We start from the raw sequence: 55564 nt of genomic DNA on the forward strand, positions 1-55564 counted from the left end.
GTGTGAAGTTGGGGTGCGTATCGAACCGCAAGTTCACACACTCACCGCGCACGGCTCGGTGTGTGAAGTTGGGGTGCATATCGAGCCGCAAGTTCACACACTCACGGCGCGCGTGGGCGGGTGGTGGGTGTGGGGTGACCACCGATCTCAGCCCGGCGGCCGCGTCGCGGGCCGGTGTGGCAGGAGGTCGCGGGGAACGGGCGGGACCTTACTTGTCTCGTACGAACAAAATCAGCGTGCGGTGATCGTCCTGGCGTTGATGATGCCCTGCTCGTCGGGGGTTCCTTCGATGGTGACCTGTTGACCTTCGATGAGGTTGGAGAGCTGGGCGCTGACCCGGACGGTGGTCGTGTCGGTGGTGCGGACGGTGACCGTCTCGCCGGCCGCGCTCTGCAGGTAGAGGATCCTGCCGTCGACCAGCCTGACCGTCCCGGTCGTCGGCGCCGAGGCGCCCGGCGGGGTGCCGGCCGGTGCACCTGCGACGGGAGAACCGCCGGGGGTGCCCGCCGGAGTTCCGGGCAGAGCGGCGGCAGACGAGCCGGGGAGGGCGGGCCCGGCGGCGACGGACTCGGTGGATCCCCAGTGGGACTGGGCCTGCACACCGCCCAGGAAGCCGGCGATCAGCAGGACGACGCCGAGCAGGGCGAGGGTGGTCCGGTTCCACCAGCGGTGCGGGGCGGCCGCGGCGATGGTCTCGGTCAGGCCGGCGGCCGGCGGCGGGTCGGTGCGGGGCCGCGCCTCGGTGTCGGGTGCAGTCACGGGTACCTCATTCGGGTGCGGCCTCACTCGTGGCGGAGGGCGTCGGCGGGGCGGAGGCGGGCGGCTCGGACGGCGGGCGGGCCGCCGAAGACGAGGCCGATCAGGACGGCGGCGCCGAGGGCCGTCGCCGTCGAGCCGGGGGCGAGCACCGGCTGGACGCCGGCGATCGGGAAGCGGCTGCCGATCGCCGCGACGGCCACGCCGAGGGCGGCGCCGATCACGCTGAGCAGCACCGCTTCGGTGAGGAACTGGCCGAGGACCGCCCGGCGGGACGCGCCGAGGGCCTTGCGGATGCCGATCTCGCGGGTCCGTTCGGTGACGGCGACCAGCATGACGGTGGTGATGCCGAGCCCGCCGGCGAGCAAGCCGATGGCGGCGACCACGCCGAGCACGGTGCTGACGGTGGTCCGGGTCCCGGCGGGACGGGCGGCGGCCTCGATGCGGTACGCGCCCGGCTCCACCCACCGGCTCAGGGCGGTGCTGATCTCCGACCGGACCGTGGCCACCTGGCCGGTGTCGCGGGCCCGGACCAGGATCGCGCTGAGCGGACCGTACCCGGAGAGGACCTGGCGGACGGCGCTGATCGGCGCGATCGCGGTGTCGTCGATGTCCCGGCCGGTCGCCTCGAGGACGCCGGTCACGGTGAACAGCGCGCCACCGGCGGTGACCTGGAGCCCGACCGGGTCGGTGCCGGGGAACATCCTCGCGGCGACGTTCCGGCCGAGCACCACGACCCGCCGGGCCTGCGTCTCGTCGGCGGCGGTGAAGGCCGCGCCGGCGGCCACCGGTGCGCCGGCGGCGGTGAACCAGGCGGGGGTGGTGCCGACGAACGAGCCGACCTCGTGCTCGACGTCCTCGTGGGTGAGCGTGGCGGGGACGCTGACCACCGGGCTCACCGAGTCGACGCCCGGCGCGAGCAGCGGGTCGTCCAGCGAGTCGGCGACCCGCATGGTGAGGGCGTCGCCGCCCCGCACGGTCAGCGTCCCGGTCCGGTCCGCGGCCGGCGTCGCCGAGCCGTTCCCGACGGCGACCAGCAGGACCGTCGCGGCCACGCCGATCAGGATGCCCAGCATGGTGAGCGCCGAGCGCAGCCGGTTCGCGGCGATCCCGCGCAGCGCGTAGCGGATGGTCTCCGTGCTGTTCATGTCCGCACCAGTTCCGCGTCACCGGCCACCCGGCCGTCGAAGATCCTGATCAGCCGGCCGGCGCGGGCGCCCACCTCGTGCTCGTGACTGGCCAGCACGATGGTGCGGCCGGCCGCGTGCAGCTCGTCGAGGACGCCCAGCAGCTCCTGGGCGGCCTGGCTGTCCAGGTTGCCGGTCGGCTCGTCGGCGAGCAGCACCGCCGGTTCGGTGACGAGCGCGCGGGCCACCGCGACCCGCTGCTGCCGGCCGGCGGAGAGCTGGTGGGGTTCGTGGCCGGCCCGGTCGGCGAGGCCGACCATCTCCAGGGCGGACATCGCGCGGCGGCGGCGTTCGGCGGCGCGCATCCCGGCGTACGCGAGGGGCAGCTCGACGTTGGCCACCGCGCTGGTCCGCGGGATCAGGTTGCCGGCCCGCAGGACGAGCCCGACGAACCGGTTGCGTACCAGGGCCAGCTGGGTGTCGGTGAGGCGGCTGACGTCGACCCCGTCCAGCAGGTAGGCGCCGCCGGTGGGGGTGTCCAGGCAGCCGAGGACGGTCAGCAGCGTGGACTTGCCGGCGCCGGACGGGCCCACCACCGCCACGTACTCGCCGCGCCCGACCCGGAGTGTGACGTCGTCGAGGGCGCGGACCGTGGTCTCGCCGGTGCCGTGCACCTTGCTCAGCGACCGCACGTCGAGGATCGGCCGGGTGCCGGTCATCGTCAGCGCCCGCCCGGCGGCGCGCCGCCGTCGCCGGTGGAGGCGGTGGGCAGGAGCACCCGCTCGCCCGCGGTCAGCCCGGCGGTGATCTGGTACGCCTCGTCGCCCTCGAGGCCGACCTCGACCTGCCGCACCTCCCGCCGACCGGCGCCGGTCAGCACGGTGACGCTGGGCCCGCCGCCGGTGGTGGTGACCGCCGCCGGGTGGACCGTGACAGCGTTCTCCACGGCGGCGGTGACGACCGAGACGGTGACCGTCTGCCCGGGCCGCGCCCCGCGCGGCGGGTTCGGCAGGCTGATCGTGACGCCGTAGGTGACCGTGTCCCCGTCGGTGGTGGCGGCCGGGTCGACGGCGACGACCTGGCCGGTGGTCTCGGCGTTCTCCAGGGCGTTCCACGCGATCGTGGCGTTCTGGCCCTCCCGCAGGTCGGTGACGTCGGCCTCGGCGAAGGCCGCGGTGATCTGAAGTTTGCGGAGGTCGGCGAGCTCGACGAAGCCTTCGTCGTCGCTCGCGGAGGCGGCGCCGAGGCTGCCGTTGACGGCGACCACGGTCCCGGCCATCGGCGCCGTCAGCCGGGTCCCGTCGACGGCGGCCTCCGCCTCGTCGACGGCCAGTTCCGCCTGCGTCACCTGGTTGATCGCGGCGGTGGTGTCGGTGCCGGCGGCCTCGGCGCGGTCGAGCGCGTCCTCGGCGGCTGCCAGGTCGGCCCGGGCCAGCTTCAGCTGACGCTTGGCGCGGCCGGCGTCGATCCGGGCGAGCAGCGCGCCGGCGGCGACCTGCTGGCCGACCTTCACCCTGATGCTGGTGACGGTGCCGTCGGCGCCGAACGCGGCGGTGGCGGTCGAGGCGCTCGCCACGGTGCCGCCGGCGGTCACGGTCCTCGTGACGGCACCCTGGGACACGGTGACCGTGCGCTGCCCGGAGGCGTTCGCCCCGTCCTCCGCGGCGTTGCCCCGGAGCAGGGCGTGCCCCCAGAGGACGGCACCGACGATCAACAGGGCCAGCAGCGCGTTCACCGCTGTGCTGGGACGACGCAGCGCGTTCACTCCGCCATTCTGTCCGGTCTTGCCCGGTTCGTGATGCGTTATCGCCAGGAACGTACGACCTGTTCTCCAGCGGCCAGTCCGTCGGTTATCTCGGTGTATCGGTCCCCGCGGAGCCCGACGGCCACCGCGCGCCGGACCGACCGGTTCCCGGAGCGCACCATGACCACCCCGGAGTCACCGGAGACGTCGTGCACCGCGGTGGACGGCACGCGTACCGCCGCCGTGACCCGGCCGGTACGCACCCGCACCTGCGCGCTCTGCCCGATCAGCAGGCCGGTCGGGGCGGTGGCGAACGAGAGCACCACGCCGTACCGGACCAGGGCGCCGTCGGCGACACCGACCGGGTCGACCCGGGCGACCGTGGCTTTCAGCGGGGCGTCGTAGCCGGCCGGGGTCACGGTGGCGTCCTGTCCGGCCGCGAGGTCGCCGGCGTCCGCCTCGGGGAACCGGGCGCTGACCTGCATGGTGTACGTGTCGGCCAGGCGGATCACCGGAACACCGGCGCGCACCCGGTCACCGGCGCCGGCGTCGACGGCCACCACCGTGCCGGCCGCGGGCGCCTTGATCACCGTGCCGTCCAGGGCGTCGGTGGCGTCACCGACCGCCTTCTCGGCGCGGTTGACCTCCTGTTCCGCGCTGAGCACCTGGTCCACGCCGGTGTCCGGATAGCACGTCCGGGCGCCGGTGCACGCGGCCGCGCTCCGGGTGACGGACACCGCCACGGTCTCGGCGCCGGCGAGCCGGGCCCGGGCCTCGGCCAGGCCGGCCCGGGCCTCGGCGAGCTTCTCGGCGGTGGCGGCGCTGTCCAGCGTGGCGAGGGTCTGCCCGGCCGTGACCCGGTTGCCGGCCCGGACCGCCACCGTGGCGACCGGGCCGTCGACCGCGAAGGACAGGCCCCGGGTGGAGGCCGGCTCCACGGTGCCGGCGGTGGCCACCTCGACGGTGACCTCGCCACGGTCCGCGGCGGTGACGACGAGCCGGGCGGTCTGGACGCTGTCCTCGGCCAGAGCGAGGGTGACACCGGCCGCGATCGCCCCGGCGATGACGACGGCGGCGACGATTTGTACTCTTCTGCCCACAATCACTGATTGTTGCCGCCGCCGGGACGTTGCGGACGAAAAACCACGGCTAAGCTGCGACGACATGGGCGCATCACTGACGTACGGCAGCCGGCAAGGCCGTTGGGTCCTGCTGGCGACGGTCGGCGGATCGGCGATCGCCTCGATCGACGCCACCGCGGTGAACCTCGCCCTGCCCGCCATCGGCCGGGAGCTCGGCGCCGATCTGGCGGCCCTGCAGTGGGTGGTCACCTCGTACACGCTCGCCCTGGCCGGCCTGCTGCTGGTCGCCGGGGCGCTGGGCGACCGGTACGGCCAGCGGCGGATCTTCAATCTGGGCATCGTCTGGTTCGCGCTCGCCTCGGTGCTGTGCAGCGTCGCCTGGGATCCCGCGTCGCTGATCGGCGCGCGTGCCCTGCAGGGCGTCGGCGCCGCCCTGCTCACCCCCGGCAGCCTCGCCATCCTGGAGGCGGTGTTCGTGCCCGCCGACCGGGGCCGGGCGATCGGTGCCTGGTCCGGTCTGACCGGTGTGGCGAGCGCGGTCGGCCCGTTCCTGGGCGGCTGGCTCATCCAGGCCGCGTCCTGGCGCCTGATCTTCGCGATCAACCTGCCGATCGCGGTCGGGGTGGTCCTCGTCGCCCGCCGGCACATCCCGGACACCCGCGACAGCGGCGCCACCGGCCGGGTGGACATGGTCGGCGGCGTCCTGGTCACGCTGGGCCTGGTCGGGCTCACCTACGGGCTCATCCAGGGCCCGGTGACCGGCTGGGGCAGCGCCGAGGTGATCGGGGCGCTGACCTTCGGCGTCGTGCTGCTGGCCGGTTTCGCCGCCTGGGAGAACCGTGTCGCGCACCCGATCCTGCCGCTGCACCTGTTCCGCTCGCCGCAGTTCACCGCGACCAACGTGGTGACCTTCGTGATCTACGGCGCGCTGGGCGGTGCGCTGTTCCTGCTGCCGCTCCAACTGCAGGAGGTGTCCGGGTACTCGCCCTTGCAGGCGGGCCTCTCCCTGCTGCCGATCACCGCGATCATGCTGGTGCTGTCGGCGCGCTCCGGCGCCCTCGCCGCCCGGATCGGACCACGCCTGCAGATGTCGGCCGGCCCGGTGCTGGTCGGTTTCGGGCTGGGCCTGTTCACCAGGATCGGAACGGCCGGCGATTACGTGACCGAGGTGCTGCCGGCGGTCCTCGTGCTCGGCCTCGGACTGGCCGTGACGGTGGCGCCGCTGACCGCCACCGTGCTGGCAGCGGTGCCGTCCCGGCACGCGGGCGTGGCCTCGGCGGTCAACAACGACGTGGCACGGGCCGCCGCGCTGATCGCGGTCGCCGTCCTGCCGGCCGCGGCGGGCCTGACCAGCGCCGCCTATCAGGACCCGGCGCTCTTCCTGGCCGGCTTCCACACCGCGGCGCTCATCTGTGCGGTGCTGTGCGTGCTGGCCGGGCTGCTCGCCGCGCTGACGGTCCGCGATTGCGTGCGGCAGCCGGCCCCACCGAACTGCCGGCTGGACGCACCGGCTCCGGCTCCGTCGCCGCCGTCCACCACGCCCGAGCGAACCGGTCGAAGCGGCAGGACGGCAGGTCGATGAGGGCGACCAGGAACCCGCCCGGGCTCATCGGGGTCGGCGTCCGGATGTAGCCGACGCGGAAGAGTCGCCGGTGCGCCCACCGTCGGGCGCCACCGGAGTGGAGGGGCTGATCGCGATCACCATCAACGATTTCCGCCGACTCTTCCACGCCTGATCATCGAACCGGCCCGCCGCGTCGCCTGGTCGACCTTCCGACGCCGGCGTCAGGCCACAGCGAGAGCCGGCCACTGCGCCCGCCAGGCTCTCACCGAACCGTAGACGAACTTCTTGCTGGATCACTGGCCGGCATGTTCGCGGCCCGACCAGGGTATCGATCGGACGTGATCAACGTGTTGGACGGCGTCATCGCGTTGCTGCTGTTCGCCTTGCTGGTGCCGCTTCTCGTCCTGCCCTGGATTCATCACCAGTACGCTGTGTTCGGCCGGCTGCGCGGCTGGTCCGCGCTGCTGGCCGGCGTGGAGGTCCTCTACGTCTGCGGGCTGGTCGCGTTCACGCTGTTCCCGTTGCCCGTCCAGACCGCCGCTTCCTGCGCGAGCCGGACGACCGCCGACTTCCTCAACCTCAACCCGCTGAACGACCTGGCCGCGACCAGGGCGGCGGTGCTGCAGATCGCCCTCAACGTAATCCTGTTCGTGCCGCTGGGCTATCTGCTGCGTTACCGCTTCCGGGCCGGGCTGCCGGCGGCCGCCGGGATCGGTCTCGGCGTCTCCCTGTTCATCGAAATCACTCAAGGTACGGCGATCTTCGGCCTGTTCGCGTGTCCGTACCGCGTCGCGGACACCGGGGATCTGATCGCCAACACCACGGGCGCTGTCGCGGGGTGGCTGGCCGCTGCGGCGACGGCCCGTCTGCTGCCGAATCCGATGCCCGTTCCCGGCGCGGACCTTGACCCGCCGGGTTTGCTCCGGCGCGCCTTCGCTGTGCTGGCCGACCTGCTGATCGGTTTCCTCGCCACCACGGCGATCCTGGTGATGCTGCTCCTGTCCGGTGTGGGAGCCGCCCGCGGCGACGCCGTCGCCGCGGCCGTCACCGTCGCGGTCTACACCGTCACCACACTGGTCGTCCCGCTGCGCCGTGCCGACCACGCCACCCTCGGTCAGGTGGTCTTCTTCTTGACGCCGACTGCCGAGCGCCCGGGTTCCGCGGCGTGGCGCCGCTTCCTCGTCTGGTGGCTGCCGGCCGCGCTACTGCAGGCCACGCTGCACACCGGCTGGGTCCTGGTCGCCGTCGCGATGCTGGGCCTGGCGGCTCGTCTGCGCGCTGACCGCCGGACGCCGGTAGACCTGCTCGCGGGTTCAGCCACCGTCACCACGCGTCACTGACGCCGTCGCGGGGTTGCGGGGTGATCGTGCGGGCGCGCAGCAGCACGACCATGCGTTTCATGGCCTCGCGTGCCTGCGCGGTGTCGAGGTTGAGGGCGTACTCGTGGCCGATGGCCGGATCGGTGGTGGCGCGGTCGAAGAACAGCGCGTCGACGTCGACTTTCTGGGCGCGCAGGGCCCGGGCCATCGCCTCCGAGTGAGACAGCAGCGGATCGAATGGTCCCGTGGTGATGAAGGTCGGTGGATAGTTCCCGGTGACGTTCTGCGGCAGTGAGGCGAGCAGGAACCGCGGGTCGTCGGCGAAGTTCTTCTTGCCGGAGTACGCCCACATGACGGTGCGCAGGAACCAGCCGAACTGCTTGTCCTGCAGATGGTCGCGGGCCTGTTCGACATCGGTCGCCGCGGAGGCGAGGATGACCGCGCGTAGCTGTGGTGGGGTGATCGCGGCGGGCAGCCCGGCCTTGGCGGCGTACGCCGGGTCGCTGATGGCCAGGGCCGCCTGCCCGGCGATCTGGCCGCCGGCGGAGTCGCCGGCAAGAACGATCTGCGCCGGGTCGACGTGGAACCGGTCGGCGTTCGCCTGCAGGTGGCGCAGCGCCTTGTTGAGCTGGACGATCGGGCCCGGGTACTTCGCTTCCGGAGCGACGGTGTACTCGATGTTCGCGACGGTGTACCCGTGCGACGCGATGACCGCGAGGTAGTCGGGCAGCGCGGCTTTCGTCCCGGCGATGAACGCCCCGCCGTGCACCCAGACAACGGTCGGCAGCCGCCGGGTGGCGCCCGATGGATAGATCACGTCCATCCGGCCGTCCGGATCGCCGGGGTCGTAGACCTGGTCGAGTTCCTGCGCGACGTCCGCCGGAACGTAAGCCGCCAGGTGTTGCGCCGCGTCCAAGCCGTCCTGGCCGGTGGCCCGCAGCACGAGCACTGCCGGCCAGGGGCTGACCTGGAAGGCGGTCCACACGATCATCGCCAGGACGGTGACGACCGACAGCGAGATCAGTGCAGCGCGGCGCACGCGCCGGCGCGGCGAAGCTGTGACAGGGGTGGCTACGCCGCCTTCCGAAGTGGCCATGATCCACCCTCGCACGGATGCCGGAGGAACGCCCGCCACGCGGCGAACGCCGTCCACGCCGGCCCCGCAATCGTCTGGCTGCTATGAACCCGCCGGCGGAATCCTGAGGCACAGGTTTCAGCGCCGGAAGGATCTCCTGCTGGAGTACCAGGAGCCCGAGGCCGGGCAGCCGGGCATTCAGCCTCCACCGCTCACCGCGTCGAGACGGCGGCGCAGCTGCGCGCGTTCCGGCTCGGTGCCGGCCACGCCGAGCGCCTCCCGGTAGGCGTCGGCCGCCTCCCGGCGCCGGCCGAGCCGGTCCAGCAGGTCCGCGCGGGCCGCGAGGTACGGATGGTGGTCGCGCAGCAGCGGTTCCCCGGCAAGCTCGTCGAGAAGGTCGAGGCCCGCCTGCGGCCCGTCCCGCATCGCCACCGCGGCGGCCCGGTTCAGCGCCACCACCGGGGACGGGATGATCGCGAGCAGCACGTCGTAGAGCGCGACGATCTGCGGCCAGTCCGTGCCCGCGAAGTCGGGCGCCTCGTCGTGCAGGGCGGCGATCGCGGCCTGCACGGCGTACGGCCCGGGCGGTCCCCCGGTCAGCGCGGCCACCACGAGCTGCCGCCCCTCGGTGATCATCGGCCGGTCCCAGAGCCCGCGGTCCTGCTCCTCCAGCAGCACGGTCTCCCGGCGAGCGTCGCGCCGCGCGTGCACGAGCAGCATCAGCGCCAGCAGGCCCGGGACCTCACGTTCGGCCGGCAGCAGCCGGTGCAGGATCCGGGTCAGCCGGACGGCTTCGCCGGCCAGTTCGCAACGCTGTGCCGCGTACCCCTCCGTGAAGATCGAATAGATGGCCTGGAGCACCACCGGCAGGCGGTCCGGCAGCTCGTCGGCGCCCGGCACCCGGAACGGGATCCGCGCCTCGCGGATCTTCTTCTTCGCCCGGGTGATCCGCTTCGCCATCGTCTCGGCCGGCACCAGGAAGGCCCGCGCCACCTCCGGGGTGGTCAGCCCGCCCAGGCAGCGCAGGGTCAACGCGATCCGGTCCTCGGCGGCCAGCGCCGGGTGCGCGCAGGTGAAGAAGAGCTGGAGCCGCTCGTCCGGCAGGTCGGCGTCCGGCTCCACCGGTGGCACCGGCCCGGCGCGGTCCGCCTCGACCCGCAGCACCGCCAGCCGGGTGGCGAGCACCCGGTCGCGGCGCAGCCGGTCCACCGCCTTGCGGCGCGCGGTGGTCATCAGCCACGCGCCCGGCTTCGGCGGCACGCCCTCGACCGGCCAGTGCGTCAGCGCCGCCTCGATCGCCTCCGAGGTGACCTCCTCGGCCAGATCCAGGTCGCCGTAGCGGCGGACGAGGGCCGCCAGCAGCCGGCCGTGCTCCTCACGGAACACCGCTTCGACGGCCCTCTCCACGATCATCAGAAGTCAGCCACCGGGCGGACCGTGATCGAACCGTCGCGGGCGCCCGGGCAGCGGGCCGCCCAGTCGAGGGCCACGTCCAGGTCCGGCACGTCGATGACGTAGAAGCCGCCCAGCACCTCCCGGGTCTCGGCGAACGGCCCGTCGGTCACGGTGCGCCGGCCGGCCGGGTCGACCCGCACGGTCGTGGCGGTCACCAGGTCGGCGAGGGACTCACCGGAGACGAAGATGCCCGCCTCCTTGACCTCCTTGTCGTACGCCATCCAGTCCGCGGGCTCGCAGCCCGGCGGCTTGCCCGCCTCGTCGACGGAGTCGGCGTTCATCAGCAGCAGGTACTTCATGGTCACTCCTCATGGTCGGTGTGCCATCACTACGAACGGGGTGGCCCCGGATGGACACCTCCCGGGAGAAATTCTTCCGCCTCCGGTTAACGACGGCTGCCTACCCTCACCCTATGATTCGCCGACTTCTATGCCTGATGCTCGCCGCGTCCGCGCTGCTCTCCACCGGCGCCACCGCCGCGCACGCCGGCGGCAAGCACGGGCCGCGCCCGCTGGGGCAGGCGCACGCCCACAACGACTACGAGCACGAGCGGCCGCTGTTCGACGCACTGTCGCACGGTTTCACCAGCGTGGAGGCCGACATCTACCTGGTGGACGGCGAGCTGCTGGTCGCCCACGACCCGGAGGACCTGGTTCCCGGCCGCACCCTGCAGAGCCTGTACCTCGACCCGCTGGCCCGGCTGACCCGCTCCGGCAAGGTGCGCTCGCTGCAGCTGCTGGTGGACATCAAGAACACCGGCGCCGCCACGTACACCGAGCTGGACCGGGTGCTGAAGTCCTACCGCAAGATGCTCACCACGTACCGCCACGGCAGGGTCTTCCGCGGCGCGGTCACCGTCGTGGTCAGCGGTGACCGCCCCCGCGCGCTGATGGAGTCGCAGCGGGTGCGGCACGCCTTCTACGACGGCCGCAGCGCCGACCTCGGCTCCGGCGCACCCGCGTCGTTCGTGCCGCTGATCAGCGACAACTGGAACAACCTGTTCACCTGGCAGGGTGCCGGGCCGATCCCGGCCGCCGAGCGCGCCGAGCTGCGCGACTTCGTCCGCACCGCGCACCGGGCCGGGCAGCGGGTGCGGTTCTGGGCCACCCCGGACGCGCCGGGGCCGGCCCGCGAGGCGGTCTGGCGGGAGCTGGTCGCTGCCGGCGTCGACCACATCAACACCGACGACCTGGCCGGCCTGGAGGCCTTCCTCCGCGGCCGGCACGCGGTGCGGTCCGCCGCCTGAGACCAGGCACGCGCCAGGTCGCGGCGCCGCGCTCAGGCCTCCGTGAGGCTGCGGCGCAGCGCCGCGGCCGACGCCCGCGGGTCGTAGTCCGGGCCCACCCCGTCGACGACGATGATGTCGCCCTCCATGTGGCGGGTCCGCAGCGGCAGGATCTCCTGGTAGGCCGGGGACGCGTACCAGGCGTGGATCGTCGCCACGTCCGGGAAGGCGACCACGACGACGGCGCCCGGCCAGGAGCCCTCGACGACCTCGTGCTCGGCCATGTGCACCAGGAAACGGCCGCCGAACGGGTCCATCGTGTCCTGGATGCGGTCGATGTATTCGACGATCTCGTCGTTCATGCCGGTGGGACGCAGGTGGGCGATGGCGTAAGCAGTCATGCCACCGATCGTGGCCGCATCGCGCCGGTCGCGCGATTACCCGGGAGGTAACAGCAGCAGGACGTGCAGCTGGCGGGGGCCGTGCACACCTTCGACGCGGTTCAGCTCGATGTCGCTGGTGGCGGACGGCCCGCTGATCCAGGTCATCGGGCGCCGCGGGTCGAGGCGGGCCACCGCGTCCGGGACGGCGGCCACCACCTGCTCCGGGCGCAGCACGCAGATGTGCACGTCGGGCAGCAGCGTGATGATCCGGCGGCCCTGGTCGGGCGAGGCGTCCAGGACGATGGTGCCGGTCTCGGCCACCGCCACGGCCGCGGCGGTCAGCACGGCGTCGGCGGCGGCTATCCGGTCCGGCGCGAGGCCGTCGTCGGCGAACGCGCCGGCCGGGCGCCAATCGGGCGGCAACCCTGGTGGTACGAGCACAGCACCCTGCTCGCCCACGATGCCGGCCACGGTCGCCGCCACCTCGGCCTCGGTGACCCGGTGCACGTGCGCCTTGTAGTCCACCAGGCGGTCGATCAGCTGCTCGATGTCGGCGGCCCGCCCGCCGGGCCGATAGTCCCGCGGAACCTCGTCCACCACCGGCGCATCCCGCAACGCAGCCCGTACGCGGCCGAGAATCACCTCACGCGACCCCACCACGCCACCCCTCCCGTGTATCCGTCGACTCCAGTGTGTGAAGTTCGGCCCGCCACGCGACCCGAACTTCACACGCAGCATTGACCGCCCGCCTTCCCACTATCGGGCGGCCCACCAGTCGCGGAAGGTCTGGGCGGGGAACTCCGGCAGGTCGCGGCCGGCGGTCCAGCCGGTCAGCGGCGGGGGCAGCCCGCGGCCCCGCCGCCCGACGATCCGGGCGAGTTTGGCGGCGCGCTGCGCCGACGCGTACACCCGGGGTCTGTTCATGATCGAAGCCGCCGCCGTCATCGCCGCGCGTTCCGCCCGCGGGTGTGGCGCCTGGTTGCGCAGGTGCACCAGCATCGACGGGATGTCGATCTTGACCGGGCAGGCGTCGAAGCAGGCTCCGCACAGTGACGACGCGAACGGCAGCGACGCGTTGTCCGCGACCCCGGTCAGCTGCGGCGACAGGACCGCGCCGATCGGCCCGGGATAGACCGAGCCGTACGCGTGCCCGCCGGTCCGCTCGTAGACCGGGCACACGTTGAGGCACGCCGAGCAGCGGATGCAGTGCAGCGCCGCGCGGCCCTTGGGGTCGGCGAGCACCGCGCTGCGCCCGTTGTCGAGCAGCACCAGGTGGAAGTTCTGCGGCCCGTCGCCGGGGGTGACGCCGGTCCACATCGTCGTGTACGGGTTCATCCGCTCCCCGGTCGACGCCCGCGGCAGCAGCTGGAGGAAGACCTCCAGGTCCCGCCACGTGGGCACCACCTTCTCGATGCCCATCACGGTGATCAGGGTGTCCGGCAGCGTGAGGCACATCCGCCCGTTGCCCTCGGACTCCACCACGGCGAGGGTGCCGGTCTCGGCGATCGCGAAGTTCGCGCCGCTGACCGCCACCCTCGTGGACAGGAACGTCTCGCGCAGGTACCGCCGGGCGGCGGCGGCCAGCACCGGCGGGTCGTCGGTCAGCGCCGGGTCCACGCCCGGCATCGCCCGCAGGAAGATCTCACGGATCTCGGAGCGGTTGCGGTGGATGGCCGGGACCAGGATGTGGCTGGGCCGGTCGTCGCCGAGCTGCACGATCAGCTCGGCCAGGTCGGTCTCGACCGGAGTGATGCCGGCGGCTTCGAGGGCCTCGTTGAGCCCGATCTCCTGGGTGGCCATCGACTTGACCTTGATGACCCGCTCCGAGCCGGTCTCCCGGACGAGCCGGGTGACGATCTCGTTGGCCTCGGTGGCGTCGGCCGCCCAGTGCACCACCCCACCGGCAGCGGTGACGCGGGCCTCCAGCTCCTCCAGGAGCGCGGGCAGCCGGGACATCGCGTCGGCCTTGATCGCCGAGCCGGCGTCGCGCAGCTGCTGCCAGTCCGGCAGCTCGGCGATCACCCGGCCGGACTTGCCGCGGATGGTCGTCGTCGCGTGCCGCAGGTTGCGCCGCAGCTGCGCATTGCCCAGCGCGTCGTGTGCCGCGTCCGGGAACGACTGCTCGCCGCGCAGGTGCCCGACGCCGCGCGGCGCGGTCGCCGGCATCCCGAGGAAGGTGCTCATGTGGCCGCCAGGATTTCCGCCAGGTGGACAGTCTTCACGCCGGCGCGCTGCCGGGACAGGCCGCCACCGATGTGCATGAGGCAGGACGCGTCACCGGCCGTGCAGACGTCCGCCCCGGTGGCGACGATGTTCGTCATCTTGTCGGCGAGCATCGCCGTGGACGTCTCGGCGTTCTTCAGCGCGAACGTCCCGCCGAACCCGCAGCACTGCTCCGCCGCCGGCAGTTCCACCAGGTCGATGCCGCGGACGTGCCGCAGCAGCCGCAGCGGTTTGTCCCCGGCCCGGGTCATCCGCAGGCTGTGGCAGGTCGGGTGATAGGTGACGCGATGCGGGTAGTACGCCCCCACGTCCTCCACTTGCAGCACGTCGATCAGCAACTCGGACAGCTCGTAGGTGCGCCGCCCGACGTCGGCGGCCCGGTGGGCGAGGCCGGCCTCGCCGTGCGCGGCGGCCACCATCTCGTGCTGGTGCCGGATCGACCCGACGCACGACCCGGACGGGGCCACGATCACGTCGAACGGGTCGAAGGTGCGCACGTAGCGCTTGACCAGCGGGACCGCCAGGGACTGGTAGCCGGTGTTGATGTGCATCTGCCCGCAGCAGGTCTGCTCCGGCGGGAAGACCACCTCGTGGCCGAGCCGTTCCAGCAGCAGGACGGTGGCCTTGGCCGCCGCCGGGAACAGGGTGTCCGCGAGGCACGTCGCGAAGAGGGCGATCCGCACCGTCACCTCCCTGCCCGTGCAGCCGCGGCCGACCAGGCGGCCGCGTCGCCGCGTGGTTCGTACCGCACGATCCGTTGAGTCTCGCGCACCAGGGCCCGCATCGCATCCAGGCCGCCCTCGATCACGCCCGCGGCGCGCGCCTGGACGAGCAGGTTGCCGAGCGCGGTGGCCTCGACCGGGCCGGCCAGCACCGGCAGCCCGCAGGCGTCGGCGGTGAGCCGGCAGAGCAACGCGTTGAGGGCGCCGCCGCCGACCAGGTGGACCACGCGCGCCTCGCGGCCGGAGAGCTCCTGCGCCTGCGCGACCGCACGACGGTGCGCGAGGGCGAGGCTGTCCAGCACGCACCGCACGATCCGGGGCGGCTCGGCGCCGGCCGGCAGCCCCGCGGCGGTGACGACGCGCCGCACCATGTCGCCCGGCGGCAGGAACACCGGATCGTCGAGGTCCACGACCGCGCCGAACGGCGGTTCCCCGGCGGCCTCCTTCAGCAGGCGCGTGAGGTCGGGTGACCCCCACTCCCGCAGGCACTCCTGCAGCGGCCACAGGCCCATCACGTTGCGCAGGTAACGGATCGTGCCGTCGACGCCGCCCTCGTTGGTGAAATTCGCCTGCCGCGACTCGCGGCTGAGCACCGGGTGGTCCAGCTCCATGCCGACCAGCGACCAGGTGCCGCACGAGATGTACGCGAAGTCGCTCCCGCTCGCCGGCACCCCGACCACCGCCGACGCGGTGTCGTGCGAGCCGACCGCGACGACCGGCGTCCCGTCGTACCGCCCGATCACCTCGCCCGGCTGCCGGATCGGCGGCAGCAGGTCACCCCGCAGCCCGAGCCGCTCGACCAGGGCCGGTGACCAGTCCCGGGTCCGCACGTCGAGCAGTCCCGTGGTCGACGCGTTCGTGTACTCAGCGCCGATCTCCCCGGTCAGCCAGTAGGCGAGCAGGTCCGGGATCAGCAGCAGATGCCGGGCCGCCTCGTAGGCGGGCGTGCCGGCCGCCGACACCAGCTGGTAGACGGTGTTGAACGGCAACGTCTGCAGCCCGTTGACCGGGTGGAGGTCGCCGGCCCGGTCCGCGACCCCGTCGGTGCGCGAGTCCCGGTAATGCACCGGGTTGCCCAGCAGCGCCCCGGTCCCGTCGATCAGGCCGTAGTCCACCGCCCACGAGTCGATGCCGATGCTCGTCACCGGCCCGGCCGCCCGCAGCCCGTCCAGCATGCCGCGGTGCAGCGACAGGATGTCCCAGTACAGCGTCCCGCCGGCCCGCACCGGCTCGTTCGGGAACCGGTGCACGACGTCGAGGTTCAGCTCGCCGCCGCCGAACCGGCCGACCACGACGCGCCCGCTGGACGCGCCGAGGTCGACCGCCGCGAACGCCTGCTTCATCGCAGGAACGCCGCTGCCACGCCCGCGTCGACCGGGACGTGCAGGCCGGTGGTGTGCGACAGGTCGCCGGCGGTGAGCACGAAGACCGCGTTGGCCACGTGCTCCGGCAGCACCTCGCGCTTGAGCAGCGTGCGCTGCGCGTAGAACTCGCCCAGCTGCTCCTCCGGCACGCCGTAGACGGCCGCCCGCTGGGCGCCCCAGCCACCGGCGAAGATGCCCGAGCCGCGGACCACGCCGTCCGGGTTGATGCCGTTGACGCGGACGCCGTACCCGCCGAGCTCGGCGGCGAGCAGCCGGACCTGGTGCGCCTGGTCGGCCTTGGCCGCGCCGTAGGCGACGTTGTTCGGCCCGGCGAACAGCGAGTTCTTGCTGGAGATGTAGACGATGTCGCCGCCCATCCCCTGATCGATCAGGATCCGCGCGGCGGCACGGGCGACCAGGAAGGAGCCCTTGGCCATCACGTCGTGCTGCAGGTCCCAGTCCTGCTCGGTGGTCTCCAGCAGCGGCTTGGAGATGGACAGCCCGGCGTTGTTGACGACCAGGTCGACGCCGCCGAAGGCGAGCACCGCCTCGCGCAGCGCCGCGTCGATCGCGGCGGCGTCGGTGACGTCGGCCGTGACGGCGAGGGCCGCGTCCGGGCCGCCGATCTCGCGGGCCACCGTCTCGGCGGTCGCCGGGTCCCGGTCGGCGACCACGACGCAGGCGCCCTCGGTGGCCAGGCGCAGCGCGATGGCCCGGCCGATGCCGGAGCCGCCGCCGGTCACGAACGCGACCCGGGTGGCGAGCGGCTTCGGCTTCGGCATGCGCTGAAGCTTGGCCTCCTCGAGGGCCCAGTACTCGATCCGGAACTTCTCGGACTCGTCGATCGGCGCGTACCGCGAGACGGACTCCGCGCCGCGCATCACGTTGATCGCGTTGACGTAGAACTCGCCGGCCACCCGGGCGGTCTGCTTGTTGGCGCCGAACGAGAACATGCCCACGCCGGGGACCAGGACGATCGCCGGATCGGCGCCGCGGATCGCCGGGCTGTCCGCGGTGGCGTGCCGTTCGTAGTAGCCGCGGTAGTCCTCGCGGTACGCCTCGTGCAGCTCCTTGAGGCGGGCGATGACCTCCTCCAGGGGCGCGGCCGGGGCGGTGTCGAGCACCAGCGGCTTGACCTTGGTGCGCAGGAAATGGTCGGGGCAGGAGGTGCCGAGCGCGGCGAGCTCCGGCATCCGCTCCCGGCTGACGAAGTCGAGCACCACGTCACTGTCGGTGTAGTGGCCGACCTGGGGTCGGTCGGTGGAGGCGAGACCGCGGACCACCGGGAAGAGAGCGGCGGCGCGCGTACGGCGTACGTCCTCGGGCAGTGGCGGATGAACCACCTCGCCGAACGGCGCGCTGCGGCCGTGCTCGGCCAGATAGGCCGCGGCCGTCCGGATGATCTCGTTGCTGTTGGCCTCGCACTCGTCGCTGGTCGCGCCCCACGCGGTGATCCCGTGCCCGCCCAGGATGACGCCGATGGCCTGCGGGTTCGCCTGCTGCACGGCGGCGATGTCGAGGCCCAGCCGGAAACCGGGCCGGCGCCAGTCCACCCAGAGCACCCGGTCGCCGAAGATCTCCTTGGTCAGCGCCGGGCCGTCGGCGGCGGTCGCGATCGCGATGCCGGCGTCCGGGTGCAGGTGATCGACGTGCGGCACGTCGACCAGGCCGTGCATGGCGGTGTCGATGCTGGGGGCGGCGCCGCCCCGGCCGTGCAGGCAGTAGTCGAACGCGGCGACCATCTCGTCCTCGCGCTCCACACCCGGATAGACGCCGGGCAGCGCGCGCAGCCGGTCGAGGCGCAGCACCGCGAGCCCGGCCTCGGTGAGGGTGCCGAGGTCGCCGCCGGAGCCCTTGACCCACACCAGGTCGACCGGGGCGCCGGTGACCGGGTCGGTGCCGGTGCCCTTGGCGGAGGTGTTGCCGCCGGCGTAGTTGGTGGTGCGGGGGTCGGCGCCGAGACGGTTCGAGCGGGCGATCAGATCGGAGACTACGGGGTTCGTCATGACGATCCTAGTGTGTCCATGAAACGTTTCAGAGTTACGGACAGATTACGCACGCGCCTTCGCTGTGGTCAAGGGCACGTCCGGCCGCCGCTTTCAGCGTACATTTGTACACATGACCGTCAGTGCGAAGAGCATGCGCGAGCGGATGCTCGCCGGTGAGCTGTACATTGCCGACGACCCCGAGATCGGCCGCGACATCGACCGCGCGCAGCGGCTCACCCACGAGATCAACAGCATCGATCCCACCGACCACGGGCGCCGCCGCGAGTTGCTGACCGCACTGCTCGGCGGTTTCGGCGACGGCAGCGAGATCCGGCCGCCGCTGCGCTGTGACTACGGATTCCAGACGACCGTCGGCGCCCGCACGTTCGCCAACTTCGGCCTGGTCGTCCTCGACGTCGCCACCGTGACCATCGGCGACGACGTGCAGATCGGCCCGAACGTCCAGCTGCTGACCGCCACCCACCCGGTCGAGCCCGGGCCGCGCCGGGAGAAATGGGAGTCCGCGCAGCCCATCGTGATCGGCGACAACGTGTGGCTCGGCGGTGGAGTGATCGTCTGCCCGGGCGTCACCATCGGCGCGAACACCGTCGTCGGTGCCGGCTCGGTGGTCGTCCGCGACCTGCCTGCCGACGTGGTCGCCGTCGGCTCACCGGCCCGCGTCGTCCGCAAGCTGTGACCGCCACCGGCCCCGGCCCGGCGACCCGCCCCGGGCGCAGCGTCCCCGGCCAGACCTCCCCCGTGCAGCCCCCGGGGGGCCGGGCCGCCCCGGGCCGCCGCTCCGGCACCCCGGTTGCGCCGGTCGCGCCGGTCGCGCCGGAGCGCCGGGCCCGGCGGCACGACCCGGACCGCAAGGCGCGGATCGTCGACGCGGCGATCCGGGTGATCGCCACCCACGGCGTGGCCGGCGCCACCCACCGGCTGATCGCCGCCGAGGCCGACGTGCCGCTCGGCTCACTCACCTACCACTTCACCGGCCTCGACGACCTGCGCGCCCAGGCCTTCCACCGGCACGCCGAGCTGATGTCCACGATGTACGCCGCGCACTTCGAGGGCGTGCGCACCCGGGACCAGTTCGTGGACGCCGTGACCGCCCTCGTCCGGGGCGACGCCGGCGCCGGCTCCGACGACTGGGCGATCGCCTACGAGCTGTACCTGGCCGCCCTGCGCGATCCCGCCCTGCGCGAGGTGACCGAGACGTGGATGCGCACCAGCCGGGCCGTCCTGGAGCGCTTCGTCGACCCGACCACCGCCCGCGGCGTCGACGCGCTCATCGAAGGCCTGGTCATCCACAAGATCCTGGCCACCACGCCGGTGCCGACGGTGGAGATCCGCGCGATCGTCGACCGGGCCGTCACCACGTTCCGGAACGCCTGACTTCTGCCGTCGCGTGTGTTGATTTCGGGTTCGAATCGAACCCTAGATCAACACGCGAACTTTGTTAAATTCCTGTTACGCGTGCAACGTTCCTGGGTGGTCGCCGCGTCCGAACACATGAGGGCCTCGCATGGCCTGGCGACACGGGTACGGGGCGCGGCGGCGGTACCGATACGGGCCTCCGCCGTTCCCGTGTCACCCGCGCTCCGGGCCGGGATATCGGGCGTGGATGTCGCCGTTGTACAACCGCCGGCAGAAATCGTTCATCCGGGCCGCTGCGGCAGCGCGCCGGGCGATGACTCCGGCCACGCCCGGCGGCACGGCCCGCGGAATGTCGCCACTCGCGCACCGGCGCACGAACTCGTCGCGGGCGACCGGCTCGCGGCCGGCCGGCACCGGCACCCCGCAGACCGTGGTGACCAGCCAGTTCACCAGCCGCATCGCGGCGTAATCAGCGTCGTGGCCGATGTTGTGCGCGACGAAGCGGCGCTCGGTGCCCGACAGGGCGAACCGCGACGAGGTCGCCAGGCCGAAGTCGACGAGCCGGAGGTTGCCGTCGTCCGCCCGCATGTTGCCGAAGTGCCCGTCCAGGTGCAGCAGTTCCCGGCCGCGCAGGAACCCCACGATCGCGAACATCTGCCGCTCGATCGTCTCGGCCCGGGCGGGCGGGTCGGCCAGCGCGGTGGACACCGGATCGGGGACGTACTCCCCGAACAGCACGAGACTCGACCTGGCGGCGGCCAGTTCCGCGAAGCGCAGCCGCACGGCCGGGTCGCCGCCGAACTGGGTGACGACGGCGTCGACGTCACGGTGCTCGGGCGCGACAGGTGGACGGCCGGGCAGCACACGCCAGTGGTACAGCAGCGGGAAGGAGTCCGTCCCACCGGCGAGGACCCCCTCGGTGACGGTCAGGTTCGCGGCAAGCTCGCGCCAGGCGCCGAAGCCCGGCCCCGGCAGCCGGTACATGCCGTACTGGCAGCAGACCGGCAGGCCGAACAGGTTCGCTGTGCTGTGCGGACGAGCCAGCTCCCGGTCGGTGATCGGGATCCGCTTGACGAATACCGGCGAGCCGTCGAGGTCGAGCACCGTGGAGCCGCCTCCCACGCCCACAGCGCCGGCGGGCGCGGACTCGATCAGCGCCACCAGCTCGTCATCGCCGCGGGCGGCGAGCCGGGCCGACATGCGGTCGTGGCGCCAATCCCGGGTGCCGGCCACCGCCCCGTCACGCCGGCCCACCGGATAGGGCATCCCGGCCGTCATTCCGCCGGGCCGCCGCCGAAGCCGATCTCGTTGCCCTCCGGGTCGCGGTAGGTGACTTTGCGGACGCCGTTGTCGTAGGTCTCCCGGAGCGCCGGCGTCAGCCCGCGCGAGCCGATCGCCGCCACCCGCTCGTCCAGGTCGTCGACGAAGAGCGTGTGCAGGGCGTGCCCGGCGTGCGCCGGCCGGTGCTCGATGTAGAGGAACCGGTGCTCGGCCACCTCCCACACCGCCTCGACGTCGTTGGGGAAGAACGCCGGTGGGCCGCCGAGCAGCTTCTCGTACCACCTCAGCGCCGCGCCGAAGTCACCGACCGAGATGCCGGCGAAGAGGTCGACGCTCACAGCGGCGCGCACAGCATGACCGGGTGGCCGGCCGGGTCGGCGACGTAGGCCATCCGCTCGCCCCACGGCTGATCGGCCGGCTCGACCAGCACCCGGACGTCCCGGTCGCGCAGTTCGGTGAGCCGGCGGTCGACGTCGTCGGTGTAGACGCACAGCTCGAACTGCCGGCCCTCCCGCGGCCGGATCGGCAGCCCGTGCGAGCCGACCTGCCCGTCGGTCACCAGCGCCAGGGAGATGCCGGCCTCCAGCGCCACGAAGCCCGGTGGCCCGTCGTCCGGGAAGCGGAAGGTCTCCGCGAAGCCCAGCAGGTCGCGGTAGAACGCCAGTGCGGCGCCCATGTCCTCGACATAGACAATTGTCGACGCGTCCCGGAAAGCCTTCACGGCTCCGACGCTATCGGCGGCCGGGCCCGGGCGCAGCCCCGTCGGCACGCCGGCCGCCCGATCGAGGACTCGCGGTCAGCGCCGGCCGCGCCGGCCGCCCGGGTCCGCCGTCTTGTAGGTGACCAGCGGCACCGTGCTCACCACCGGCGTGGCCAGGCCGAACTCGACCAGGTCGCCGATCACCTGCTCGATACGCTTGTAGGCAGTCGGCGCCTCCTCGAACAGCAGCTGCCGGTCGCCGCAGACGACAACCGAGCCGACCGGGGTACGCCGTAGCTCCTCCACGGTGTGTTTGGCCTTGCCGCGCCGCAGGGCGTCGGCCCGGGACATCTTGCGGCCCGCGCCGTGTGCCACCGAATGGCCCGCCTCCGGGCCGGCGTGCGTGGCCACCAGGAACGACGCGGTGCCGCGGGTTCCGGCGATCAGCACGTCCGGTCCGTCGCCCGGTGCGGCGCCCTTGCGGTGCAGGTAGGCGCCGTCGCGGGCCTCCACCGAGTTGTGGCAGACGTCGGTGACCGGCTCGCCGAGGCCGGCGCCGAGCGCGTCGGCGACCCGCTCGGCCATCAGCCTGCGGTTCAGCCGGCCCCAGCGGACGGCGTCGTCGTGGGCGGCAAGGTAGGCGGCGGGGTCGGCGGCCGGTCCGGCGCCGTGCTCCTCGGTGTGGGCGCGCAGGATCCGCTCGCCGAGGCCGCGGGAGCCGCTGTGAACGATCAGCATCAGGTCGCCGGCGCCGAGTCCGAGCCGCTCGGCGTGCTCGGCGTCGAGCACCGCACCGACCTTGGCCAGCTCGACGAAGTGGTTGCCGCGGCCGACCGTGCCGAGGCCCTCGGTCCAGCCGGCCGGGATGGTGGTTCCCACCTCGGCCGGGTCGAGCGCCCGGTCGAGGTCGGGGAAGCGGGGGGCGAGCCGTTCCGGGACGGCGCGTTTGAGCCGGATCGGGAAGACGGCGATGCCGCACCCGATGTCGGAGCCGACGAGGAACGGATAGAGCACCGACGAGGTCATGGCGGCGCCGATCGGGGCGCCCTTGCCGGGGTGCAGGTCGGGCATCCCGGCGACGTGGATCATCCCGGGCAGCGCGGCGACCTGATGGCACTGGTCGACGGCGCCGGACTCGATCCAGCTGCTGGAGCCGGCGAAGACGGTGACGGAGGCTGAGGTGGACTGCACGGACGCGCTCTCCTCGAGACAGCGGCGGGTAGGGACTGAGGCGTTCCGTCAGTACGTCATGGCGACCAGCATCGCCGAGCCGGTCACCTGCGGCAACCGAATTAGAAACGTTCTTGGCACTGCGCCAATTACATACCACGGCGGCATGTAGTGACTGGGATTACCGCCATGTTACCGACGGGTTAGCTTGATTACATCCATCGATGCTGATCCATCGGGAGCCACCATGAAGGTCTCACTGCTGACCGCAGCAACCGCCCTCGCCGCCACCATCGCCCTAGCCCCGGCCACGCCCGCCGCCGCGGCCAACCCGTACGAGCGCGGGCCCGCACCCACCAACGCCAGCATCGAGGCCGCCCGCGGATCGTTCGCGATCGCCCAGGTCTCGGTGGCGCGCTCCAGCGTCACCGGGTTCGGCGGCGGCACCGTCTATTACCCGACGTCGACCACGGCCGGCACCTTCGGTGCGGTGGCCATCTCCCCCGGCTTCACCGCCTCCCAGTCGAGCGTCGCCTGGCTCGGCCCGCGGCTCGCCTCGCAGGGCTTCGTCGTGATCACCATCGACACGCTGAGCACCCTGGACCAGCCGGACAGCCGGGGCTCGCAGCTGCTGGCCGCGCTGGACTACCTGACCCAGCGCAGCACCGTGCGCACCCGGATCGACGCCACCCGCCTCGGCGTGATGGGCCACTCGATGGGTGGCGGCGGCAGCCTCGCCGCGGCCCGCACCCGCCCGGCGCTACAGGCCGCCGTCCCGCTCACCCCGTGGCACGGCACCAAGTCGTGGACGACGGTGCGCGTCCCCACGATGATCATCGGTGCGGAGAACGACACGGTGGCCCCGGTGTCCTCGCACTCCGAGCCGTTCTACACCAGCCTCTCGGCCACGCCGGACAAGGCGTACCTGGAACTGAACAACGCCAGCCACTCGGCGCCCACCTCCGGCGGCAACGTGACCGTCGCGAAGTACAGCCTGTCCTGGCTCAAGCGCTTCATCGACAACGACACCCGGTACGACCAGTTCCTCTGCCCGGCCCCGTCCGGCTCGGCGATCCAGGAGTACCGCGCCACCTGCCCGCACGCCTGACCAGTCACCGACGGCGGGTGTGTGAAGTTCGGGTCGCCCGGTGGGCGCAACTTCACACGCAGATCGCCCGGTCCCCGGCAGCACGGGACCGGGCGATCGTCATGCCGTCACAGGCTCATCCAGCAGTACAGGTGCTCGCCGGTGTCCCGGGCCCGGCGGGCGAGCCCGGACAGCTCGGTGATCGCCGCCTCCAGCCACTCGGGCTCCGCGTAGCCCCCGAACTCCTCGATGCCGCTCCACCGTTGCGCCAACTCCGGGATCCGGGCGTCGTCGACGCCGGCCAGAGCGTCCCGGGCCCGGTCGCCGAGGTCCATCACCCACGGCCCCTCATGGCCGGTGTCCTGCTCGCCGCCCACCGGCCATGCCAGCGAACCGGAGACCAGCTCGACGCTCCACGGCTCGTCGAGGAGGAAGCCGACGAGCTGACCCAGCGACACCGACGGGTCGATGCCCTTGGCGTCGACGGTGTCGAGCAGGCCATCGGGCGAGTCACCGTCGTGCTCGTCCATCAACCGGACGACGGTGGCCGCGTCGGCGGCCCGGAAATAGTCGTAGAGGACGCCCACGGCCGATCAGAATAGGGTCAGCGGCTCGTCCGCGGATGCCGGCGGTGGCGCCGGGGGCTCGAGTGCGGGCAGCGACGGCACCAGCGCCCGCACCTCGTCATGGAAGCGGCGGCACAACTCGGGGGCGTCGGCGTTGTCCGGCGTGTGCACGAAGACCGTCGGCGAGCGGCCCTCCCGCAGCCAGCCGGCCACCGCCTCCACCCAGCGCTGCCAGCCCTCGACAGTGCGGGTGGTGTCGTCGCGCCCCAGATAACGGACGATCGGCCGGTCGGTCAGCGCCGCGGTGCGCAACGGCATGCGCGGCTTCTTCAGCCAGGCGTCGCGCTCCTCGTCACTGGCCGGGGGCGTCCGGAAGAACTCGGTGGTGTCGAACGGGATCCACTCGGCACCGACGTCGGCCAGCGTCGCCTCGAGCCGGTGCGGGTCGTGGAAGAAGGCTGGATCGCGCACTTCCACGGCGTACCCGAAAGATCGGGGAAGGCGTTGCAGGAAGCGCGAGAGAACCGTCAGGTCGCCGGGCCCGAAGGATCCCGGCAGTTGCACCCAGAGCGCGTGGACCCGTGGGCCCAGCGGCTCGATCGCGTCGAAGAACTGGCGCAGCGGCTCGTCGGCGTCACTCAGCCGGCGCTCGTGGGTGACCACCTTGGGCATCTTGAGGACGAACCGGAAATCCGGCGGGGTCTCCGCGGCCCAGCTCGCCACCGTCTCGCGCGCGGGCGTCGCGTAGAACGTGGTGTTGCCCTCGACCGCATTGCACCAGCCGGCGTAGGCGCGCAGCCGCGCGGCCGGGGTGGCCGGATGCGGCAGGAAGCGGCCCTGCCAGGACTTCAGGCTCCACATGGCACAGCCGACGTGCAGGCTCGGCGTCACGCGCCCGCACCTGCGTCTGGGCCCGCGACCGGGCCCGCGCCTGTACTTTCGCCTTCGCCTTCGCGGAGGATCGCCGCGGCGAGCTCGGCCGGGCGGCTGAGCGCCGCCAGGTGGCCGCTGGGCGCTGTCCGCGCGGCGAGCCCCGGGCGCTCCCTCCCCACCCGCTGCTGGAACTCCAGCGGGACGTCGTGGAAGGCGTCACCGCCCGCGCCGGGAACCAGGATGAACGAGGTCACCGTCGCACGGTACCGGTGGACGCCCTCGCCACCAGCGCCGGGACGAACGACGCCTGCTCGTGCACGTGATCCGGGTCGGTGGCCTCGTCGAGGACCAGGCGCGCGGCCGTACGGCCCAGTTCCTGGCGCGGCTGGCGCACCGAGGTGAGCGGCACGGCGGCGGCGGCCGCGAAGTCGATGTCGTCGAAGCCGACGATGGCCAGGTCGTCGGGAACCCGCAGCCCGGCGGTCACCGCGTGCTGCAGCAGGCCGAGGGCGAGCAGGTCGTTGGCGCAGAAGGCGGCGGTCGGCCGGCGACGGCTGGGCAGCCCGGCCAGGCGCTCGCCCGCCGAGCGGCCCTCGTTGACGGTGAGCGCGTCGGTGGGCAGGTGGATCAGGTCCTCCTCGGCCATGCCGAACTCCGCCCACACCTCGCGGGCGCCCTGCAGCCGCTCGCGGACCTGGCCGATGCTGGACGGCCCGCCGACGAACGCGACCCGCTGGTGCCCGCGGTCGAGCAGGTGCTCCACCGCGATCCGCCCACCGAGCACGTCGTCGACCGCAACCGAGCAGTGGTCGCCGGCGCTGCTCAGCCTGTCCACCATCACGAACGGGATGCCGCGGCGGGCGATCTCGGCGAGGTGCGGGGCGTCCGGGTCGACCGGGGTGATCAGGATGCCCTGCACCCGCTGCTGGACGAGCCGGTCCAGGTGCTTGGCCTCCCGCTCGACCCGGCTGTTGCTGTTGCAGACGAACAACGACAGGTCGGCGGCCTCGGCGGCGGTCTCGATGCCCTCGGCGACGTCGTGGAAGAACGGGTTGCCGCCGTCGAGCATGACGTAGGCCAGCGCCCGGCTGGTCCCCGCGCGCAGCTGCCGGGCCGACTCGTTGCGGATGAAGCCAAGCTCCGCCATGGCCCGCTCGACCCGCTCCCGGGTGGTGGTGCTGACCACCGAGGGGCGGTTGAGCACGTTGGAGACCGTGCCCAACGAGACGCCCGCGGCGGCGGCGACGTCCTTGACCGACGGGGCGCGGCCGTTGCGCGGCTGGTGGCTCACGGGCCTGTCTCCCCTCGCGTTTGAAACGTCATATCGCGGCTTGCCCGTACAGGATCGCACGAATATGAAACATTTCAAGTGTTCTGTGCCGGTCTCGCCACATCGAGGGGCACGCCGCGATCCCCTCCATTCTGCGGCACCGATCAAAAGCGGCCATCAGCGGATCACCGATCCTCCGGAGCGAGGATTCCACCTCGCGGTGTCCGTGCGCTGTCTCGGCTCAGGCCGTCGAGCACGGCCGCGGCCCGTTCCACCCGCTCGCGCAGCGGGTCCCGGAGCGATCCGTCCGGGCCGAACGCCGAGGCCTGCGTGTGCCAGCCGGCGCGCGGTCTGCCGGCCGGCAGACCGCGCCGGCGGATCAGGTCCCGCGCGTCGTGGCGCACCTCGTCCTGGGTGACCCGCTGGTCGCCGGGTTCGAGGAACACGATGTCCGTGCTCGCGGCAGCGCCGCCAGCAGCACCGCACGGTCGGTCGTCTCCGGCATACCGGTATCCGGCCCTACTGGCCGGCCACGGCGATGTGGGCGGCGACGATGTGCCAGCCGTCGTCGTGGACCCAGGTGCGGGTGTAGCGCATCCGGGCGGTGACCGGCGCGCCGCCGAAGGTGCCGGAGACGGTACCGGTGAAGAAGGTGACACCGGTGACGCCGACGACCAGCGACTCCAGCGACTCCTCGACCAGCTCGTCGATCACCGAGGTGCCGGTGCGGTACGCGTCGAGGTCGTCCTGCTTGCGGTAGTGGGCACCGTCCGGCCCGACCGCGATCAGGTCGTCGTGCAGCAGCCGGTCCAGCTGGTCGGGGTCGTTGGCGCGCTGTGCCGCCTGGAGCCGCCGTTCCGCCACGAGCAGCTCCGATGCGAGATCTCCCATGGCCGGTCAGCCTACTGGCGACGGGCCGAACCAGGTGAGGCCGTCGCCATGGGCGCGGGCCCAGGCGAGCGGCTCACCGTCCAGCGCGAGCACGTTGTGCAGCGTCTCGCCGGGCGCGCCCGGTAGGCCGTCGTAGGCGATCACCGTCGGGTTCTCCACGGAGATCCAGTGGGCGGCCGGCCCGCCAGACGATCCGGGGCCGATGCTCCGGCGGCGGCGTCCCGCGCAGGTCGCAGCGCAGCACCGGCTCGCCGGAGCCGATCCGGTGGGCGCCGTAGCGGTAGCTGTACCGGTCGGGGAAGAGGTTGAGCCCGGCTGACGCGCCGACCTCCAGCAGGGCCAGCGGTTGCGGCAGGGCGGCCAGCACCGGCAGCAGCAGCGCGCAGCGGCCCGGCTCGTTGGTCTGCGTCGCCCGTGAGCGGATCTGCGCCTCGACGCGCGGCCACTGGTCCACGACGAAGTCACCGAACGCGGCCGGGTCGCTGACCGGGCCGCCGAGGAACTGCACGACCGCGAAGAGCAGATTGGGCCGGCGCTTGGCCGGCGGCAGCGTGTCCAGCAGCGCGATCAGGCGGGTGTCGCGGGAGACGGCGACGGCGAGCGCCTCGTACGCCGGTGACTCCCCGGCTGCTTCCCGCGCGGCGAACTCGGCGTAGACCGACGCGGTGGGCATGGCCGCGATGATGCCATGCGGGTCCACGGCGAGATGTCCGCCCCGTGCACGATGAGGTTGCGGCACAGCAGATCGGCCGGAGATCGCGTTCTCCTCGTCGGAACCGGCCGACACGGGGAGGGGCTTCATGCGGTTCGAGGATTTCGTGGCGGCACGGCTGCCGGCGCTGCTGCGCTACGCCGTGCTGCTCACCGGCGACCGGGAGGAGGCACACGACCTGGTCCAGGAGGTGCTGGCCCGGGCCTATCTGAGATGGCGCCGGATCGAGGCGATGGACGAGCCCTACGGCTACGTCCGCCGGATGGTGACCAACGAGCACCTGTCGTTCCTGCGCCGGCGCCGGCTGCGGACCGTTCCGCTGGACGCCGGTGACCTGGTGGCCGGGCCGGGGGCGCCGCCGGTCGACGACGAGCTCTGGAAGCTGCTCGGCACCCTTCCCCGCCAGCAGCGCGCGGTGATCGTGCTGCGTTATTACGAGGGGATGCGCGACGAGGAGATCGCCGACGTGCTCGGCTGCCGCGCCGGCACCGTGCGCGGTTACGCCAGCCGGGCCCTGGCGGCCCTGCGCATCGAGCTCACCGCACCGGTGACGGACCGACGGGAAGTGCTGTCATGAACACGCTCGAAGACCTCCGCCGGAGCCTGGTCACCCACGCCGCCGACGCCCCGGACGGTTCGGGGATGGCTGAGCGGGCGCGGACCCGGGCGGTCCGGCTGCGGCGCCGTCGCCGATTCTTGGGGGGTACGACCGCCGCACTCGCCCTCGCCCTCGTGGCGATCGGTGTGCCCCTGGTCGTGCGCGGCCCCGTCGCCCCGCCGCCCGTTGCCGCGCCGCCGGCCACCGCCGCGCCCTCTGCCGCCGCTGCTCCGGACCGGACCGCCTCGCAGCTCACCCTCGCCGTGGCGCCGAAGTCGCCGTTCATGGTGACCACGCGCGGCGGCGACCAGCACTCGCAGTACGCCACGGTTCGCGCCGAGGCGGACGTCTCGGCGGAACGGCCGGGCAGCTCAGGCGGGAACGAGGGGGGCGACGTGCGGGCCTACGACCCGGGCACGTTCGACCCCACCGCCCTGCGCAAGGGTGAGCCGACCACCGTCGCCGGGCGGCCGGCCTGGTACGCGCCCTATCTGGCGAACGCTGTGGTCACACCGGTGCAGGGTCAGGGCGTACCCGGACCGGCCGTGGGCTGGGAGGAGCCGGGCGGCGTGTGGATCACCGTCGGCACCGCCCGGGACAAGGAGACGACGAAGGCCGACCTCGTGGAGGTCGCCGAGGAAGTGCGGCTGGGTACGCCTGAGGAGATCACCGCTCCGTTCCGGCTGGGCTGGGTGCCCGGGGACCTTCGGATCAGCCGGGTCAGCGAGCAGCTCGGGCAACCGCACCTCTCCGCCGCTGTCGCCTTCGGCCCGTTCACCGACCGCCCGCCGCCCGTGTCGGTGATGTCGCAGACCGCCGACGGCAACGAGGCATGGGAGGGGATCAAGGATGACGCGCCGGAGGTCACGACCGTCAACGGGTGGGCCGTCCGATATCTGGCGCATTCCCGGGGGCCGCTGAACAGCGCCCACATGTTCGTCGAGACCGGCGAATGCGTGTTCTTCTTCTTCACCGCGGACCGCACGAAGATCACCCGAGCGGACCTGACCCGGATGGTGGAGAACGCCTCCTTCGGCGACTGCACCGACCGTTCCCGCTGGGGCCCGCCGACCCGATAGGGTCCGTGATCATGCCACTCTTGTTCTCTTACGGGACGTTGCGGGACCCGGCCGTTCAGCACAGCACGTTCAGCCGGGAACTGGCCGGGCGCGACGACCGGATCCTCGGGTTCCGCCTGGAACAGGTCGAGATCACCGATCCGCACGTTCTCGCGGTGAGCGGCAGCACCCACCACCCGATCCTGGTGCGGACCGGCGACCCGGCCGACGGGGTGGACGGCTCCGCCCTGACGGTGACCGATGCCGACCTGTTGCGGGCCGACGAGTACGAGGTGGACGACTACCAGCGGGTGGAGGCGGCCCTCGCCTCCGGGGACAAGGCCTGGGTCTACGTGGCGCGCTGAGCGAGGGCGCGGCGGCCCGGCGGATGGCGCCGTCCACGCCACCGCCGCCGAGCAGGGACTCGTTGGCGGCGGTCACCATGGCGCGAGGAGCACTTCCACAGTGGCCATGAGACATGCTCCCACCTGGGGATTCACTTGTGGGCGCGGGCTACCGTGGTGGCGTGCCGAACCTGATCGACGAACGACCGCCGACCGCGCCGGCGTGGCTGACCTGGCCGGCCCGGGTGGTGGCGGTCGTCGTGGTGCTGCCGGTCCGCCTGCTGTGGGAGGCGATGAAGGCGATCGGGCGCGTCCTGGACCGGTTCGTCGTCGCCCCGCTGGCCTGGCTGTGGCAGCACCTCGTCGTCATCCCGGTGAGCTGGGCCTGGCGACACCTGATCGTCATCCCGGCGAGCTGGGCCTGGCAACACCTGATCGTCATCCCGGCGAGCTGGGCCTGGCGACACCTCGTCTTCATCCCGGGACGCCGGCTGTGGCGGCAGGTGCTCGCGCCGCTGGCACGTGCGCTGTGGCGGTGGGCGTTGCGGCCGGTGTTGCTGGGTGGCCGGGCCGTCGTGCGGTTCGTCGTCGAGTGGGTCGTGCTGCCGGTCGCGAAGTTCGTCCATGCCTGGGTGCTGCGGCCGCTCCGGTGGCTGGTGGTCACCGGCTGGCAGGGGACGTCGTGGCTGGGCCGGCAGGCCTACCGGTGGGTGTTGCGGCCGGTGAGGATCGCCGCGGTGTGGGTGTGGCGGATGACGTTCGGGGCGCTGTTCCGTGGGGTGGCGATCGTCTGGCGGGCCACGGCGGTGCCGGCCTGGCGGTGGGTGCGGGCGGAGATCCTGCGGCCGGCCGGCGAGGCGGCACGGTCGGCGCTGGTGGCGGTCGGCCTGCGGCGATAACGCGAAGTACGCCGCGAACGGCGGGCGGGCGGCGCGGGCACAAGCGGGGGCTGGCGGCGCGTTGAGTTGGGGCGAGCCGCCCCGGCACCGGAGAATCGGCGACGAGGCGGCTCGAGTCGGCAGCGCGCTCAGCGGGCTCCGCAAGACCTGAAAGCCCTGCGAGGAGCCCCTGGGAGCGCTCCCAAAGTACGTTACATCACATCGACACCGATGAGAAGGTTTGGAAAAGATCTCGCGGCAGCTCCGCCCGGCGGGCGCGGCAAAGGCGCGGGTGGCAGCGACGTCGCGGTGACACTCGAGAGCCGTGCGATTACTCGTACGAAATAATCATGAAGAGCGACCGAAGTCCTTGGCCGCGCTGCGCAGAAGCTCGGTGATCTCTTCGGCGGGGAGCGGGCGGGCGAAGAGCCAACCCTGGCCGGTGTCGCAGCCGAGCCGGCGCAGACGATCGGCCTGCCGGCGCGTCTCGACGGCCTCGGCCGTCACGCTGATGCCGAGCGCGTGGGCCAGCCTGACGATCGTCCCGACGATCTGCTCGTCGACGCCGTCGCCGGGCTCACGCAGATCGCCGGGCTCACGCAGATCGCCGGGCTCACGCAGATCGCCGGGTTGACCCGGGCCCTCGGCGGGCTCGCGCAGGCCCTCGACGAACGGGCCGGCCAGCTTGAGGGTGTGCACGGGCAGCCGGCGCAGATAGGCCAGGTTGGAATATCCGGTGCCGAAGTCGTCGATGGCGATCCGGATGCCGCGCTGGGCGAGGGCGTCGAGGGCGCGCAACGGGGCGCCGTCGGTGTCCATGATGGCGCTCTCGGTGAGTTCCAGCAGCAGCAGGCCGGGGGCGAGCCCGGTCCGGGCGAGGACGCTGTCCACCTCGGCGACGAAGCCCGGCTCGTGGGTCTGCGAGACGGTCATGTTGACGCTCATCGAGATGCTCGGGCCGGGGAAGAGGCGTGCCCAGGCGGCGGCCTGCGCGCACGCCTGCTCCAGCACCCAGCGGCCCAGCTGGAGGATGACGCCGGTCTCCTCGGCGAGCGGGATGAACGCGTCCGGGCCGAGCATGCCGAGGACCGGGTGGCGCCAGCGGACCAGGGCTTCGACGCCGCGGATCTGCTCGTCGGCGAGGGAGACCATCGGCTGGTAGACGACGGTGAACTCGTGCCGGTCCAGGGCGTCGGGCATCGCGGCGGCCAGTTCGTACCGGGCGGCCTGGCGGGCGTTGCGGTCGGCGTCGTACCGGACGAAACGCCCGCGGCCCTCCTGCTTGGCGACGTAGAGCGTGAGGTCGGCGTTCTTCATCAGCTCGGCCGGGGTGGTCTCGCGCACCGGGCTCTCCACCACGCCGATGCTGGCGGTGACCCGCATCCGGTGCTGGCCGACCTGGTACGGGCGGGACAACTCGGCCAGCACGCACCCGGCCAGCTCGGTGAGGTCGTCGGGGCCGGCGGGGTGGTCGGCGAGCAGCACGAACTCGTCGCCGCTCATCCGGCCGGCCACCCGGCCCGGTCCGTCGGCGCACCGGCTGAGCCGCTGTGCGACCGCCACCAGCAGTTCATCGCCGACCTGGTGGCCGAGCGTGTCGTTGACCCGTTTGAAGCCGTCCAGGTCGAGATAGCACAGGCCGACCCGGGCGCCCGGCGGCGGATCGGCGAAGATCCGGTCCAGGTGGCCGGCGATCATCACGCGGTTCGGCAGGCCGGTGAGCGGGTCGTGGGTGGCCTGATGCTCCAGCCGGTCCTGCAGGCGCCGCCGGTCGGTGATGTCCTGCACCATCGCGATGGCGAACTCGGGGGCGCCGTGCTCGTCGCGGATCAGCGAGGCGGTCAGGTCGGTCCAGACCACGGCGCCGTCGCGGCGGTAGTACGCCTTCTCCAGCCGGACGTGGTCGCGCTCGCCGCTGATCATCTCGGCGTAGAGCCGCCACATGTCCGGCGGGTCGCTGGGGTGGGTGAGGCCGGGGACGTACAGCGAGCACATCTCGTCGGGCGGATAGCCCAGCAGGTCGGCGAACGCCTGGTTGACCCGGACGATCCGGCCGTCCATGGTGCTGACACCGATGCCCACGGCGGCGCTGTCGAAGATCGCCCGCAGGTGCTCCTCACTGGTCCGCAGCGCCCGCTCGGCGGCGGCGTGCGCGTCCAGGACGGCCTTGTTGAGGCGCTCCTGCTCGGCCATCGTGGCCACCCGCAGCGCGTGCGCATATCCGGAAGCCACCGCGCCCTGGATCTGCGTCACCCGGGCCCGCCGGCCGGGCACGGCGCCGGCCGCGGCAGCCAGGTCGCTGCCGATCACCGAAACCGTCGCGGCGAGCACACCCGGCTCGGTCAGGTGTGCCTCGACCAGGGCGCCGCCGACCCGCGCGGCCTCACCCGGGTCGAACTCCGGCACCCGCATCGCGGCGACCAGCCGGCCGGTCAACCGGCGCAGCAGGGCACCCAGCTCACCGGCATCCATCGGGACGAACCCGGCGCTCGCCACCTGCCTGCGCCAGCGCCGGGCGAAGACCGCCTGCCCGGCGGTGTCCTGCGGTGGCATCCGGCGATCAGTTCTTCCTGGCGACGCCTGCGTAGGCTCCGACCCGCTCCGGGTGCTCGCCGACCGGGTCACCGGCGTCCGGCCGCCACAGCGGGATGAACACGAGCCCGGGCTCGACCAGCTCGAACCCGTCGAAGTACGCGGCGATCTGCTCGCCGGACCGCAGCACGATCTCGGTGGCGGTGCGGCCGGACAGCCGCTGCGCCTCGATCACCTCGGGCGGCTGGCCGTCCGCGGTGGCGTGCGAGACGAGCAGGTAGCTGCCGGGCGCCACGGTCTCACGCAGTGCGGCGACGACCCCCGCCGGGTCATCGGAGTCCGGCACGAAATGCAGCACGCCGGCGAGCAGCACCGCGACCGGCCGGCCGAAGTCGACCAGCCCGAGCTTCTCGCTCTCGGCGATCACCCGGTCGACGTCGCGCACATCCGCGCAGATCACCCCGGTGCCGTCGACACCGGCCAGGATCGCCCGGCTGTGCTCGACCGCGACCGGATCGATGTCGACGTAGACGACGCTCGCGCCGGGCGCCGCCTCCAGCGCGATCTCGTGCACGTTGCCGGCCGTCGGGATGCCGGAGCCGATGTCCAGGAACTGCCGCACCCCCTGCGCGGCCAGGAACCGCACCGCCCGGCGCAGGAACACCCGGTTGGAGCGCATCGTCTCACCGATGTTCGGCGTCATCGCCGCGATCTGCTCCGCGAGGGCGCGATCCACCGCGAAATTGTGGGCGCCGCCGAGGAAATAGTCGTAGACGCGGGCGGCGCTGGGCTGATTGACATCGATCCCGGCCGGCACCCAGTCCGTCGATCCCGTCACGACACCCTCCTCGATGGACAGTTCAAGACCCACAACTGTCTATCGTCCACAGCCCTCGATGGCAATCACCGACGCAGGTTGACTGATCGTCTTTCGGCGGCAGAGACGGAAGCGGCGTCTTTTTGTCGCTCTTTCCGGAGGGTCACTGTTCTTACTTATTTCGTACGATCGGGACTGGTCCCGTGGCCACACCGCGACCACCTGCCGGGCCGGGGCCGCAGCGCGACCGCCGGGCTGAAGCCTCTGGTCACCCCACAACCACTCCGCCGCTCCCCCACGCCCGCAGTCCCGCCGTCAGACCAGGTCCTGTGTGTGAAGTTGAGGTGCGAATCGGACCTCAACTTCACACACTGCACTGCGCTCGGAGCTGGCCGGTGTGTGAAGTTCGGGTGCGGATCGGACCTCAACTTCACACACTGCGCTGCGCTGGAGGCGCGCCGGCGAGGATTGCGGTAGACGGTGCCGGGCGGGGCTGTCAGGCGGCGTCGTTGAGGGCGTCGTCGAGGTGGTGGGTGCGGGCGGCGCCGGGCAGGGACGGGCCGCGGGCCGGGATGGCGTCGGCGCGGGCCGGGTCGATGCGCCACAGGGAGCCGTCGGCGGCGCCGGCCACGGTGGCGAGCATCGAGACGAAGGCGGTTCGGATCTGGAACTCGGTCTGCTCCTCGGGCAGGGCGGACAGCTCGACGAGCAGGGACGCGCTGCCGAGGATGCCGTACGCGTTGCGGGCGATCCCCTCGTAGTCGCCGCCCGGATAACGGGTCACGTAGGCACCGGGGTAGGCGGTGGTCGCCTCGTCGGTGCGGACCGCCAGCCGCCGGCCGTTGTCGGCGGCTGCCGCGGTGACCAGCGGGCTCGTCGGCCAGAGCACCGAGGCGGTGGTCTCCCGGCCGTCGGGCTGCAGGTAGCGGCCCTGCATGTGGTAGTCGACGACGATTCGCGGCCGGGTGCGCTGCCACAGGTTGAGCACGGCGCGGGCCTCGGGGACCGGGTTGTCGGCGATCGGGGTGAGCGGGTTGTGGAACCGGTTGATGTCGTAGCCGACGCCCGGCTCGGCGTAGTCGCCGGTGGCGCTGGGGTCGTGGTTGTACCGCTGCTGGCGGACGGCGCCGTCCGGGTTGGCCTGCACGACGATGTCGACGGTGACGCGCTTGAGCAGCGTGCGGTGCCACGTGGTGTCCGGGACGCCGAGGGTCCAGAGGGCGCGGATCGCGGCCGGGGTGCCGAGCGGCTCGTCGCCGTGCTGCTGGGTGACGAACAGCAGGCGGGTGCGCCCGTGGCCGACGGTGGCCAGGCGCAGCGGGCGGTTCTCGTTGCTGCGGCCGATGACGCCGAGGCGGACCCGGCCGTCACTGTCCCGGGCGATGCGGGTGAGCGCCCGCCGGACGTCGTCGGGGCTGGGGTTCGCGGGGACCAGGGCTGCCGGGACGGGTGCGGAGACCAGGGCTGCCGGGGCCGCCCCGGGGACGACCGGGGCCGGGGCCGCAGCGGCCGGAGCGGCGATCAGCCCGGCTCCGAGCAGGGCGGCGGTCAGGACGGCGAGTGCTTTCACGGCGGCTCCCAGATCGCTTGACGTCGATGTCAGCGGTCACCGTACCGTTCCGGAGAGTCACTCGCACGCCGGCGCGACCGTCAGCGGCCGTAGCCGAACATCTTCGCGGCCAGGTCGGTCATCACCTCGGTGGCGCCGCCGCCGATGCCGAGGATGCGGGTGTCGCGGTAGTGCCGCTCGACCTCCGACTCACGCATGTACCCCATGCCGCCGTGCAGCTGGACGGCCTCGTCGGCCACGTACTTGCAGGCGTCGACGGCCGCGTTCTTGGCCAGGCACACCTCACCGAACACCGGGTCACCGCCGGCGTGGCGGACGGCGACCTGCCGGGTGTACGCCCGGGCCAGCTCGATGCGCTGGCGCATCTGCACGAGCTTGTGCTGGACGACCTGCCGGGCGATCAGCGGCTTGCCGAAGGTGTGGCGGGCGCGGGCGTACTCGACGGTGAGGTCCAGGCAGCGCTGGGCGGTCGCGTAGGCGTGCACCGCCGCGATGATGCGCTCCGGGACGAAGACCTGGCCGATCAGCTGGAAGCCGGCGTTCTCCGGGCCGATCAGGTTGGCGGCCGGCACCCGGCAGTCGGTGAACGACAGCTCGGCGGTGTCGGAACAGAGCCAGCCCATCTTGTCGAGCTTGCGGGAGACGGCGAAGCCCGGCGTGCCCCGTTCCACGGCGAGCAGGCTGACCCCACCGGCGCCCGGGCCGCCGGTGCGCACGGCGGTGGTGACGAAGTCGGCGCGCACCCCGGAGGTGATGAACATCTTGGCGCCGTTGACCACGTAGTCGCCGCCGTCGCGGACCGCGGTGGTGCGCAGCGCGCCCACGTCGGAGCCGGCGTCCGGCTCGGTGATGCCCAGCGCGGAGACCTTCTCGCCGGCCAGGGTGGGCCGCACGAACCGCTCGATCAGGCCGGCGTCCCCGGTGGCGATCATGTGGGGCAGCGCGATGCCGTGGGTGTAGAGCGAGGCGTGGCAGCCGGACGAGCCGCCCGCCTCCAGGAACGCCTCGGTGACCACGACCGTGTCGACGGTGTCGCCACCGTCACCACCGCAGTCCTCCGGGAAGCCGACGCCGTAGAGCCCCGCCTCGGCAGCGCGCTGATGCAGCTCGCGGGGGATCTCACCGGCCTGTTCCCAGGCGGCCAGGTTCGGCAGGATCTCGCGGCGGACGAACTGCCCCATCGCATCGCGCAGGGCGAGGCGTTCCGGGGTGGCGAACGGATCGGGGTAGGTCATTCGACTCTCCTGGGCGTTCGTTCGGCGGGGACGTCCGGGACGCGGCGCGGCGCCCGTTCGACGAGGGTCTCGGGGTCGCGGCGGCCCAGCAGGACGGCGGCGGCGCGTTTCCAGCGCCGGATCAGCACCTCGCGCTGGGCGAGGTCGCCGCTGACGATGCCGGTCATGGCCAGCCCGCAGAAGACCTGGAAGCTGAACTGGATGACGGTGCCGAGCCGCGGGTCGCCGGGCGCGGCCTCCTCGATCAGCTCCCGGGACCGCTCGTGCAGCACGCCGAAAACCTCTTTCTCCACCGGCACCAGGGCGTCGCGCAGCTCGGTGTCGGTGCGGGCGGCGTTCCACAGCTCCAGGGCGGCCCAGAACAGCGGCGAGGAGAAGTGCCGCCAGACCACGTCGATCACGGCGTCGACCGGGTCGGTGCCGCCGGGCACCGCGGCCAGCTCGGCGCCGAGGCCGGCCAGGCGCCGCCGCGCGACGTGCTGCACGGCGGCGGCCAGCAGGTCAACCTTGGTCGGGAAGTGGTGCAGCAGGGTGCCCCGGGGCACGTCGGCCAGGGCCAGCACCTCGGAGGTGGTGGTCTCGGCGTAGCCGCGCTCGACGAGGCACTGGACGGTGGCGTCCAGGATCCGCACCCGGGTCGCCTCGCTGCGCTGCGCCTGGGTGCGCCGTCCTTGGTCTGCCACGCAATTACCGTACGACCTGACGGTTAGTTTTGTCTCCCGTGAATCTGCCCGGCCCTTGTGGTGAGCCAGGTCACTAATTTACCGTCACGCCAGACGGTAAGGGGGAAGCGGCTGTGGAGCTGCCTCGCGAGTTCGCGTATCCGTACACCGCCTCGGCGCGGATCGCGGCCGGACCGCAAAAGGTCTTCGCCGTGCTGGCCGACCCGGGGCGGATGCCGGACTGGCTGGTGCTGCACGCCGGTTGGCCGGGTGCCACGCCGCCCGGGCTCGCCGCCGGCGACCAGTTCACACAGCGCATCACGCTGATGGGCATGCCGGCCGAGGTGCGCTGGTCGGTGGCCGGCCTGGAACCGTCGCGGACGGTGTGGCTGGACGGCGCCGGCCCGATGGGCATCACGGTGGGGCTCTACCTCACGCTGTCCGCCCTCGACGACGGCGGGACGCTGGTGCGGGCCGGCGGCGGTGTCGAGGGCGGCACCGCGGACGGACCCCTCGGGCCGATGGTGGCGCGCAACCTCGCCGACGCCCTCCAGAAGTCACTGGCGAAGCTCACAGCCGTGGTCGTACCCTCGCCTGCCGCTCCTCCCCCCGCACCCGCGGTGACCGTTTCCGCCTCCCCCGCCGTCCGCGGGGTCAAGCCGGCGCCGGTGCGGCACGAGCGCAGCGGTCGCGACATCGACCCGTGGACGCCGGTGATCGTCGGCGTCGGCCAGGTCTGTGAGCGGTCCACCGAGCCGGCCGGCGGCGACCCGGTCTCCCTCGCGGTGCGGGCGCTGCGGCTCGCCGCACAGGACGCCGGTTCCCCGTCGGACGACGAGCTGCTGCGGTCCGCCGACACGGTCGGCTACGTCGCCAGCGTCTCCTGGCAATATCCGGACGGGGCCGCGCTGATCGCCGAAACGGTCGGGGCGAAACCCGCCGGGACCGTGCAGACCAGCATCTTCGGCGGCGACGGCTCGCTGCGCCTGCTCAACGACGCGGCCGCGGAGATCGCGGCCGGCCGGGTCTCGGTCGCGCTGCTCGGCGGGGCCGAGGCCGCCGCCACCGCGGCCGCCGCGGAACGTGCCGGCCGGGACCTCGGCTGGCCGGGACAACCCGACGGTACGACCCCCGCGCGCACGATCGGGGTGGACACCACCCCGAACACCGACGTCGAGATCGCGGCCGGACTGGTCGCCCCGATCTACGTCTACGCGCTGATCGAGTCGGCGATCCGCGGCAAGCTGGGGCTGGACCCGGCCGGGCACCAGGAGCGGATCACCGGGCTGTGGTCGCGGTTCTCGCAGGTCGCCGCGACCAACCCGTACGCCTGGCGGCCGCAGGCGTGGACGGCCGCCGACCTGGCCGTCCCGGGCGGCGACAACCGGCCGATCTCCGCGCCCTACCCGAAACTGCTGACGGCGAACCTGCAGGTCAACCAGGCCAGCGGGATCATCCTGTGCAGCGCCGAAGCGGCACAGCGCGCCGGGATCCCCCAGGACCGGTGGGTCTTCACGCACGCCGGCGCGCACGCCACCGACGAGTGGTACGTGACCGAGCGCGACGACCTGGCGTCCTCCCCCGCGATCCGGGCCGTCGGCGCGGCCGTCCTCGACCACGCCGGGCTGACCATCGACGACGTCCGGCACCTCGACCTCTACGCGTGCTTCCCGTCCGCCGTCGAGATCGGCGCGGCCGAGCTGGGGCTGCCACTGGACGACCCGGACCGTCCGCTCACCGTCACGGGCGGGCTGACCTTCGCCGGTGGGCCCGGGAACAACTACACCAGCCACGCCGTCGCGAACCTCGTACCCCTGCTGCGTTCGGACCCGGAGTCGCACGGCCTGGCCACCGCCCTCGGGTGGTACCTCACCAAGCACGCCGCGGTGGTGTTGTCGGCGCGGCCACCGCACCGCGAATACATCGACATCGACGCCGGCGCGCGGCTGGCCCGGCCCGCCGCCCGCAAGGTCGACACCGGCTGGACCGGGCCCGCGACCCTCGAGGCCTGGACCGTCCCCTACGGCCGCGACGGGGAACCGGAAGCCGCCGTCGTCACCGCGCTGACCGGGCGCGGCGACCGGGTCGTACGCCGCGTCACCGACCGCACGCTGATCGACCTGCTGCTCACCACCGACCCCCTGGGCCGGCAGCTGGACATCACCGCGGACGGCTTCACCGTCGCGCAGCGTGCCCCTGACCGGAAGACACCCTCCTAACGAAGGTTCCGACCATGATCGAACATGCGCGCGCCGTTCTGCGGATGCACCAGATCGGCATCGTCAACCTGCTGAGCCCCGGGCGCCTCGTCCGCGCCGCCAAGAACAACGCCCGCCTCGGCCCGCAAGCCGCCCTGATCATGAAAGCCGCCGCCGAGCACCCGGACCTGCCGGCCCTCACCGACGAACGCGGCACCATGACGTACCGCGAACTCGACGAGCAGTCCAACTCCCTGGCCCACGCGCTGAAGAAGCACAAACTGCCGGACCGCTCCGTCGTCGGCGTCCTCGCCCGCGACCACCGCGGCCTGATCCTGGCCATCAGCGGCGTCGCCCGCGCCACCCTGCGCCTGGCCCTGATGAACACCGGCCTCGCCAAACAGCAGTTCGCCGAGGTGGTGGCCCGCGAGAAGGTCCGCGTCATCCTCTACGACGAGGAGTTCGCCGACCTGGTCGACGGGCTGCCCGCCGACATCCCGCGGTACACCACCTGGGGCACCACCACCGACCCGTCGATCGACGAGATGATCGCCGCGTACCCGTCGGCCCGGCTGCCGCTGCCGGACCGGCCCGGCGGCTTCATCATCCTCACCAGCGGCACCACCGGCCTGCCCAAAGGCGCACCGCGGACCAAGGTGTCGCCGCTGGCCAGCGCGGTCATCGCGGACCGCATCCCGTTCCCCCGCCAAGGCGCCGCGGTGATCGCGTCCCCGCTGTTCCACAGCACCGGCTTCGGGGCGTGGACCGTCGGGCTGTCCCTGGCCAACCACGCGGTGCTGCTGCGCCGCCTCGACGCGGAACGGATCCTGGAGGCCATCGCCGAACACCGTGCGCAGATGCTGGTCGCGGTGCCGACCATGCTCACCCGCATCCTCGCCCTCGGCCCGGAGATCATCAGCAAGTACGACACGTCGTCACTGCGCGCCGTCTTCGTCGCCGGGTCCGCGCTCGCCCCCGAACTGACCACCCGGTTCCACGACACCTTCGGCGACGTGATCTACAACGTGTACGGGTCGACCGAGGTGGCCGTGGCGTCGGTCGCCCAGCCGGCCGAGGCCCGGCGCGCACCCGGCACCGTCGGCAAACCGCCGGTCACGGTGCAGGTGGCGCTCTTCGACGCCGAGGACAAACGAATCACGGAGCCGGAGGTGCACGGGCGGGTGTTCGTCAAGAGCGGCATCCCGTTCGAGGGCTACACCGACGGGCAGCAGAAACAGATCATCGACGGGTTCATGGCGACCGGCGACCAGGGACACTTCGACGCCGAAGGGCTGCTCTTCATCGACGGCCGCGACGACGACATGGTCATCTCGGGCGGGGAGAACGTGTACCCGGTCGAGGTGGAGAACCTCCTCGCGGCCCGGGACGACGTGCTCGAAGCCGCGGTGATCGGCGTCGACGACGCGGACTTCGGCAAACGCCTGCGCGCCTTCGTGGTCCCGACCGAAGGCGCGGACCGCGACCCGCAGGCGATCAAGGACTATGTGAAGGCGTCGCTGGCCCGCTACAAGGTGCCGCGGGATGTGGTGTTCCTGGACGCGCTCCCCCGCAACCCGACGGGCAAGGTGATCCGCCGGGAGCTGCCGGCCGGCCCGCTGGGTGCTTCCGGACAGTGAGTACCTCTAGTTGCTTAATGCTACGGCGCGCCTAGGCACGCTCTCTCCCGGAGAGGACTACTCACCCCTATAGTTCACGCTCGTGCCCCCGGATCAACTGATCGACAAGGCCGACGACTCCCCGAGAACAGCAATGGGTGCCGTCGTGTCCGAGCCGGCTGTCTGGAGCGTTGCGGAAGGTGTTCGTCTACGACGCGAGGACTTCGGCGCCGTCGCCTACTCGCCGCAACGAGACCGATTCGTCGCCCTGGGCACCGATGCTTGGCGGCTGGTCGAGACCCTCGGCGTCGAGCCGGTGAGCGTCGATCGTCTGCCCCTCGCCGAGCAACTGGCCGCGGCGGGGATTCTGGAGCCCCCTGCGACGACGCCGGCAGGCCGGCCCCGGCCGGGCAGATCTCTGATCGGCGACTGCCTGGATCTGCCGACGGTCGCGGAGCCGTTGGTGGTGAACACGTTCGTCACCGCGGTATGTCCGCTTCGCTGCCGTTACTGCCACGCCGACGACCTCATGCAGCAGTTCCCCGCGGACGAGACTGACGACGATCTGGAACAGGTGGCGGCGACTGCGGCCACGATACCGGCCATGGTCGCCGTCATCACCGGCGGTGACCCGATCCTGCGGCCGGACCGTACGGTGACTCTGATAGAACGGCTGGCCCCGGAGAAGGCAATCGTCGTGGACACGTCCGGCGCGGGTGACCTCACGCCGTTGGTGGCCGTGCTGAAGAGCGTCCAGGGACACCTGCGGGTGTCGTTGGACAGCGCCGAGGCTGCTGTCAACGACCGACTTCGCCCGATCAACCCGAGGGTGTTACCACGGGGCACGAGCTCCCACGCCGCCGCCTGGGCCACCATCAGCCGCGCTGTCGCAGCCGACGTTCCGACGACTGTGCAGACTGTGGTGTCCCGGGCGAACGAGGATGCGTCGGCGCTCGTGGAGCTGGCCCATCGGCTCAGCGACAGCGGCGTACGACAGTGGGTGCTCCACGTAGCGGTGGCGGCGGGACGCGCGGCCGGCAGACCCGGCCGCGATCTGCTTCCCGGCGCCGGCGTGACGTCGGTCCTCGGTGAGCTCGTCCGCAGAGTGAACGAAGACACTGCCTTGCGCGACCTGCGAGTGCGCATCACGGCGACGCACACGCATCCGAACGCAGTCGTGCTGGTCGGAACCAAGGGTGACGTCTACCTGGAGAAGGGACAAGTCGGCAAGACTCGTCTCTGCGGGCCGGGTACCAGCCGCTCGGAGTTCGGACGCCTTTTCCGGGAGTCCATCGATCTGCGGGCACACGCGGCCCGTTATCTCGGCGGGACCGCCCCGTTCGACACCGGCTCCCGAGCGGAGGACACGTAGGCGTCGGCCCTCTCATGGACCAGTGCGTGCACACGTAGCACTGCGGACAGGTGCAGGGCGGTGGCGGGCGACAGGCCTCCGAGCTCAGGGTCGGGCTCGCGGAACCATGCCAGCATTCGCGCATCGCCGACCTTCTCGGAGAGCAGACGAGCAACCCGGTGCGCCATCTCCAGCCGGTCCCGCGCGATCCGCGCGGTCTCGTCGTGCTGAGTGATCCAATCGTCGAGCTCGACGGGGTTGATCGCTCCTCCCACATAGGCGGTGAGTTCCCAGCCCATCAGCGACGTGCACTCCGCGATGAGCTGTGCCACCTCCTCGGCCCATTTCTCGGCCTCAATCGTGGACTCCGCCATGTCCTCAGGCTAACCGCCGCCCCACTGGCCTCGCGAGGGCCGAAAGGGCCACCCTGTCTCAGTCGGACTCGCTGAGGAACCAGTCCGAGATCCGCTTGGCCAGAAGGTCGGCCAGGATGGGCGAGGTCTCCAGAACGTTGAGCACGTCCTGCCAGGCGTCGAAACTCTGCCCGCCGAGCCGCGCTCCGCCACCGGTACGCAAGTACTCCGGAAGCAGGAACGCGTGCCGGACCAGCCACGGGAGGTAGCGGTCGGTGCGACGCCAGTTTTCCTGGCCGACCTCTCGCAGGATGGACTCCCGCAGATCCTGATGGTGCACCCACCGGATGAGACCGGAATCCTGGCTGAGGTTGGCGATCCTCGGGTGATACAGGTGTCGAGTCTCCTCCCCGGTGACCTGGTACCAGTGTCGCCAGAGTGTGCGTTCGTCGTCGCCCGCCAAGGTCATCACTTGGCTCACCCGCCGGCCGATCAGAAGATGGTTGAAGAGTGACCACAGCGCCGGGGCCGTGAGTAACCGCTGCGCGCCGCGCGAAACCAACTCCTTGACGATCTGGGCGGCCTGCTCCGGGGCATCCTCGGGGTCGATGTCCGGCACGATCTTCGCCGCCCGCAGAGCGTCGTAGGCGTTGGGCTTACGCCGTCCGTAGTACTCCTGCAGGACAGCCCAAGGCCGGGTCGGCCGCTCCTGGACACGCCGGGTCTGCCGTTCCCGGTTGTCGATCCACTCCCGGAGCGAGTAGACGTCCGGCCGCTGTGATCCCGGTATGCGGCTGAACCACTCATACACCCTGTCCTCGAAGGCTCCTCGCACGGTCGCCGATGGTTGCCCGAAGTCGTCGAGCGTGAGGACCACGCGAACTCCGCGGGCTGACAGTGCCGCCGCTGCCAGGGCCTGCACCATATGGATCACCGACGGCGGCCGGAGGCGCACCGGCCAGAACAACAGCGTCGGCGCGGGTGACGCGCCTCGCTCGAGCCGCCAATCGAACCGGTCGCCCAGTTGGCGCAGAAGATCAGTGGCGACCTTCGCCGGCGCGCGTAACGGCACCGACCCCAGCGACCTGGCCAATTCGGCATGCTCGAACGTTCGCGGGGCGGGCACCGGTGCCCTACGCGGTATCGTTTCGTCGGCTTCCGGGACCAAGGCGAACTGCACAGCGAGCTTCTGCAGCATCAGGTCGGCGGCCACCCCGCAATGGATGGTGAGCGCGTCGCCTCCGCCGAGCCGGTCGCCGAGAATCCGTGTTCGGGCATCACGTTCGGCGTGTTCGTCCGGGACCGCCCACAGCACCCGGGCGTTCTCTCTCATCGCCGATTGCAGGGCCTCGAAGACGATGGGATCGGAACCTCGATAGCCCAGCACGCAGACCGTCGCGCCGGCGAACAGCGCGTGCAAACGGTCCGCCAGTCCCTCCGGCGGTGGCTGCCGCAGCTGTGGCAACGGGGCCAGGCGGTCGGCATGATGCAGAGGACGCCAGTACCCGAGCAGGTGTACCACCTGTATGACTTGGTCGTCGTCAGAGTCGATCAGTGCAGGGTTCGGGTACGGCGTAACGGGCGTGGCGGGCACACCGAGCTGCGCGAACGCGGCAACCGCCTCAGGCCCGAGTGCTGTGGTGATGATCCGCCGATCAAACCGACCAGGAAAGCGCGCCACCAGCCGTCCGAGTGCCAGCAGCCCCGGGCTGACGCGCCAGGAGGAGGCGTCTCGCTCCAGGATCAGCGCCGAGTCGCGGTCGAGAGGACGAGCCGGGCTCGGTTCGACGACCGGACCCTCGTCGGGCGGCCGGTACGCCTTCAGCACGGTCCGCTGGAGAACGACGTCGAACTCCTCGGCGCCGAGCCAATCGTGAATCGCACGCCGATAGCCGGCGAAGCCGGCCGTCGGGTCGTCCTCCGGCCCGGGGCGCTGGAGTTCCCGTCTGAGGTCGTCGTTGCGGCGCAGGTCGGCGTACTCGCCGGCCACCCGGACCAGGTCTGCGGGCCACAGCTCGTCGCTGTCGGCCAGATCGGGCCCGATCAGGAAGAGTAGCCGGCCCTGCGACTCGCGTAGCTCACGGACGAGTTGTTCAAGTAGCTCGCCCTCCCCGGCGAACTGCACCACGACGTCTCCTCACGATGAACCGTCTGTTTCGGCCTGAACACCCGGAGCTACCTCAATTACTCATACCCGACGGCTTGTTCGGTGACCAAGCCCTCGCTGGAGAGTCGGCCATCCGACAGTTCGGACTCCAGCTGACCCGGCCCCCACCCGTAGTAGCCGACGAAGATCCGCATCCGGATCCCGGTCAACCGAGCCGGACGCGGGTCCGAGCCGAGATCGAGCACGCCGACCCGGCCGGACAGAGGCTTGAAGGCGGGCGGCGCGGTGGCGCCTTCGGGGATCACCGCGAGCCCGAAGGCACTGAAAGATGCGACCGGGCCGCCGGTGAACAGGACCGGAGGCTCGGTGACCATCCCCGCCCACTCGGCCAGAAAGGTGTGGACGAGACGATCGGTACGCGCGTCGAGGCGGATGGCCAGGGCGCCTACATCCGGCCGGTGATCGAGCACCAACAGGCGTGCTCCGCGGGCGGGATCGCCCGGCCGGCCGGCAGCGGAGAGAACCTGACCGGTGAGCCGAAGGCCCTGCCTGTGCGCCGCGTTCCGCAGCAGGGGAACGCTTTCGTTGTGACTGCGAATCTCCGGCAGGGGCCGGCCTCGTGCCAGCAGCGCCGCACGCACTTCGCGCCAGATCACGCTCACGTCCAGCGGATCCGGACCGCCGGACAGTCCGGCCTGAACCATGCGGATGAGCTCGCCGGTGAACGCGGTGTGCTCCTCGTCAGCCGGGGCGAACGCCGTGGTGTTCCGCGACGCAGCGACAAGCACCGCCGCGCTGTCTATCACGGTCGCGGGGGCACCAACTGCCATGGTCTCCAGGGCACGGCCGGCATAACAGCAGTCCAGGATCACGACTCTACGGCCGGCCCGGTTCCGGGTCACCCGCTCACGTATCCAGTCGTACGGGAACGACGTGGAGTTGAGCAGGGTCTCCTCAGTGGCACGAACCGAAAGGTGCAGCGCACCACTGGGAGCTATGAGCCCGTGCCCGGCGTAGTACACCAGCAGCAGCCCTGTGGGACCGGTCTGTTCCGCGGCATCCCGGAGCGCGATCTCGATCTCGCTGGGCACACCCGGATTGAGCAGCAATCGACATCGTTCCGGTGGCAGACCCCAGAACAAGTCGTCGGTGAGGATGGCCCGCAGATCGCTGATATTGCGTCCCACTGTCGGCAGCGCGGTGAGGTGCTGATACTCAGAAGCTCCGATGAGGACGGCGAAGGACTCGGCCGGATCCGCCAGACGATGCGGAGGCTTCGGGTCGTCCACCATTCCGTCAGGGTATGGCAGCGCGCCTTGTTCCACCGGCTGTCATCAATCCGCCGGCGACTCGTCGTCGAACTCGCTGCGGACGAACTCGGCCAACTTCCGCAGGTTCCGCTCCGCGGTGTCTATCTCGATCTCTCGGTCCCCACGGCGGATCCGCAGCCGGGTCCGGCGCGTGGTCAGGCGTGCGGTGACCCAGCCACCGATCGCCGTGACCACCGCTGCCGCCATGGCCGGGTCGGCGACCATGGTGGTCAGAGCCTCCACGACGCCGCCTGACATGTCGCCGGGGTGGGGCGATCGCCGGTGAGCGATGACCGGATGGCCGCGCAGCCCGTCCGACTCGGCGATCCACTGCTGGAGGTCGATCAGGTCGGCGCCGTCCGCGTCGTCCGGCGCGGTGATCCACAGTTCCGTCGCGCTCGGCATCTATGCCTCCTGTCGGACAGCCACTGTCACCAACGATAGAAGGCGCCGACACCCGTGCGGCGTGACAGCGCAAGGAAGGCGGAGCGCCCCGGGCCGCGTGGGGAAGGCGGGCGTGGGCGGGCCGGATGCGGCTGTGTGAGAGGGCGCACGGTGACAGGGGAAAATGGGGTGATCGAGGACGGGTGGCGGGCTAGCTTCGCGCCCATGGAACCACTCGATGAACGGGCGATCCGGGCCTCCTTCGTCAACTGCAGCAAGGGTGAGGCGAGCCGGATCCGGATGCCCGCGGGCCTGGCCGACGGCGGTGTCGCCTGGGCCGACCTGGACTTCCTCGGCTGGACCGACCCGGGGGCCCCGTTGCGGGCACTGCTGGTGGTGCCGGGCGTGGACGGTCCGACGGGGCTGGTGCTGCGGCGGCCGTCCGCCGGGGCGGTCCGGTCCAGCGCGATGCGGTCGAGCATGTGCCGGGTCTGTCTGACCGAGCACGGCGGGTCGGGGGTGGCGCTGTTCGTCGCGCCGCTCGCCGGGCCGGCCGGGCGCAACGGGAACACGGTCGGTGAGTACATCTGCTCGGACCTGGCCTGCTCGCTCTATCTGCGGGGCAAGCGGCAGCCGAAGATGCGCCTGGTCCGCCGGGAGGAGACACTCACCCTGCGGGAGCGGATCGACCGGGCGTTGACGAACCTGGCGGCCTTCACCGGCCGGGTCGTCGCGGGCTGACCGGGAACGCGGGCGATGAACCGGGCGAGTGGCGGCACAAGACACGGCCCCGCCGGCGGCGAGAAGCGGCGGGCGGGGCCGGACACCAGCGTACGAAGACGAGACCTCGACGGCGCCGGCCGCTGATCCAGCGGCCGGCCTTACTCAGTGCTTGCGGCCGGGCGAGCTCAGTGCTTGCGGCCGACCGCCCCGTAGAGCGCCACCTGCGCGTCGGTGAACGGCACCTCCTCGTCGGGGCGCCACTGCAGGATCGGCACCACCCCGGGCTCCACCATCTCCATCCCGGGGAAGAACCGGGCGACCTCCTCCCGTGTCCGCAGCCGGGTGGGGATGCCCTGCTTGCGCATCACGTCGCTGAAGCCGGCCCATTTCTCCGGGTCGTGGTCGGCGGTGATGTGCGAGATCACCAGGTAGCTGCCGTGCGGCAGTTCGGCCATCAGCCGGGCCACGATGCCGTACGGGTCGGCGGGGTCCTCCAAGAAGTGCAGCACCGCGTAGAGCAGCAACGCCACCGGCTTGTCGAAGTCGATGGTCTCGTGCATCTCCGCGGACGACAGGATCCGCTCCGGCTCGCGCAGGTCGGCGTCCAGATAGCGGGTTCCCGGGGCGGTCAGCAGGGTTCGCGCCTGGGCCAGCACGAGCGGATCGTTGTCGGAGTAGACCACCCGCGCGCCCGGGTCGACCGCCTGCGCCACCTGGTGCACGGCCGGGTCGGTGGGCAGACCGGTGCCGAGGTCCACGAACTGCCGGATCCCGGCCTCGGCGGCCAGATAGTGCACGGTGCGCCGCATGAAGGCGCGGTTCTGCCGGGGCGCGACGGCCGCGTCCGGGTTGGCTTTCAGCCCAACGGCTGCGGCCGCCCGGTCGGCGGCGAAGTTGTTCGTGCCGCCGAGCAGGTAGTCGTACACCCGTGCGGGGTGTGGCCGTCCGGTGTCCAGAGGTTCGACCATGATCTCTACCCCCATCGATCCAGGATGATCGACAAAGGATAGACCCGGTTACCCCTTTGATGGCCCTGAGGTCCCCGCCACCGCAGTGGTGATGGCGGGGTGCAACGACGGAAATGTCACCCGGAAGAGGAACCGGAGCGGGCCGGTGCCGGTGGGTTCGGTGCCCGGGTGGGCCGGGCATGGCAGGGGCCGGGCGGTGAGTCGCCCGGCCCCTGTCATCCCCCGATCCCCCGGATTCGGTCAGTGCAGCGCCCGTGCCGATGCGTGCAGGCCCGGGACGCGCTCCCGCTGGGCGTCGCTTCCAGCCGCGATCTCGGGGCGTACGCTCCCGGCCGCCATCCCGGGGTGCACGCTTTCGGCTGCGGTCCCGGGGCGTGGGCTCCCGGCTTCCACGCTTGCGGTCAGCGGGGCGAAGGCCGCCATCAGCAGCAGCGCGGCCAGTGGCAGCAGGTCGAGTTCGATGGTGATCGCGACGATGCCGGCGCCGAACAGCAGCGGACTCCAGAACGGGACCCGGCGGGCGGCCACCAGCAGCCCCAGCAACGCGAGCATGCCGAGGGTGAACGCCAGCGGGCCGGCCACCTCCAGCGGCGCGGGCAGCGGTTGCGAGTCCCGGAAGGCCGGCGCGAGGTCACCGGTGAGCACCCAGAGGAAGCAGGCGACGCCGACGACCGTCGTGGACGCGGCGATGGAGGCGACGCGGCGGGCGCCGGCCGGCGTCAGGCGGACCAGGCTGATCGCCAGCACGCCGAAGAGCAGCATGGCGCCGAAGAACGCCAGGCGGCCCAGGTTCCAGGCGAGGCCGGGACCTCGATCGCCGTCGAGGCCGTCGACGAGGCGCAGCAGCCCGTACCCGAGGACCAGGAGCGGCGCGTCCCGGGCGGCTCGGCGAACGGTGACGCTGTTCGATGACATGAGCTGACCGTAGGTCCCCGGCTCCACTCCCGAGTACCGGCGGTTTCCCTGGTGGTTCCCCGAGCTGCCCCGCCCACAACCCCTAGGGCTTCCTAGGAACCTATCTTGATATCTCAGGCGAGGGCGCGAGCTCGGTAGCCCGTGGGTGTGGCTACCACCGCGAAACCGCCGGCCACCGCGGCGACCGCACGAAACACCGCGAGCGACGGCACCCCGGCGACCGGCCGGCCGGCAGTGTCACAAGCGGTCTGGACGTCCCCGCCGTACCGGGCCGCCCCACCCTGCCCATAGGAGAATCGGACCCGCTTCGGGCACCACAGGACCGCCCCCGCGGCGGGCTCGGCCGTGGTTCCGGTTCGCAGGTCGAGCAGTACAGGCCCGGCGCGCCCCTCCACCATGACCGTGTGCACGCCGGCGATCGGCACACGCCCGTCCCCCACCGCGAGCACGACAGCAGAGGCCCCGGGAGTGGAAGCCGCACGGGCGGAGAGATCGGAGGTCGGCACGGCAGGACGGGTGGTCACCGCGACCGGATCCGCGCCGACCGGAAACGACCATCGGGCGCCGCCGGTGCGCGGGTGGAAACCCTCCAGGACGACCTGTAGCCCGGCATGCCGGGTCGACGGTGCCGAGGTGACCGTTCCCCTGTACCGGCAACGGACCATCAGCCCGGCGAGCGGAATCCGGCCCCCGCAGTCGGCGATCGCCCCTCCCCGGCGCCAGAGCACCCGGCCGTCGACGGCGTCGAGACCCACCATGGCCGAGTCCCGGCCCAGGTCGAGCGTCACGGACGTCCCGGTACGCACGCCACGGGCGTACCCCGAACCGGTGTAGACACCGGCGACCGGATGCCGGCCCCAGCGGGATCCGGCGCTCGAGATCGTCGGCGGGAGCGTCGCGGCGAAGGGCTGTCGCCACCGCGCCGTCCCGTCGATCACCAGTGTGATCTGCTCAGCCCCGGCACCGCCGGCGGCGATCAGGCCGGCCGGGCCGAGACTGCGGGCGCTCGGCGGAAGGCTCGCCGGGTACGGCAGGAGCGCCCCGCTGTCCAGGTTCAGCCGATAGCCCTGCACCGGGTCGTCGTCCGACGGAGCCGCCAGCACGCACACCGACCGCCCGGCGAAACAGCTCTCCGGCCGGCTGCTGATGAGCATCGCCGGGCTGCGGTGCACCTCCCGGCCGGTTGCCGGCTCGACCACCGAGAGCCGGGCGTGCCGTGGGCCGAAGGCCGGCTCGGGCTGCAGCAGCACCGCGTGGTTCCCGACCCGCTGCGGCGTCATCTCCACATTCGCCGGTTGGGCGCTCGGGCTCACCTCGTGCTCCCACAGCACCCGTCCCGTGTCCGGCGCCATGCCGCGGGCGAAGACGCGCCGGGCCCGCAGCACCTGACCGATGACGACCTCACCGACGGCGACGGGCCGGCCGATCGGCACGGCGCCGGTGGTGACCCACTGACGGCCCGGGCCCGGCGACGCGGCACCACGGGGCGGAGCGGCCGCTGCCTGCGATCCCTCAGGGGCGATGGCAACGGTCAGGGCCATGAGCGCGGTGACAGCCAGCTTCACGCGGACAGTATGCAAGCACTACATGCAGATAAATCCTCTTTTGCGCCGCGCTCACCCACCGAGGCCGGTATTCCTATCAAGCAAATAGGAATGCTAGGCTTGCCATCCGAGCCACCAGGGAGTGAGGCAGGCGCGATGACCACCCTGAGCGAACAGGCCGCCGAGGAATCCATCGCCGCCGGGGCATTCACGCCCGGGCTACCGGGCTTCGTGGGCATCGCCGTCGATCTGCTCCTCGACCCCGCCTGCGCGCCGGCCGGGCGCCGCCCGCTGCGGCACGGATTCCTCGACGCGCGCTCCCCGCGCGTGATGGTGGTCAGCGGCCCGCCCTCCCCCGGACTCGAGGTGGCGTTGCGCCGGATGTCCGACGACCTGGCCGCCGCCGTCCGGATCACCGAGCAGCACCGGCTCACCGTGCTGCCGCGCGCCACCGACTCGGCGCATCCCGAGGACCCGGCGCACGCGCTCGGCACCGCGACGGCCGGCATCCGGATCGGCCTGGAGGCGGGGCTGGAGACCGGGCCGGACAGCGACGGCCCGCTCGGCCTGCGACGCCGGTGGGCCCTCGCGCACACGCTCGCCCCGGTGATGGCCGCCGCCTTCGCGAACGCGCCGCTGCGCCACGGCCGCCCGACCGGGTGGCGGAGCGTGCGGCAGGCGCTACGCCGCGACCTCCCGGTGCTGACCACCAGCGCGGGCGCGGACCACACCGCCACGGATCCGCGTGCGGCCTGGTCGGCGTACGCCATGGATGTCCCGACCGCGACCGGCCGCTCCCTGCGCGACCAGATCCGCAGCGGCCGCCGCCCCACCCAGCCCGACCTGCGCCACCACCTCGCCGCGCTCCGCCCGCAGGTGGCCGCCCGCGGCCACCTGGAGCTCGACATCGCCGACCGCCAGCCGGGCGACGGCTGGCGCCTGCCCGCCGCGGTGCTCACCGTCCTGCTCGACGACCCCCGCGCGGCCGGCGAGGCCTGGGCGGCGACCGCCTCGCTGGTCATTGAGGACCGGCTCTGGGAGCGGGCCGCCCGCGACGCGCTGACCGATCCGGTGCTGGCGGCGGCCGCCCGGGACTGTTTCATGGCCGCCTACGCCGCGCTGTCCCGGCTCGGCGCGGCCCGCGAGCTGCGGGACGCCGTCGCCGAGTTCACCGAACGGTACGTGCACCGCGGCCGCTGCCCCGCCGACGACGTCCTGGACCAGGCGCGCATCAGCGGATGAGGCCACTGCGCACCAACGGATGAGACCCGCTGTGGATCAGCGGACCAGGCCGAGCACCACATCCATCGCCCGGAACTTGTCCGCCCCCGAACCCAGCATCCGGTCCGGCACGATGAGCTCGTCGACACCGGCCACCCGGTAAGCCTCGATCACCTCCACGAGCCGGTCCCGTGACCCGCCGATCGCCGGCATGCCCACCTCCGGAAGCGGTCCGTCGACCACGGTCAGCGCCTGCGCGGTCCGTGCGATGGCCCGCGGGTCCCGGCCGACGTCCGCGCAGTGCCGGTCCAGCACCGCCGACTTGTGCGCGATCGTGTCCGGGGTGCCCCAGCAGTTCCAGGCATCCGCGTACTCGGCGACGACCCGCAGCATCCGCTTCTCGCCCTTGGCGCCGATCAGGATCGGCAGCGGGTCCTGCACCGGTTTCGGCTCGCAGACCGCGTCGGTGACGGTGTAGTAGTTCCCGTGCATCGTGGTGCGCGGCTCCCGCAGCAGCCCGCGGAGCACCTGCAGCGCCTCCACGAACCGGTCGATCAGCGCCGTGGTGGGCGGGAGCTCCAGCCCGTACTGCTGATGCTCGTTGATCTGCCAGCCGGCGCCGACGCCCAGCGTGAACCGGCCCCGCGTGATGTGGTCGACGGTGGCCGCCATGTTCGCGAGGACGGCCGGGTGCCGGTACGTGTTCCCGTACACCAGCGTGCCGATGCGGACCCGCGGCACGCTCGCGCCGAGCGCCGCCACCACCGAGCCGCACTCCAGGACCGGGCGGCCGGTGTCGACGCCGGGACCCTCGTTCGGCATGAAGTGGTCGGCGAACCAGACGCCGTCCCAGCCGGTCTCCGCCGCGTGCCGGGCGGTCTCCAGGACGTCGCTGTACGGTTGTGCCGCCCCGGGCCAGATCGAGATTCGCATGCCGACCAGCCTGCCATGCCCCGTGCGCCCGTCGCGCCCTCCTCAGCCGCGCGCCGACCGCACCGTCCGCCACGCGTCCCACCAGGCGATCGCCGCCGTCCGCAGCCGCGGTGACGCCACCTGCCGGCCCTCCCGTCGTGCCCGCAGCTGCGCCACCAGCCAGGCCGGCGCCCGTGCCGCCTCCACCGCCCGGGTCTTGGTCAACAGCTCCCCCGTCGCCAGCGCATGCCTGCCCCGCGCCATCGACGTGAGCCCGAGGTCAGCGAGCACTGGATCCAGCCACAGCCACGGTCGCCGCGCCGCCCACGCCCAGTACCCGGTCAGTTCCGCACGCGCCGCCGCCCGCACCTCGCCGTCGCTCATCGCCGGCAGCACCTCGTGCGGCGCGCGTCCGAAAACGGCATACCCGTACCGCACCAGCTCGGCCCGCGTGACCCCCGACAGGATCCGCTGCACGAGCATCCCGTGCGTCCACGTCGGATGCCGGGCGTCCCGGTCGGCGAGCCGGTCCTGCGGCACATAGACGCATCCGAGGTCCAGCCCGCGCGCCACGCCGTCGTCCAGCCGCCGATGCAGCGCGACGAGTTCGCCCTGGTCAGGTGTGCCGTCGGTGATCGCCACCAGGTCCAGGTCGCTGACTCCGGGCCGATAGTCGCCGGTGGCCAGGGATCCGGCGACGAACAGGTCGGTGACCCCGGCGAGCCGCGCCAGCTCCCGCCCGAACTCGCACACGACCTCCGGCGCGACCACCATGCCGCGCACTCTAGGCGACGCCCTCAAGGCCGTTCCTGATCAAAATCCCCTGCTGGTACGCGTGACGCGCGCCCTGTGCCCAGCAGGCCACCCGCGCGCCGGACAGCCGGCCCAGGAAGTCGCGTGGTTGCCGGCCGGCGCGCCCGGCCGGCATACACCCGATCAAGGCGACGTGACGTGGACCATCATCGGCCGGCCTCGCTCCGCCGACGGGGCGAGGGACGGTGAGCCGGCCGCCGACGGGGCGAGGGACGGTGAGCCGGCCGCCGGCTGGGTGGCCGGGGAAAGGGCAATCGCCGGCGCGGGCGTGACCGGTGGAGACGGTGGCGGGGTGAGGGTGGCGGCGGCCGTGGTGGCGAAGCGTTCGGCGACCGCGATGGCGGTGAGGGCGACGGCACGGCGTTCGCCCGGAAGCACACGACGCGTGGCGGCCAGCCGGTCGCGGAGGTGGAGCAGGCGGGTGAGGCAGTCGTCGACCAGTGTGAGCATCTCGTCGTGCACGGTCACCCTCCGTCCGGATGTGGGCGGGCCGCCGCGCATCCGGTCCGCCCCGCCGGGCGGGGCGGCTCGGCGGCGGCGGCCCGGCGGGTCACTTCTTCTTGTCCTTCTTGCTCTTCTTGTCCTTCTTGGACTTCTTCGACTTCTTGGCCATGACGGTTCCCCCTCCCGGCTCGGCGAAGACGCGGGGCCACGGTGACGCGGCCTCACGTAGCAGCCCGGAAAGCAGCGGGCCGCGGCCCCGAAAAGGCGGGGCCGCGGTCGATCGTAGATCGGCCCACCCGGCCCGAGCAGGCCATTCGGTAACTCTGCGTCCAGCTTCTCGTTACCGGGGACGGCCCGGGGAGGGGACCGGTACGCTCTCGTCGAGTGCGCCGGCACCGCTGGTCAGGAGCGCTTCGAGGGAGAACTCGCCGACAGGCGGATACAGGGCTCCTTCGTCACTGCGCGCACACAGGCCGGTGATCTCCAGGGCCTGCCGGACGGCGCCCGTCGCACTCACCACCTCGAAGCCGTGGCCCTCACGCAGCGCCCGGGTGTATCCGACGAGCAGCACCTCGATGCACTCGCTGCCGATGACGCCGACCTCGGCCAGATCGACGACGACGCGGGAGCGGCGTGCCCGGTCGAACGCGCGCCGCACCGACCGGCGCAGTTCGGCGTGGGCGGACCGGTCGAGTCGGCCGGCCACGCGCAGCCGTACCACCGGGACGGCGCCACCGGTCTCGCGGCTGATCACACAACGCACTTCTTCCATGGTTCCGGTCTATCGGACAGATGTGGCGGCATCCTCAACAGCAGATGATCAACCTGCCAATGGAGGGCCACAGCCAGCGCTTTCAACTTTTGGGTTGACACTCCGCGCGGCGAGGACTACCTTTACTTTCAACCGATAAGTTGAAATGAGGGGCCGATGCCGGCGGACACGTTGACCCGAGTCTTCGCCGCTCTCGCCGATCCGACGCGACGTGACATGGTCGCCCGGCTCGCCGAGGGGGACGCGACGGTGAACCAGCTGGCGACGCCGTACCGGATGTCGCTG

Annotated in this window: 56 protein-coding genes and 2 pseudogenes (1 of these 58 cut by a window edge); 16 read left to right on the top strand and 42 right to left on the bottom strand. The window is 72.2% G+C overall.

Features of this window, described 5'->3' with window-relative positions; all coding sequences use genetic code 11:
* Positions 1-231: 231 nt before the first annotated feature.
* The 5 genes from AC0NH5_RS37445 to AC0NH5_RS37465 are packed head-to-tail and all read right to left on the bottom strand — an operon-like array spanning position 232 to position 4727.
* Complete coding sequence (locus AC0NH5_RS37445; protein ID WP_474412165.1) at positions 232-759, bottom strand: hypothetical protein; 528 nt, start codon at positions 757-759, stop codon at positions 232-234.
* A gap of 23 nt (positions 760-782) precedes the next feature.
* Complete coding sequence (locus AC0NH5_RS37450) at positions 783-1904, bottom strand: ABC transporter permease (RefSeq protein WP_474412167.1); 1122 nt, start codon at positions 1902-1904, stop codon at positions 783-785.
* Positions 1901-2602: an ABC transporter ATP-binding protein gene (locus AC0NH5_RS37455; RefSeq protein WP_474412169.1), complete on the bottom strand. Its 702-nt coding sequence runs from the start codon at positions 2600-2602 to the stop codon at positions 1901-1903. The genes AC0NH5_RS37450 and AC0NH5_RS37455 overlap by 4 nt, the downstream gene beginning before the upstream one ends.
* A gap of 2 nt (positions 2603-2604) precedes the next feature.
* Positions 2605-3648 carry an efflux RND transporter periplasmic adaptor subunit gene (locus tag AC0NH5_RS37460; protein WP_474412171.1) on the bottom strand — a complete coding sequence of 348 codons (1044 nt, stop codon included), beginning with the start codon at positions 3646-3648 and terminating at the stop codon, positions 2605-2607.
* 38 nt (positions 3649-3686) lie between these two features.
* Positions 3687-4727, bottom strand: a complete 1041-nt coding sequence (locus tag AC0NH5_RS37465) for an efflux RND transporter periplasmic adaptor subunit (protein ID WP_474412172.1) — start codon at positions 4725-4727, stop codon at positions 3687-3689.
* Positions 4728-4791: 64 nt separating this feature from the next.
* On the opposite strand from AC0NH5_RS37465, the gene AC0NH5_RS37470 reads away from it, so the two are divergent.
* Positions 4792-6291 carry a DHA2 family efflux MFS transporter permease subunit gene (locus tag AC0NH5_RS37470; RefSeq protein WP_474412174.1) on the top strand — a complete coding sequence of 500 codons (1500 nt, stop codon included), beginning with the start codon at positions 4792-4794 and terminating at the stop codon, positions 6289-6291.
* A 320-nt stretch (positions 6292-6611) separates the two neighbouring features.
* The gene (locus AC0NH5_RS37475; RefSeq protein WP_474412176.1) at positions 6612-7613 is read left to right on the top strand and encodes a VanZ family protein; all 1002 of its coding nucleotides are present in this window, start codon (positions 6612-6614) and stop codon (positions 7611-7613) included.
* Here AC0NH5_RS37475 and AC0NH5_RS37480 read toward each other — a convergent pair.
* The 3 genes from AC0NH5_RS37480 to AC0NH5_RS37490 form a co-directional block, all read right to left on the bottom strand.
* Complete coding sequence (locus AC0NH5_RS37480; protein ID WP_474412178.1) at positions 7597-8688, bottom strand: alpha/beta hydrolase; 1092 nt, start codon at positions 8686-8688, stop codon at positions 7597-7599. The genes AC0NH5_RS37475 and AC0NH5_RS37480 overlap by 17 nt on opposite strands.
* Positions 8689-8865: 177 nt before the next feature.
* A complete protein-coding gene (locus AC0NH5_RS37485) occupies positions 8866-10080 on the bottom strand; it encodes an RNA polymerase sigma factor (RefSeq protein ID WP_474412180.1) in 1215 nt (404 codons plus the stop codon).
* A complete protein-coding gene (locus AC0NH5_RS37490; RefSeq protein WP_474412182.1) occupies positions 10080-10421 on the bottom strand; it encodes a YciI family protein in 342 nt (113 codons plus the stop codon). The genes AC0NH5_RS37485 and AC0NH5_RS37490 overlap by 1 nt, the downstream gene beginning before the upstream one ends.
* Before the next feature lie 113 nt (positions 10422-10534).
* On the opposite strand from AC0NH5_RS37490, the gene AC0NH5_RS37495 reads away from it, so the two are divergent.
* Positions 10535-11368: a phosphatidylinositol-specific phospholipase C/glycerophosphodiester phosphodiesterase family protein gene (locus tag AC0NH5_RS37495; RefSeq protein ID WP_474412184.1), complete on the top strand. Its 834-nt coding sequence runs from the start codon at positions 10535-10537 to the stop codon at positions 11366-11368.
* 32 nt (positions 11369-11400) lie between these two features.
* Here AC0NH5_RS37495 and AC0NH5_RS37500 read toward each other — a convergent pair whose 3' ends face one another.
* From AC0NH5_RS37500 to AC0NH5_RS37525, 6 genes are all read right to left on the bottom strand, one after another.
* Complete coding sequence (locus AC0NH5_RS37500; RefSeq protein WP_474412186.1) at positions 11401-11748, bottom strand: DUF1330 domain-containing protein; 348 nt, start codon at positions 11746-11748, stop codon at positions 11401-11403.
* 36 nt (positions 11749-11784) lie between these two features.
* A complete protein-coding gene (locus tag AC0NH5_RS37505) occupies positions 11785-12387 on the bottom strand; it encodes a LutC/YkgG family protein (protein WP_474412315.1) in 603 nt (200 codons plus the stop codon).
* Positions 12388-12486: 99 nt separating this feature from the next.
* Positions 12487-13914 carry a lactate utilization protein B gene (locus AC0NH5_RS37510; RefSeq protein WP_474412187.1) on the bottom strand — a complete coding sequence of 476 codons (1428 nt, stop codon included), beginning with the start codon at positions 13912-13914 and terminating at the stop codon, positions 12487-12489.
* Entirely contained in the window at positions 13911-14636 is a 726-nt protein-coding gene (locus AC0NH5_RS37515) for a (Fe-S)-binding protein (RefSeq protein ID WP_474412189.1), read from the bottom strand. The genes AC0NH5_RS37510 and AC0NH5_RS37515 overlap by 4 nt, the downstream gene beginning before the upstream one ends.
* A 2-nt stretch (positions 14637-14638) precedes the next feature.
* On the bottom strand, positions 14639-16018 hold the full coding sequence (locus AC0NH5_RS37520; RefSeq protein ID WP_474412191.1) for a rhamnulokinase: 1380 nt from the start codon (positions 16016-16018) through the stop codon (positions 14639-14641).
* On the bottom strand, positions 16015-18045 hold the full coding sequence (locus AC0NH5_RS37525; protein WP_474412193.1) for a bifunctional aldolase/short-chain dehydrogenase: 2031 nt from the start codon (positions 18043-18045) through the stop codon (positions 16015-16017). Before AC0NH5_RS37525 ends, AC0NH5_RS37520 begins: the two co-directional genes overlap by 4 nt.
* Positions 18046-18157: 112 nt before the next feature.
* On the opposite strand from AC0NH5_RS37525, the gene AC0NH5_RS37530 reads away from it, so the two are divergent.
* Positions 18158-18724: a sugar O-acetyltransferase gene (locus AC0NH5_RS37530; RefSeq protein WP_474412195.1), complete on the top strand. Its 567-nt coding sequence runs from the start codon at positions 18158-18160 to the stop codon at positions 18722-18724.
* 62 nt (positions 18725-18786) lie between these two features.
* Complete coding sequence (locus AC0NH5_RS37535) at positions 18787-19422, top strand: TetR/AcrR family transcriptional regulator (RefSeq protein ID WP_474412197.1); 636 nt, start codon at positions 18787-18789, stop codon at positions 19420-19422.
* Between the two features lie 195 nt (positions 19423-19617).
* On the opposite strand, the gene AC0NH5_RS37540 is transcribed toward AC0NH5_RS37535, so the two are convergent.
* The 4 genes from AC0NH5_RS37540 to AC0NH5_RS37555 all read right to left on the bottom strand — a co-directional run bounded on the left by AC0NH5_RS37540 (position 19618) and on the right by AC0NH5_RS37555 (position 22576).
* Positions 19618-20670, bottom strand: a complete 1053-nt coding sequence (locus tag AC0NH5_RS37540) for a serine/threonine protein phosphatase (protein WP_474412199.1) — start codon at positions 20668-20670, stop codon at positions 19618-19620.
* 8 nt (positions 20671-20678) lie between these two features.
* Positions 20679-21023 carry a VOC family protein gene (locus AC0NH5_RS37545; protein WP_474412201.1) on the bottom strand — a complete coding sequence of 115 codons (345 nt, stop codon included), beginning with the start codon at positions 21021-21023 and terminating at the stop codon, positions 20679-20681.
* Positions 21020-21406 carry a VOC family protein gene (locus AC0NH5_RS37550; RefSeq protein ID WP_474412203.1) on the bottom strand — a complete coding sequence of 129 codons (387 nt, stop codon included), beginning with the start codon at positions 21404-21406 and terminating at the stop codon, positions 21020-21022. Before AC0NH5_RS37550 ends, AC0NH5_RS37545 begins: the two co-directional genes overlap by 4 nt.
* 75 nt (positions 21407-21481) lie before the next feature.
* Positions 21482-22576 (bottom strand): RNA ligase RtcB family protein, encoded by a 1095-nt coding sequence (locus tag AC0NH5_RS37555; protein ID WP_474412205.1) that lies wholly within the window; start codon positions 22574-22576, stop codon positions 21482-21484.
* Between the two features lie 226 nt (positions 22577-22802).
* Here AC0NH5_RS37555 and AC0NH5_RS37560 point away from each other — a divergent pair, with 226 nt between their 5' ends.
* Positions 22803-23663, top strand: coding sequence for a poly(ethylene terephthalate) hydrolase family protein (locus tag AC0NH5_RS37560; protein WP_474412207.1), 861 nt, complete (start codon positions 22803-22805; stop codon positions 23661-23663).
* Between the two features lie 107 nt (positions 23664-23770).
* On the opposite strand, the gene AC0NH5_RS37565 is transcribed toward AC0NH5_RS37560, so the two are convergent.
* The 7 genes and pseudogenes from AC0NH5_RS37565 to AC0NH5_RS37595 form a co-directional block, all read right to left on the bottom strand.
* Entirely contained in the window at positions 23771-24229 is a 459-nt protein-coding gene (locus tag AC0NH5_RS37565; protein WP_474412209.1) for a hypothetical protein, read from the bottom strand.
* 6 nt (positions 24230-24235) lie between these two features.
* The gene (locus AC0NH5_RS37570; protein WP_474412316.1) at positions 24236-25069 is read right to left on the bottom strand and encodes a DUF72 domain-containing protein; all 834 of its coding nucleotides are present in this window, start codon (positions 25067-25069) and stop codon (positions 24236-24238) included.
* Between the two features lie 26 nt (positions 25070-25095).
* On the bottom strand, positions 25096-25335 hold the full coding sequence (locus AC0NH5_RS37575) for a hypothetical protein (protein WP_474412211.1): 240 nt from the start codon (positions 25333-25335) through the stop codon (positions 25096-25098).
* Entirely contained in the window at positions 25332-26372 is a 1041-nt protein-coding gene (locus AC0NH5_RS37580; protein ID WP_474412212.1) for a LacI family DNA-binding transcriptional regulator, read from the bottom strand. The genes AC0NH5_RS37575 and AC0NH5_RS37580 overlap by 4 nt, the downstream gene beginning before the upstream one ends.
* Before the next feature lie 164 nt (positions 26373-26536).
* Positions 26537-26797 (bottom strand): hypothetical protein, encoded by a 261-nt coding sequence (locus AC0NH5_RS37585; RefSeq protein WP_474412214.1) that lies wholly within the window; start codon positions 26795-26797, stop codon positions 26537-26539.
* Positions 26798-26870: 73 nt separating this feature from the next.
* A complete protein-coding gene (locus AC0NH5_RS37590) occupies positions 26871-27242 on the bottom strand; it encodes a nuclear transport factor 2 family protein (RefSeq protein ID WP_474412215.1) in 372 nt (123 codons plus the stop codon).
* 6 nt (positions 27243-27248) lie between these two features.
* Positions 27249-27915, bottom strand: a pseudogene (locus AC0NH5_RS37595) (DUF2332 family protein).
* Positions 27916-28042: 127 nt separating this feature from the next.
* Here AC0NH5_RS37595 and AC0NH5_RS37600 point away from each other — a divergent pair.
* From AC0NH5_RS37600 to AC0NH5_RS37610, 3 genes are read left to right on the top strand one after another with little or no spacing between them, the layout of a single operon-like run.
* Positions 28043-28531, top strand: a complete 489-nt coding sequence (locus AC0NH5_RS37600; RefSeq protein ID WP_474412217.1) for a SigE family RNA polymerase sigma factor — start codon at positions 28043-28045, stop codon at positions 28529-28531.
* The gene (locus AC0NH5_RS37605) at positions 28528-29631 is read left to right on the top strand and encodes a hypothetical protein (protein WP_474412219.1); all 1104 of its coding nucleotides are present in this window, start codon (positions 28528-28530) and stop codon (positions 29629-29631) included. Before AC0NH5_RS37600 ends, AC0NH5_RS37605 begins: the two co-directional genes overlap by 4 nt.
* 11 nt (positions 29632-29642) lie before the next feature.
* On the top strand, positions 29643-29975 hold the full coding sequence (locus AC0NH5_RS37610) for a gamma-glutamylcyclotransferase family protein (protein ID WP_474412221.1): 333 nt from the start codon (positions 29643-29645) through the stop codon (positions 29973-29975).
* Here AC0NH5_RS37610 and AC0NH5_RS37615 read toward each other — a convergent pair.
* A pseudogene (locus AC0NH5_RS37615) lies at positions 29971-30090 on the bottom strand (macro domain-containing protein); the annotation flags it as partial. The gene AC0NH5_RS37610 and the pseudogene AC0NH5_RS37615 overlap by 5 nt on opposite strands.
* A gap of 46 nt (positions 30091-30136) precedes the next feature.
* On the opposite strand from AC0NH5_RS37615, the gene AC0NH5_RS37620 reads away from it, so the two are divergent.
* Positions 30137-30853 carry a hypothetical protein gene (locus AC0NH5_RS37620; protein ID WP_474412223.1) on the top strand — a complete coding sequence of 239 codons (717 nt, stop codon included), beginning with the start codon at positions 30137-30139 and terminating at the stop codon, positions 30851-30853.
* Positions 30854-31180: 327 nt separating this feature from the next.
* Here AC0NH5_RS37620 and AC0NH5_RS37625 read toward each other — a convergent pair whose 3' ends face one another.
* The 5 genes from AC0NH5_RS37625 to AC0NH5_RS37645 form a co-directional block, all read right to left on the bottom strand.
* Positions 31181-33385: a putative bifunctional diguanylate cyclase/phosphodiesterase gene (locus AC0NH5_RS37625; protein WP_474412224.1), complete on the bottom strand. Its 2205-nt coding sequence runs from the start codon at positions 33383-33385 to the stop codon at positions 31181-31183.
* Between the two features lie 7 nt (positions 33386-33392).
* Positions 33393-34202 carry an SAM-dependent methyltransferase gene (locus AC0NH5_RS37630; protein ID WP_474412226.1) on the bottom strand — a complete coding sequence of 270 codons (810 nt, stop codon included), beginning with the start codon at positions 34200-34202 and terminating at the stop codon, positions 33393-33395.
* 475 nt (positions 34203-34677) lie between these two features.
* Positions 34678-35751 carry a M14 family zinc carboxypeptidase gene (locus AC0NH5_RS37635; RefSeq protein WP_474412228.1) on the bottom strand — a complete coding sequence of 358 codons (1074 nt, stop codon included), beginning with the start codon at positions 35749-35751 and terminating at the stop codon, positions 34678-34680.
* An 80-nt stretch (positions 35752-35831) separates the two neighbouring features.
* A complete protein-coding gene (locus AC0NH5_RS37640; RefSeq protein WP_474412230.1) occupies positions 35832-36986 on the bottom strand; it encodes an acyl-CoA dehydrogenase family protein in 1155 nt (384 codons plus the stop codon).
* Complete coding sequence (locus AC0NH5_RS37645) at positions 36983-37669, bottom strand: TetR/AcrR family transcriptional regulator (RefSeq protein ID WP_474412232.1); 687 nt, start codon at positions 37667-37669, stop codon at positions 36983-36985. The genes AC0NH5_RS37640 and AC0NH5_RS37645 overlap by 4 nt, the downstream gene beginning before the upstream one ends.
* Before the next feature lie 113 nt (positions 37670-37782).
* Here AC0NH5_RS37645 and AC0NH5_RS37650 point away from each other — a divergent pair, with 113 nt between their 5' ends.
* The 3 genes from AC0NH5_RS37650 (at position 37783) to AC0NH5_RS37660 (ending at position 42834) form a co-directional block, all read left to right on the top strand.
* Positions 37783-39867 carry a type II toxin-antitoxin system Rv0910 family toxin gene (locus AC0NH5_RS37650; RefSeq protein WP_474412234.1) on the top strand — a complete coding sequence of 695 codons (2085 nt, stop codon included), beginning with the start codon at positions 37783-37785 and terminating at the stop codon, positions 39865-39867.
* Positions 39868-39881: 14 nt separating this feature from the next.
* Positions 39882-41483: an acyl-CoA synthetase gene (locus AC0NH5_RS37655; RefSeq protein WP_474412236.1), complete on the top strand. Its 1602-nt coding sequence runs from the start codon at positions 39882-39884 to the stop codon at positions 41481-41483.
* An 82-nt stretch (positions 41484-41565) separates the two neighbouring features.
* Positions 41566-42834 carry a radical SAM protein gene (locus AC0NH5_RS37660; protein ID WP_474412238.1) on the top strand — a complete coding sequence of 423 codons (1269 nt, stop codon included), beginning with the start codon at positions 41566-41568 and terminating at the stop codon, positions 42832-42834.
* Here the strand turns inward: AC0NH5_RS37660 and AC0NH5_RS37665 are convergent.
* Genes AC0NH5_RS37665 through AC0NH5_RS37680 form a run of 4 tightly spaced genes read right to left on the bottom strand, consistent with a single transcriptional unit; the run spans position 42780 to position 46988 of the window.
* Positions 42780-43187 carry a hypothetical protein gene (locus AC0NH5_RS37665; protein ID WP_474412240.1) on the bottom strand — a complete coding sequence of 136 codons (408 nt, stop codon included), beginning with the start codon at positions 43185-43187 and terminating at the stop codon, positions 42780-42782. The genes AC0NH5_RS37660 and AC0NH5_RS37665 overlap by 55 nt on opposite strands.
* A 58-nt stretch (positions 43188-43245) precedes the next feature.
* On the bottom strand, positions 43246-45294 hold the full coding sequence (locus tag AC0NH5_RS37670; RefSeq protein WP_474412242.1) for a hypothetical protein: 2049 nt from the start codon (positions 45292-45294) through the stop codon (positions 43246-43248).
* A 56-nt stretch (positions 45295-45350) separates the two neighbouring features.
* Positions 45351-46565, bottom strand: a complete 1215-nt coding sequence (locus tag AC0NH5_RS37675; RefSeq protein ID WP_474412244.1) for a YqgE/AlgH family protein — start codon at positions 46563-46565, stop codon at positions 45351-45353.
* 42 nt (positions 46566-46607) lie between these two features.
* Complete coding sequence (locus tag AC0NH5_RS37680; protein WP_474412246.1) at positions 46608-46988, bottom strand: effector-associated constant component EACC1; 381 nt, start codon at positions 46986-46988, stop codon at positions 46608-46610.
* Positions 46989-47192: 204 nt separating this feature from the next.
* Here AC0NH5_RS37680 and AC0NH5_RS37685 point away from each other — a divergent pair, with 204 nt between their 5' ends.
* Positions 47193-47708 (top strand): FBP domain-containing protein, encoded by a 516-nt coding sequence (locus AC0NH5_RS37685; protein WP_474412248.1) that lies wholly within the window; start codon positions 47193-47195, stop codon positions 47706-47708.
* Between the two features lie 167 nt (positions 47709-47875).
* Here AC0NH5_RS37685 and AC0NH5_RS37690 read toward each other — a convergent pair whose 3' ends face one another.
* From AC0NH5_RS37690 to AC0NH5_RS37700, 3 genes are all read right to left on the bottom strand, one after another.
* Positions 47876-48673 carry an SAM-dependent methyltransferase gene (locus AC0NH5_RS37690; RefSeq protein WP_474412250.1) on the bottom strand — a complete coding sequence of 266 codons (798 nt, stop codon included), beginning with the start codon at positions 48671-48673 and terminating at the stop codon, positions 47876-47878.
* A 225-nt stretch (positions 48674-48898) separates the two neighbouring features.
* Positions 48899-49573: a hypothetical protein gene (locus AC0NH5_RS37695; protein ID WP_474412252.1), complete on the bottom strand. Its 675-nt coding sequence runs from the start codon at positions 49571-49573 to the stop codon at positions 48899-48901.
* A 113-nt stretch (positions 49574-49686) separates the two neighbouring features.
* Positions 49687-51138, bottom strand: a complete 1452-nt coding sequence (locus AC0NH5_RS37700) for a hypothetical protein (RefSeq protein ID WP_474412254.1) — start codon at positions 51136-51138, stop codon at positions 49687-49689.
* A 135-nt stretch (positions 51139-51273) separates the two neighbouring features.
* Here AC0NH5_RS37700 and AC0NH5_RS37705 point away from each other — a divergent pair, with 135 nt between their 5' ends.
* A complete protein-coding gene (locus AC0NH5_RS37705; RefSeq protein ID WP_474412256.1) occupies positions 51274-52359 on the top strand; it encodes a glutamate-cysteine ligase family protein in 1086 nt (361 codons plus the stop codon).
* 36 nt (positions 52360-52395) lie between these two features.
* Here AC0NH5_RS37705 and AC0NH5_RS37710 read toward each other — a convergent pair whose 3' ends face one another.
* The 4 genes from AC0NH5_RS37710 to AC0NH5_RS37725 form a co-directional block, all read right to left on the bottom strand.
* Entirely contained in the window at positions 52396-53271 is an 876-nt protein-coding gene (locus tag AC0NH5_RS37710) for an LLM class flavin-dependent oxidoreductase (protein ID WP_474412258.1), read from the bottom strand.
* A 42-nt stretch (positions 53272-53313) separates the two neighbouring features.
* A complete protein-coding gene (locus AC0NH5_RS37715) occupies positions 53314-54024 on the bottom strand; it encodes a nucleotidyltransferase family protein (protein WP_474412260.1) in 711 nt (236 codons plus the stop codon).
* Positions 54025-54186: 162 nt separating this feature from the next.
* The gene (locus AC0NH5_RS37720) at positions 54187-54525 is read right to left on the bottom strand and encodes a hypothetical protein (protein ID WP_474412261.1); all 339 of its coding nucleotides are present in this window, start codon (positions 54523-54525) and stop codon (positions 54187-54189) included.
* 322 nt (positions 54526-54847) lie between these two features.
* Positions 54848-55279, bottom strand: coding sequence for an STAS domain-containing protein (locus AC0NH5_RS37725; RefSeq protein WP_474412263.1), 432 nt, complete (start codon positions 55277-55279; stop codon positions 54848-54850).
* Between the two features lie 156 nt (positions 55280-55435).
* Between AC0NH5_RS37725 and AC0NH5_RS37730 the strand changes: the two genes are divergently transcribed.
* Positions 55436-55564: the 5' end (the start) of an ArsR/SmtB family transcription factor gene (locus AC0NH5_RS37730; protein WP_474412265.1), read on the top strand. 246 nt of this gene lie beyond the right edge of the window; 129 of the gene's 375 nt are visible here — the first part of the coding sequence; its start codon is at positions 55436-55438; its stop codon lies beyond the right edge, outside the window.

The organism is Actinoplanes sp. 13 (assembly GCF_056134165.1).

Coding starts and splice junctions, on each gene's coding strand:
- AC0NH5_RS37450 (WP_474412167.1), bottom strand. CDS start 1,904: ATGAACAGCACGGAGACCATCCGCTACGCGCTGCGCGGGATCGCCGCG.
- AC0NH5_RS37455 (WP_474412169.1), bottom strand. CDS start 2,602: ATGACCGGCACCCGGCCGATCCTCGACGTGCGGTCGCTGAGCAAGGTG.
- AC0NH5_RS37470 (WP_474412174.1), top strand. CDS start 4,792: ATGGGCGCATCACTGACGTACGGCAGCCGGCAAGGCCGTTGGGTCCTG.
- AC0NH5_RS37480 (WP_474412178.1), bottom strand. CDS start 8,688: ATGGCCACTTCGGAAGGCGGCGTAGCCACCCCTGTCACAGCTTCGCCG.
- AC0NH5_RS37485 (WP_474412180.1), bottom strand. CDS start 10,080: ATGATCGTGGAGAGGGCCGTCGAAGCGGTGTTCCGTGAGGAGCACGGC.
- AC0NH5_RS37490 (WP_474412182.1), bottom strand. CDS start 10,421: ATGAAGTACCTGCTGCTGATGAACGCCGACTCCGTCGACGAGGCGGGC.
- AC0NH5_RS37495 (WP_474412184.1), top strand. CDS start 10,535: ATGATTCGCCGACTTCTATGCCTGATGCTCGCCGCGTCCGCGCTGCTC.
- AC0NH5_RS37500 (WP_474412186.1), bottom strand. CDS start 11,748: ATGACTGCTTACGCCATCGCCCACCTGCGTCCCACCGGCATGAACGAC.
- AC0NH5_RS37510 (WP_474412187.1), bottom strand. CDS start 13,914: ATGAGCACCTTCCTCGGGATGCCGGCGACCGCGCCGCGCGGCGTCGGG.
- AC0NH5_RS37520 (WP_474412191.1), bottom strand. CDS start 16,018: ATGAAGCAGGCGTTCGCGGCGGTCGACCTCGGCGCGTCCAGCGGGCGC.
- AC0NH5_RS37525 (WP_474412193.1), bottom strand. CDS start 18,045: ATGACGAACCCCGTAGTCTCCGATCTGATCGCCCGCTCGAACCGTCTC.
- AC0NH5_RS37530 (WP_474412195.1), top strand. CDS start 18,158: ATGACCGTCAGTGCGAAGAGCATGCGCGAGCGGATGCTCGCCGGTGAG.
- AC0NH5_RS37540 (WP_474412199.1), bottom strand. CDS start 20,670: ATGCCCTATCCGGTGGGCCGGCGTGACGGGGCGGTGGCCGGCACCCGG.
- AC0NH5_RS37560 (WP_474412207.1), top strand. CDS start 22,803: ATGAAGGTCTCACTGCTGACCGCAGCAACCGCCCTCGCCGCCACCATC.
- AC0NH5_RS37570 (WP_474412316.1), bottom strand. CDS start 25,069: ATGTGGAGCCTGAAGTCCTGGCAGGGCCGCTTCCTGCCGCATCCGGCC.
- AC0NH5_RS37590 (WP_474412215.1), bottom strand. CDS start 27,242: ATGGGAGATCTCGCATCGGAGCTGCTCGTGGCGGAACGGCGGCTCCAG.
- AC0NH5_RS37600 (WP_474412217.1), top strand. CDS start 28,043: ATGCGGTTCGAGGATTTCGTGGCGGCACGGCTGCCGGCGCTGCTGCGC.
- AC0NH5_RS37605 (WP_474412219.1), top strand. CDS start 28,528: ATGAACACGCTCGAAGACCTCCGCCGGAGCCTGGTCACCCACGCCGCC.
- AC0NH5_RS37610 (WP_474412221.1), top strand. CDS start 29,643: ATGCCACTCTTGTTCTCTTACGGGACGTTGCGGGACCCGGCCGTTCAG.
- AC0NH5_RS37625 (WP_474412224.1), bottom strand. CDS start 33,385: ATGCCACCGCAGGACACCGCCGGGCAGGCGGTCTTCGCCCGGCGCTGG.
- AC0NH5_RS37640 (WP_474412230.1), bottom strand. CDS start 36,986: ATGACCTACCCCGATCCGTTCGCCACCCCGGAACGCCTCGCCCTGCGC.
- AC0NH5_RS37655 (WP_474412236.1), top strand. CDS start 39,882: ATGATCGAACATGCGCGCGCCGTTCTGCGGATGCACCAGATCGGCATC.
- AC0NH5_RS37665 (WP_474412240.1), bottom strand. CDS start 43,187: ATGGCGGAGTCCACGATTGAGGCCGAGAAATGGGCCGAGGAGGTGGCA.
- AC0NH5_RS37675 (WP_474412244.1), bottom strand. CDS start 46,565: ATGGTGGACGACCCGAAGCCTCCGCATCGTCTGGCGGATCCGGCCGAG.
- AC0NH5_RS37680 (WP_474412246.1), bottom strand. CDS start 46,988: ATGCCGAGCGCGACGGAACTGTGGATCACCGCGCCGGACGACGCGGAC.
- AC0NH5_RS37685 (WP_474412248.1), top strand. CDS start 47,193: ATGGAACCACTCGATGAACGGGCGATCCGGGCCTCCTTCGTCAACTGC.
- AC0NH5_RS37690 (WP_474412250.1), bottom strand. CDS start 48,673: ATGGGGGTAGAGATCATGGTCGAACCTCTGGACACCGGACGGCCACAC.
- AC0NH5_RS37695 (WP_474412252.1), bottom strand. CDS start 49,573: ATGTCATCGAACAGCGTCACCGTTCGCCGAGCCGCCCGGGACGCGCCG.
- AC0NH5_RS37705 (WP_474412256.1), top strand. CDS start 51,274: ATGACCACCCTGAGCGAACAGGCCGCCGAGGAATCCATCGCCGCCGGG.
- AC0NH5_RS37710 (WP_474412258.1), bottom strand. CDS start 53,271: ATGCGAATCTCGATCTGGCCCGGGGCGGCACAACCGTACAGCGACGTC.
- AC0NH5_RS37715 (WP_474412260.1), bottom strand. CDS start 54,024: ATGGTGGTCGCGCCGGAGGTCGTGTGCGAGTTCGGGCGGGAGCTGGCG.
- AC0NH5_RS37725 (WP_474412263.1), bottom strand. CDS start 55,279: ATGGAAGAAGTGCGTTGTGTGATCAGCCGCGAGACCGGTGGCGCCGTC.